This is a genomic window from Mycoplasmopsis felifaucium ATCC 43428 (assembly GCF_000687775.1).
Taxonomy (GTDB): Bacteria; Bacillota_I; Bacilli_A; order Mycoplasmatales; family Metamycoplasmataceae; genus Mycoplasmopsis; species Mycoplasmopsis felifaucium.
Genome location: NZ_JHXS01000001.1, coordinates 1 through 57,671, shown reverse-complemented (window position 1 = coordinate 57,671; position 57,671 = coordinate 1). Strand labels below are relative to the sequence as shown.

The 57,671-nt window shown below is 28.0% G+C and carries 50 protein-coding genes and 5 tRNA genes (1 of these 55 running past the window's edge); 30 read left to right on the top strand and 25 right to left on the bottom strand.

Annotated features, from left to right (window positions below):
• Positions 1-68, top strand: partial view of a lysine--tRNA ligase gene (gene lysS, locus T390_RS0100275; RefSeq protein WP_027334563.1) — the 3' end only. It extends 1,399 nt beyond the left edge of the window; only the last 68 of its 1,467 coding nucleotides appear in the window; its start codon lies off the left edge, out of view; its stop codon occupies positions 66-68.
• 77 nt (positions 69-145) lie between these two features.
• Here lysS and tig read toward each other — a convergent pair whose 3' ends face one another.
• The 3 genes from tig to mnmG all read right to left on the bottom strand — a co-directional run bounded on the left by tig (position 146) and on the right by mnmG (position 4,021).
• Positions 146-1,618, bottom strand: a complete 1,473-nt coding sequence (gene tig, locus T390_RS0100270) for a trigger factor (protein ID WP_027334562.1) — start codon at positions 1,616-1,618, stop codon at positions 146-148.
• Positions 1,619-1,743: 125 nt separating this feature from the next.
• A complete protein-coding gene (locus tag T390_RS0100265) occupies positions 1,744-2,196 on the bottom strand; it encodes a 23S rRNA (pseudouridine(1915)-N(3))-methyltransferase RlmH (protein ID WP_027334561.1) in 453 nt (150 codons plus the stop codon).
• A complete protein-coding gene (gene mnmG / locus T390_RS0100260; protein WP_027334560.1) occupies positions 2,183-4,021 on the bottom strand; it encodes a tRNA uridine-5-carboxymethylaminomethyl(34) synthesis enzyme MnmG in 1,839 nt (612 codons plus the stop codon). Before mnmG ends, T390_RS0100265 begins: the two co-directional genes overlap by 14 nt.
• A gap of 124 nt (positions 4,022-4,145) precedes the next feature.
• Here mnmG and T390_RS0100255 point away from each other — a divergent pair.
• A tRNA-His gene (locus tag T390_RS0100255) sits at positions 4,146-4,222 on the top strand.
• 64 nt (positions 4,223-4,286) lie between these two features.
• Positions 4,287-5,387 carry a hypothetical protein gene (locus T390_RS0100250; protein ID WP_027334559.1) on the top strand — a complete coding sequence of 367 codons (1,101 nt, stop codon included), beginning with the start codon at positions 4,287-4,289 and terminating at the stop codon, positions 5,385-5,387.
• A 43-nt stretch (positions 5,388-5,430) separates the two neighbouring features.
• On the opposite strand, the gene T390_RS0100245 is transcribed toward T390_RS0100250, so the two are convergent.
• Entirely contained in the window at positions 5,431-5,871 is a 441-nt protein-coding gene (locus T390_RS0100245) for an RpiB/LacA/LacB family sugar-phosphate isomerase (RefSeq protein ID WP_027334558.1), read from the bottom strand.
• A 117-nt stretch (positions 5,872-5,988) separates the two neighbouring features.
• Between T390_RS0100245 and T390_RS0100240 the strand changes: the two genes are divergently transcribed.
• The 12 genes from T390_RS0100240 (at position 5,989) to T390_RS0100185 (ending at position 19,870) form a co-directional block, all read left to right on the top strand.
• Positions 5,989-8,046 (top strand): Mbov_0121 family peptidase domain-containing ABC transporter, encoded by a 2,058-nt coding sequence (locus T390_RS0100240; RefSeq protein WP_027334557.1) that lies wholly within the window; start codon positions 5,989-5,991, stop codon positions 8,044-8,046.
• The gene (locus T390_RS04270; RefSeq protein ID WP_408633491.1) at positions 8,003-8,419 is read left to right on the top strand and encodes an MAG1140 family protein; all 417 of its coding nucleotides are present in this window, start codon (positions 8,003-8,005) and stop codon (positions 8,417-8,419) included. Before T390_RS0100240 ends, T390_RS04270 begins: the two co-directional genes overlap by 44 nt.
• Positions 8,420-8,451: 32 nt before the next feature.
• Entirely contained in the window at positions 8,452-8,910 is a 459-nt protein-coding gene (gene ybeY, locus T390_RS0100230; protein WP_027334555.1) for an rRNA maturation RNase YbeY, read from the top strand.
• Between the two features lie 3 nt (positions 8,911-8,913).
• Entirely contained in the window at positions 8,914-9,306 is a 393-nt protein-coding gene (gene cdd / locus T390_RS0100225) for a cytidine deaminase (RefSeq protein WP_027334554.1), read from the top strand.
• Positions 9,306-10,181: a GTPase Era gene (era, locus tag T390_RS0100220; RefSeq protein ID WP_027334553.1), complete on the top strand. Its 876-nt coding sequence runs from the start codon at positions 9,306-9,308 to the stop codon at positions 10,179-10,181. The genes cdd and era overlap by 1 nt, the downstream gene beginning before the upstream one ends.
• Before the next feature lie 11 nt (positions 10,182-10,192).
• A complete protein-coding gene (locus T390_RS0100215; protein WP_027334552.1) occupies positions 10,193-11,236 on the top strand; it encodes an aminopeptidase P family protein in 1,044 nt (347 codons plus the stop codon).
• A 42-nt stretch (positions 11,237-11,278) separates the two neighbouring features.
• Positions 11,279-12,640 (top strand): aldehyde dehydrogenase family protein, encoded by a 1,362-nt coding sequence (locus tag T390_RS0100210; protein ID WP_027334551.1) that lies wholly within the window; start codon positions 11,279-11,281, stop codon positions 12,638-12,640.
• Between the two features lie 110 nt (positions 12,641-12,750).
• Positions 12,751-14,187, top strand: coding sequence for a proline--tRNA ligase (gene proS / locus T390_RS0100205; protein ID WP_027334550.1), 1,437 nt, complete (start codon positions 12,751-12,753; stop codon positions 14,185-14,187).
• Positions 14,188-14,234: 47 nt separating this feature from the next.
• Positions 14,235-14,609 carry an MG284/MPN403 family protein gene (locus T390_RS0100200; protein ID WP_027334549.1) on the top strand — a complete coding sequence of 125 codons (375 nt, stop codon included), beginning with the start codon at positions 14,235-14,237 and terminating at the stop codon, positions 14,607-14,609.
• A gap of 87 nt (positions 14,610-14,696) precedes the next feature.
• The gene (locus T390_RS0100195) at positions 14,697-19,097 is read left to right on the top strand and encodes a PolC-type DNA polymerase III (RefSeq protein WP_027334548.1); all 4,401 of its coding nucleotides are present in this window, start codon (positions 14,697-14,699) and stop codon (positions 19,095-19,097) included.
• A 573-nt stretch (positions 19,098-19,670) separates the two neighbouring features.
• Positions 19,671-19,747: transfer RNA gene (locus T390_RS0100190), tRNA-Arg, on the top strand.
• A 47-nt stretch (positions 19,748-19,794) separates the two neighbouring features.
• Positions 19,795-19,870, top strand: a tRNA-Arg gene (locus T390_RS0100185).
• Between the two features lie 37 nt (positions 19,871-19,907).
• On the opposite strand, the gene T390_RS03625 is transcribed toward T390_RS0100185, so the two are convergent.
• The 3 genes from T390_RS03625 to T390_RS0100170 form a co-directional block, all read right to left on the bottom strand.
• Positions 19,908-20,687 (bottom strand): MAG0110 family membrane protein, encoded by a 780-nt coding sequence (locus T390_RS03625; protein WP_051590820.1) that lies wholly within the window; start codon positions 20,685-20,687, stop codon positions 19,908-19,910.
• A 55-nt stretch (positions 20,688-20,742) separates the two neighbouring features.
• Positions 20,743-20,817: transfer RNA gene (locus T390_RS0100175), tRNA-Gln, on the bottom strand.
• Positions 20,818-20,820: 3 nt separating this feature from the next.
• A tRNA-Tyr gene (locus T390_RS0100170) sits at positions 20,821-20,904 on the bottom strand.
• A 169-nt stretch (positions 20,905-21,073) separates the two neighbouring features.
• Between T390_RS0100170 and T390_RS0100165 the strand changes: the two genes are divergently transcribed.
• From T390_RS0100165 to T390_RS0100120, 10 genes are all read left to right on the top strand, one after another.
• Entirely contained in the window at positions 21,074-23,434 is a 2,361-nt protein-coding gene (locus T390_RS0100165) for a putative immunoglobulin-blocking virulence protein (RefSeq protein ID WP_027334547.1), read from the top strand.
• 11 nt (positions 23,435-23,445) lie between these two features.
• A complete protein-coding gene (mip, locus tag T390_RS03620; RefSeq protein ID WP_027334546.1) occupies positions 23,446-26,307 on the top strand; it encodes an Ig-specific serine endopeptidase MIP in 2,862 nt (953 codons plus the stop codon).
• Positions 26,307-26,783: an MSC_0624 family F1-like ATPase-associated membrane protein gene (locus tag T390_RS0100155; protein WP_027334545.1), complete on the top strand. Its 477-nt coding sequence runs from the start codon at positions 26,307-26,309 to the stop codon at positions 26,781-26,783. The genes mip and T390_RS0100155 overlap by 1 nt, the downstream gene beginning before the upstream one ends.
• A gap of 77 nt (positions 26,784-26,860) precedes the next feature.
• The gene (locus tag T390_RS0100150) at positions 26,861-27,922 is read left to right on the top strand and encodes an MSC_0624 family F1-like ATPase-associated membrane protein (protein WP_027334544.1); all 1,062 of its coding nucleotides are present in this window, start codon (positions 26,861-26,863) and stop codon (positions 27,920-27,922) included.
• Complete coding sequence (locus T390_RS0100145) at positions 27,923-28,417, top strand: DUF2714 domain-containing protein (RefSeq protein ID WP_027334543.1); 495 nt, start codon at positions 27,923-27,925, stop codon at positions 28,415-28,417.
• On the top strand, positions 28,417-29,322 hold the full coding sequence (locus T390_RS0100140; RefSeq protein ID WP_027334542.1) for an MSC_0622 family F1-like ATPase gamma subunit: 906 nt from the start codon (positions 28,417-28,419) through the stop codon (positions 29,320-29,322). Before T390_RS0100145 ends, T390_RS0100140 begins: the two co-directional genes overlap by 1 nt.
• Positions 29,315-29,767, top strand: a complete 453-nt coding sequence (locus T390_RS0100135) for an MSC_0621 family F1-like ATPase epsilon subunit (RefSeq protein ID WP_027334541.1) — start codon at positions 29,315-29,317, stop codon at positions 29,765-29,767. Before T390_RS0100140 ends, T390_RS0100135 begins: the two co-directional genes overlap by 8 nt.
• On the top strand, positions 29,760-32,054 hold the full coding sequence (locus T390_RS0100130) for an MSC_0620 family F1-like ATPase-associated subunit (protein WP_027334540.1): 2,295 nt from the start codon (positions 29,760-29,762) through the stop codon (positions 32,052-32,054). Before T390_RS0100135 ends, T390_RS0100130 begins: the two co-directional genes overlap by 8 nt.
• Positions 32,055-32,058: 4 nt before the next feature.
• Complete coding sequence (locus tag T390_RS0100125; protein WP_027334539.1) at positions 32,059-33,579, top strand: MSC_0619 family F1-like ATPase alpha subunit; 1,521 nt, start codon at positions 32,059-32,061, stop codon at positions 33,577-33,579.
• The gene (locus T390_RS0100120; protein ID WP_027334538.1) at positions 33,579-34,958 is read left to right on the top strand and encodes an MSC_0618 family F1-like ATPase beta subunit; all 1,380 of its coding nucleotides are present in this window, start codon (positions 33,579-33,581) and stop codon (positions 34,956-34,958) included. The genes T390_RS0100125 and T390_RS0100120 overlap by 1 nt, the downstream gene beginning before the upstream one ends.
• Positions 34,959-35,022: 64 nt before the next feature.
• Here the strand turns inward: T390_RS0100120 and T390_RS03960 are convergent, their stop codons facing one another.
• Entirely contained in the window at positions 35,023-36,207 is a 1,185-nt protein-coding gene (locus T390_RS03960; RefSeq protein ID WP_084260941.1) for a restriction endonuclease subunit S, read from the bottom strand.
• Between the two features lie 238 nt (positions 36,208-36,445).
• On the opposite strand from T390_RS03960, the gene T390_RS0100110 reads away from it, so the two are divergent.
• From T390_RS0100110 to T390_RS0100095, 4 genes are all read left to right on the top strand, one after another.
• A complete protein-coding gene (locus T390_RS0100110) occupies positions 36,446-37,657 on the top strand; it encodes a hypothetical protein (protein ID WP_027334537.1) in 1,212 nt (403 codons plus the stop codon).
• A gap of 317 nt (positions 37,658-37,974) precedes the next feature.
• Positions 37,975-38,367, top strand: a complete 393-nt coding sequence (locus tag T390_RS0100105; RefSeq protein WP_169733486.1) for a hypothetical protein — start codon at positions 37,975-37,977, stop codon at positions 38,365-38,367.
• A 335-nt stretch (positions 38,368-38,702) separates the two neighbouring features.
• Positions 38,703-41,087, top strand: coding sequence for a phosphoketolase family protein (locus T390_RS0100100; protein ID WP_027334535.1), 2,385 nt, complete (start codon positions 38,703-38,705; stop codon positions 41,085-41,087).
• A gap of 173 nt (positions 41,088-41,260) precedes the next feature.
• Positions 41,261-42,580, top strand: a complete 1,320-nt coding sequence (locus tag T390_RS0100095) for a C1 family peptidase (protein WP_027334534.1) — start codon at positions 41,261-41,263, stop codon at positions 42,578-42,580.
• Positions 42,581-42,611: 31 nt separating this feature from the next.
• Here the strand turns inward: T390_RS0100095 and T390_RS0100090 are convergent, their stop codons facing one another.
• The 17 genes from T390_RS0100090 to T390_RS0100010 all read right to left on the bottom strand — a co-directional run bounded on the left by T390_RS0100090 (position 42,612) and on the right by T390_RS0100010 (position 57,200).
• Positions 42,612-43,625, bottom strand: a complete 1,014-nt coding sequence (locus tag T390_RS0100090) for a ZIP family metal transporter (RefSeq protein ID WP_027334533.1) — start codon at positions 43,623-43,625, stop codon at positions 42,612-42,614.
• 20 nt (positions 43,626-43,645) lie between these two features.
• Entirely contained in the window at positions 43,646-44,386 is a 741-nt protein-coding gene (locus T390_RS0100085) for a YebC/PmpR family DNA-binding transcriptional regulator (RefSeq protein ID WP_027334532.1), read from the bottom strand.
• A 47-nt stretch (positions 44,387-44,433) separates the two neighbouring features.
• On the bottom strand, positions 44,434-45,237 hold the full coding sequence (nadE, locus tag T390_RS0100080; protein ID WP_084260940.1) for an NAD(+) synthase: 804 nt from the start codon (positions 45,235-45,237) through the stop codon (positions 44,434-44,436).
• 94 nt (positions 45,238-45,331) lie between these two features.
• Positions 45,332-46,441, bottom strand: a complete 1,110-nt coding sequence (locus T390_RS0100075; RefSeq protein WP_027334530.1) for a hypothetical protein — start codon at positions 46,439-46,441, stop codon at positions 45,332-45,334.
• The gene (locus tag T390_RS0100070; protein WP_027334529.1) at positions 46,399-47,013 is read right to left on the bottom strand and encodes a hypothetical protein; all 615 of its coding nucleotides are present in this window, start codon (positions 47,011-47,013) and stop codon (positions 46,399-46,401) included. The genes T390_RS0100075 and T390_RS0100070 overlap by 43 nt, the downstream gene beginning before the upstream one ends.
• 93 nt (positions 47,014-47,106) lie before the next feature.
• Positions 47,107-48,021 (bottom strand): HpyAIV family type II restriction enzyme, encoded by a 915-nt coding sequence (locus tag T390_RS0100065; RefSeq protein ID WP_027334528.1) that lies wholly within the window; start codon positions 48,019-48,021, stop codon positions 47,107-47,109.
• Position 48,022: 1 nt separating this feature from the next.
• The gene (locus tag T390_RS0100060) at positions 48,023-48,925 is read right to left on the bottom strand and encodes an alpha/beta fold hydrolase (protein WP_027334527.1); all 903 of its coding nucleotides are present in this window, start codon (positions 48,923-48,925) and stop codon (positions 48,023-48,025) included.
• Between the two features lie 111 nt (positions 48,926-49,036).
• Positions 49,037-50,347, bottom strand: a complete 1,311-nt coding sequence (gene rlmD, locus T390_RS0100055) for a 23S rRNA (uracil(1939)-C(5))-methyltransferase RlmD (RefSeq protein WP_027334526.1) — start codon at positions 50,345-50,347, stop codon at positions 49,037-49,039.
• Positions 50,348-50,412: 65 nt separating this feature from the next.
• On the bottom strand, positions 50,413-51,303 hold the full coding sequence (locus T390_RS0100050; RefSeq protein WP_051590818.1) for an ATP-binding protein: 891 nt from the start codon (positions 51,301-51,303) through the stop codon (positions 50,413-50,415).
• 7 nt (positions 51,304-51,310) lie between these two features.
• Positions 51,311-52,270, bottom strand: coding sequence for a DnaD domain protein (locus T390_RS0100045; protein ID WP_027334524.1), 960 nt, complete (start codon positions 52,268-52,270; stop codon positions 51,311-51,313).
• Between the two features lie 48 nt (positions 52,271-52,318).
• Complete coding sequence (locus tag T390_RS0100040; RefSeq protein WP_027334523.1) at positions 52,319-52,891, bottom strand: dephospho-CoA kinase; 573 nt, start codon at positions 52,889-52,891, stop codon at positions 52,319-52,321.
• 9 nt (positions 52,892-52,900) lie between these two features.
• The gene (locus T390_RS0100035) at positions 52,901-53,275 is read right to left on the bottom strand and encodes a YigZ family protein (RefSeq protein WP_027334522.1); all 375 of its coding nucleotides are present in this window, start codon (positions 53,273-53,275) and stop codon (positions 52,901-52,903) included.
• Between the two features lie 41 nt (positions 53,276-53,316).
• Positions 53,317-54,225, bottom strand: a complete 909-nt coding sequence (locus tag T390_RS0100030) for a phosphatidate cytidylyltransferase (RefSeq protein WP_027334521.1) — start codon at positions 54,223-54,225, stop codon at positions 53,317-53,319.
• A gap of 31 nt (positions 54,226-54,256) precedes the next feature.
• Complete coding sequence (locus tag T390_RS0100025) at positions 54,257-54,940, bottom strand: hypothetical protein (protein ID WP_027334520.1); 684 nt, start codon at positions 54,938-54,940, stop codon at positions 54,257-54,259.
• 107 nt (positions 54,941-55,047) lie between these two features.
• On the bottom strand, positions 55,048-55,482 hold the full coding sequence (locus tag T390_RS0100020) for an MHO_1590 family protein (RefSeq protein ID WP_027334519.1): 435 nt from the start codon (positions 55,480-55,482) through the stop codon (positions 55,048-55,050).
• Complete coding sequence (locus T390_RS0100015; protein ID WP_408633492.1) at positions 55,475-56,701, bottom strand: MHO_1580 family protein; 1,227 nt, start codon at positions 56,699-56,701, stop codon at positions 55,475-55,477. The genes T390_RS0100020 and T390_RS0100015 overlap by 8 nt, the downstream gene beginning before the upstream one ends.
• A gap of 145 nt (positions 56,702-56,846) precedes the next feature.
• A complete protein-coding gene (locus tag T390_RS0100010) occupies positions 56,847-57,200 on the bottom strand; it encodes an MG284/MPN403 family protein (protein ID WP_027334517.1) in 354 nt (117 codons plus the stop codon).
• Positions 57,201-57,460: 260 nt separating this feature from the next.
• On the opposite strand from T390_RS0100010, the gene T390_RS03610 reads away from it, so the two are divergent.
• A partial coding sequence (locus T390_RS03610; RefSeq protein WP_036435895.1) for a hypothetical protein occupies positions 57,461-57,671 on the top strand: 211 nt, incomplete at its 3' end.

Genomic DNA, 57,671 nt, shown 5'->3' with positions numbered 1-57,671 from the left:
TTTTAACTGAAACAGATTCAATTCGTGATGTTCTATTATTCCCAACTCTTAAAAAACAAAAGAAATAATTTCCTTTTAACACTGTTTTACAGTGTTTTTTTATTTATAAAATAAAAATAGCCCGAAGGCTATTTAGATAAATTTATTATTTTGTTTCTGCTGTAGTTTCTTCAGATTTTTTAGCTTCTTCTTGCACTTTTTTGTTTTCAGCTATTTCTTTTTCAACGTTTTTAATTGTCTTAGAAACAAGTTTAGCAATTTCGGCGTGGTTGAGTTCTGAAGCTTCTTTGTTCATTGTTGAAGTTAAGAATTGTAAGAATGCAGCATTTTTAGCTTGCATTTCAATCATTTCACCAATCTTATTGTCTTTAGAGTCTTTACTCATTAAAATGATTTGAAGTAAGATGTTAAGAGGAACTCTTGATGAATCTGACATTAAAACATAAGCAAATAATTTATTTTCTTCTGTAATTGTTAAATCTTTAGAAAATTCTTCATATAAGTGTCGTGTAATAAATTGAATTAACATTTCTTGTTTTGTTTCTTCAAGAACTGTTTTATAGTATTCTTCTTCGTTTAATGAAATTAACGATAAGTATTCTTCTAGTTTAACACCTTGTGATTTAAGTTGTTTTTTAACTTCAGCCATTTTCTTGTCAGTTTCTTCTTTAGCTAAAACTGAAGCGATTTGTGGCTTGTATTCATCTAATAAAGCTTTAGCAACATTATGTACTAATTGATTGTCTGCGGTTAATACTTCATTTACTAATAATTGTTCTTTAACTTGAGCTTCTAATTGTTTAACAGTTTCAATTCCAGGTTGGTTTAAAGCTTTAACTTTTTCGTCAGTAATTTCAATCGATTCTAATCTTTTAGCCTCAACGATTTCGCATTCAAATACTGCTTTTTGTCCTTTTAAGGTTGCAACTGGGTATGTGTCTGGGAATTTAACATTAACTTCACCTTTTCAACCAACTTTTTTGTTTGTAAGTTGTTCTTCAAAGTTGTCAATAAATTGTTTTGAACCTAATTTAAGTTCATAATTTTGAGCTTCACCACCGTTAAATGGTTCATTGTTTACATAACCTTTGTAGTTTAATGTAACAACGTCGCCAGTTTGAGTTAATTCTCCCTCTTTTAATGGCATTAATAATGCTTCTGCTTCAAAAATTTTGTGAAGTTCAGCTTCAACTTCTTTTTTGCCAACTTTAGCTTTAGAATACTCAACTTTAACTTTTGAAAGTTTTAATTCTGATAAATCAGGCATTACAGGTAATTCTAATTTAACAACTGATGCTTCTTCTCCTAAAACTGGTAGGTCTAATAATGAAGCCATTGCTACAACATTAGGGAATTCTTTTTTAACACCTTCTAAAATTGCTTCATTTTCTGAAGCGTATGCTTTTTCAATTGCATCATATGCAACAGTAACTGGAGTAACTCTTTTATCAATTTCAGCTTTTGGGGCTTTGCCAGGACGGAATCCAGGGATTTTAACTTCTTTTACTTTCTTAGCTTTTGTTGCGTCATAGATTTTTTTTCAGTTTTCACCGCTGAATTCAACTTCAACAACAACAGCCGTTTTGTCTTTATTTAATTCTATTTTTTTAATAACCATTGTTTCTCCTTGTATGATTGTTTAATATTTAAATTTTAATATAAATTATTAAAAATATAACTTTTAAATTGAGCAAAATAACGTAAGAAATAAAAACAAAAAGCAATTAAATTACCTTTTGTGTCTTATTTATGGTATTTTTTATTATTCAAAATAGTATAACCACGATAAATTTGTTCAGCAAGCATTATTCTAAATAATTGATGCGGGAAAGTTAATTTTGAAAAGCAAAGTTTTAAATTATAGTTAATTAACTGTTCATTAACTCCATCTGAGCCGCCAATAATCAAAGTTATATCTTTATTTTGATTGTCGTAGAGAATTTTGCTTAGTTCAATTGAATCTAATAATTTTCCAGTTAAATCTGTAAGAATAACATATGAATTAGGTAAAATTTTATCAACTATTAATTTCGTTTCTTTATCTTTTTTTAATTCAATATTTTTTTCTTCACTACATTCTTTTAACTCAACTTGGGAAAACTCACAGAAGTGATTAATGTTCTTAGTATATTCATCATATAGAGCTTTAAACTTGGGGTTTAAGGAACCGACTGCGATTAATCTAATTCTTGTCATTATTCTTTTTTCTTGTTTCTAAATAGAACATAAGCATTTGAATATCTGCAGGATTTATTCCGCTGATTCTGCTTGCTTGGCCTATGGTTGCTGGTTTAATTTTTTCTAGTTTTTGTTTCGCCTCGATAGCTACGTTTGGAACTTCTTTATAGTTAATGTCTTCAGGAATTTTATAGTTTTCTAATCTTACTACTTTTGATGCATCGGTTTTTTGTTTTTCTATATAGCCGTATAAACGAACCATAATTGTTAACTCATCCAAATATGGGAAATCTGGATCAACATCAACTGGATCAACATCTGGTCTCGCTAAAACATTAAGAAGTGAAACTCCGTTCATAATATTGTACTTTTTAGCACAATCACTTTTGCTGGATAAGTATGTATTGTGTAATCTTTCAATTTCAGCATCAATTAAATTGTATTTTTCTTGTACTTTTTCAAATTTCATTTTGCTTATCATACCTGTTTTATAGGCATATTCTGCTAATCTAATATCTGCATTATCATTTCTTAAAAGCAATCTATATTCTGCTCTTGAAGTTAACATTCTGTATGGTTCTTTTGTGCCCTTTGTTACTAAATCATCAATTAAAACACCTATATAGCCGTGATTTCTTAAAATTACAATTGGTTCTTTATTTTCTAATTTTTGACCTGCGTTAATTCCGGCAATTAATCCTTGTGCGGCTGCTTCTTCATATCCACTGGTTCCATTAATTTGCCCAGCTGTAAATAAGCCGTTTATAACTTTAGTTTCAAGAGAATTTTTCAACTGTAAAGGATCTATAGCATCATATTCAATTGCATAAGCTCACTTTTGAACTCTTGCGTTTCTTAAACCTGGAATAGAACGAACCATTTTTTCCTGAACTTCTACAGGCATAGAAGTAGATAAACCGTTAACGTAAGTAATTGCTCCGTCTGCTGTTTCTGGCTCAAAAAAGATTTGATGCCTTTCTCTATCAGCAAACTTAACAATTTTGTCTTCTACAGAAGGGCAATATCTAGGCCCAATTCCTTCTATTAAGCCAGAGTACATTGCACTTTTATCGATATTTTCTCTAATTATTTTGTGAGTTTCTGGAGTTGTATAAGTTAAATAACAAGCAATTTGTTTGGGTAATTTCACGTTTGAACGTGATGAAAATGAAAGATTAATATCATCTAAAATCTCTTCTTGGACTTCGCTGTAGTCAATAGAATCTGAATAAATTCTTGGCGGAGTTCCTGTTTTTAATCTTTGAATTGTAAAACCTTTATCAATTAAAGATTGACTTAATTTAGATGTAGTTTTTTCGCCATCAGGCCCACTAATTGTTATTGAATCTCCTCTTAGAATCCTTGAGTCCATATAGGTACCTGTTGTAATGACACAAACTTTTGCTTCAATTAAACCAATGTCTTGAACGTTTACCCCTTTAAAACTGTGATTTTCACCAACTACAATTTCTTCGACGATGCCTTCCAATAAATCTAGATTTTCTTGCTTTTGAACATATTCATAAGCTAATTGCGAATATTTTTCTTTATCGATTTGAGCTCTAAGCGCTCTAACGGCAGGACCTTTAGACTGATTCAACATTTTTAGCTGTATCATAGCTAAATCTGCCCAAAGTCCCTGCATACCTCCTAATGCATCAATTTCTCTTGTAATTATTCCTTTAGCTGGGCCACCAATAGATGGATTGCAAGGCATCATACCTAATCTCTTTGAGTTAAATGAAATTAAAAGTGTTTTGTGCCCTTTATGCGAAAGTGCGAAAGCGGCTTCTAAACCTGCATGCCCCCCGCCTACAACAATTGCTTCATATTTTTTATTCATAATAGCTAAATTTTATAGTTTTTTATATTTTTTAATTAATTATTTAATTAAAAATATTCCATAAACACGTTTATATTTTTTATTTTGAGAATATGATTTTTCTAATATAATAATTTATAACTTGGCGGATGTGGTGAAGAGGTCTAACACAGCGGGTTGTGGTCCCGTCATTCGAGGGTTCGAATCCCTTCATCCGCCCCATTTTTTTTATAACTTTTTTGGAGCATATTTAAACTTTCAAAATTAAATTTAATATAATCATTTTATGAATAAAGTTGATAAACAAGAAAAAAGACAAAGAATTATTAAACTTTGCGTAGGTATAGGGGTTCCAATTGCTGCTGTAGCTACTTCATCTCTTGTTGCTGTTGGAAGTTATTTATCCTACAAGAGATATCATAGTTCAAATGCTAAAAGTGAAAATATCGATAACTCTTTCGTTTCGGCAGTTAACTATTCCTGACCATCAGATTCGTGAGCAGAAAAAACTATAACTCCTGCACATTTAGAAATAAATCAATTAGCAAATTTAACAAAGTCAAATGAAAATGCAGGGTTAAATATATTTATTTGAAAAAATAATTCAGATAATGCATCATTAGCAAATGATGAATATGACTATATAGAAGACTTATTAAATTTAGCTTTTTCTGCTGATACTCCTGTTCAAATTTTTGTTGAAAAAGAAAAATCTAAAAATAAAATCAAAGATGTAGGAGCTTGAAGATATACAAATTTATTAAGAAATAGAGTTTTAAGCGATGATAATATTCAAAAAGAAAATCATCTGCTTTCATCATTTAATTTTATGCAAGAAACATATTTTGATGGCATTAGAAAAATAGTTTCAGATGTAGCTAAAATAATTAGAGAAAATACCGACAGAAAAATTAATATTTGAGTTCCTGCATATATGCTTTCAGAAGATAATGCGTTGATTGAATTATATGGATTTCCTAATGTAAAAATTCTGGGCATTGGTAGAAATCAAACAGAATTAACTGACCAAAAAAACAGTTTTATAGATGTGTTAAGCAAAGTTAAGTATTCTGATGTAAATAGTCTTAGTTCACTAACTAAATATTTAATGAATGACAAAGAAAACTCTTATATTTCATTATCAACTTTATATCCAAATATTTATTACTTTTTCAATAATATAGCTGATGTTCAAACATATAAAAATGAAGTTCCTACTATCAACAGATTTTACACATATAGCAGTGCAGAAAATCCTTTTAACACAAAAGTATTATTGGATGATGTTTCAATTTTTACAAATAAATCAATCAACGAATCGCAAAAATTAAAGGAAAATCAAACTTGATATAGTTTGAGAACATTTTTAAACCTTAAAGAGAGCTAAAAGCTCTTTTTTAATTAAAAAATCCTGCTAGCAGGATTTAAAATTAGAATTCTTCGATTTGATCAATTCTTGTTTGGTGTCTACCACCTTCATACTCTGTGTGAATGTATTCATCAATCATAGCTTTTGCTTCTGATAGAGGAACATAACGACCTCCAAGAACTAAAACATTTGCGTTGTTATGTAGTTTAGCCAATCTCGCATCTTCAACAGTTGTAATACGAGCTGCTCTAATACCTTTATGTCTGTTTAAGGCATAAGAAATTCCTAAACCAGTACCACATAAACCAACACCAAACGCTACCTCATTATTTTTAACAAAGTTAGCTAATTTGTGACCTTGTTCAGCGTATGAAATTGATTTTGAAGCATCTTCTGGCCCTAAATCTACAACTTCAAAACCTAAATTATTAATATATTCTTTGATTTCGTTTTTTAATTCACAGCCACCATGATCGCTTGCTAATACGACAGTTTTTGACATATTAACCTCCTTAAATAATTTATAAATAAAATAATAAGCCTTTTTTAATAAAAACACTTCAAAATTTTCATTTTTGTTCACTTTTTAAATTTAATAAAATCAAATAAATTAAAAAATATGAGAATTTTAAAACAGGATAATCAAAAAGATTGTGGACTGTACGTTTTACAATCATTAATTCAATTTTTTCATAATAAAAATATTGATATAAATTATTTAAAAGTTAATACAAATTATGGCAGCGATGGAATCAGCTTACTAAGTTTAAAATCTATTGCACAAAACTATGGACTTGCTATAGAAGGTTATTATTTAGATTTTGAAAGTTTAATAAATATAAATCTAAAAAATTTGCCAATCATACTATTAATAAATGATTTTGGCCAAAATCATTATGTTATTCTTACCAAAATAACTCAAAATAAAATCTATGTATTAGATTCTAGAATAGGATCCACAACAAAATATGGGTATGATGAATTCAAACAAATCTATTTAGGTATTTCAGCCACAGTTAAGCCTTTTTCATTTCCACAGAGTGATAAAAATTATTTTTTGGAAAATAAACTAAAAAGTTTATTAAATGTATCAAAATATACATATCCAATTTTATTGTTTGCAATTCTAAATTTATTACTTTCATTTGTATCTGCGTTCTTTATAAAAATAGTTTTTGACTTTATATTACCTAATTTCTTAAAAAATACATTGATTATTGTTTTTATTGCATTCACATGGGTTATTTTTCTAAGGTGCATAAATGTTTGACTAAAAAACTATGTCACTAAGATAGTATCTAATAAAATTTATTTTAATTTAACATCCATATATTTTGAAAAAATAGAAAAGATATCTCAAAATGATTTTAATAAATTAAGCAAAATTGATTTTTTTAAAAGAGGCAGCTTTATACCTGTTATTAGCGAATATAGAGCAAATTTTCTATATAGTTTTATTTCGGAAATTTTAAGTATTATATTCTCGTCATTATTATTAATTTGGATAAATTATGTCTTGTTTATTATTGTTTTTTCTTCAATGATATTTTTAGCATTAGTTAATTTTATTTATTATTCAAAAGTTCAAAATTTACAAATTAGGCTAATTAATAGTTCTTTAAACAAAAGCCAAGCTGATTTGGATTTCATTAGTAGCAGAGGTAACTTTTTATCAAAGTCATACATTGAAAACCTAAAAAATATTTTATATTCCACTACTTTAGATAATAAAAATAATGAAATCAAAATGTTTAGAACTGAGAATGTAAACGATCTTTTTAATCAACTATTGATAAATATAATACCAAATGTTATTGTATTTGCTTCTGTATTTTTAATAATGGATAGCAAAATAACGTCAGGTGATATGATGATGTTTTTAACAAGTTCCACTTTTTTTGTTAACCCGCTTTTTAATATTTCAAAACTTTTATTGTCTTACTCTATGATTAAAAAAATAACCGATCAAGTAAATTTTGTTTTGTCTTTTGATAACTATAAGGGAAAATCTTCTGGCATAATCATAAAGAAAATTCAAGAAATTGAAATTGATAATTTAAATTTCTCTTATGAGGAAGGAAATGATGTTTTGAATATTAAAAAATTACATTTAACTAAAAACGTTATCTTAAAAGGCAGTAATGGAAGTGGAAAAACTACACTAGTTGATTTAATAAAAGGTGATTATCCTAATTTTAGAGGTTCAATAAAGATTAATAATATACCTTTAAAACAGATAAATATGGAAAATTATTGTGACAATATACTTTATATAAGCAATAAGATGTATAAACCAAATATGAAAATAATCGATTTTATTACTGATAATAATAAAGACCTTTTTAATACATTTAATTACAATATTCAAAAATATGGTATCTCTGAATTAATTACATCTATGAAACTTAATTTAAACATTTCAATGGTCGATAATGCCTCAAATTTATCAGAGGGCCAAAAACAATTAATCAATATATTAAGAATGTTTGTAAAACCCTATAAATTAGTAATTTTAGATGAAGCATTTGAAAATATTGATACAAATATTGTAAATAAATTTAAATCAATTATTCCTCGACTTCTTTCAGATGTTTTCTTTATTGAAATAAGTCACAACTCTAATACTATTTTTAATGAAAGCGAGGTTAATCTCGATGAAATTAACCAAAATATCTAACTGGGTTTGGGTATTAATTTCTTTATTATTACTTGCATCAATAGCGATGATAATTATTGTATTTACCTTTAAAATAGAAAAATCCGTACAAATTTCAATAATTTCAAATAATTCAAAACAGATTAGTATTATTGGATCGTCATCATATTTTCATAAATTCAAAGCAGGAGACACCATAAACATTAAGTTATCAGAAAGGATTTATAAAATGAACATAATCGGCCTAAAGTATCTAGACCAGAATATACAAATAAATGTAAAAAATCTAGACAATAATATCTTTGATGTTTTGAAACCAAATATGACATTGAATGGAACAATTATAGTAGATAAAACAACAATATTTCGTGAGTTATTTAATTCGCTACATTAATTTTAATATTAATATTAGTTTATAATTTTATTATGGTCGAGTTGAACATTAATATTGTAAAAGGATCTTCATTTAAATTTAGGAAAGAATTCAAAAAAATCCTTGAGAATTTTCAAAAATATTTTGCATTAGAAAATAAAGCTATTTCCGTGGACGTAACTATTGTAGATAATGCAAAAATACAAATTTTAAATAAAGAGTACAGAGGGAAAGATTATCCAACTGATATTTTATCTTTTGATTTTGGCGACAAAACTTTGTACAATGAATTACCATTTTTGCCATTAGGTGAGTTAGTGATTAGTCATGAAAAGGTTGAATCTCAAGCGCTTGAATTTAATCATTCTTTGAAGAGAGAATATTGTTATTTATTCACTCACGGATTAGTTCACCTGATGGGGTATGATCATGAGTTAGAAGATGAAAGAATTAGAATGAATGCAATAGTTGATTCAATTTTCGAACCCTTAAAAATTACAAGAGAGGACTAAATTATGGATATTAAAAAATTAAAAGACTTGTTAGCACATTCATACTGTCCATATTCAAACTTTAAGGTTGCTGCTATTGCAATTGATGATGAAGGCAAAGAATATTGTGGTGTAAATGTTGAAAATGCTGCTTATCCATCTGGTTTATGTGCAGAAAGATCTGCATTGTTTGGATCTGTTGCATACGGTGGGAAAATTGGACACTTCAAAGAAATCCACATCATTTCATCTGGCAAGGATTTTATATCTCCTTGTGCAGGATGTAGACAAGTTATGACTGAGTTTATGCCTAATGACGCAAAAATTTATCAATATAACGGAGAGGGCACAAATTATAGATTAAATACACTTGTTGAATTAGTTCCAAATCCTATTAGAAGTGAGCAAATTAAGTAATGAAAGTTTGCGTTGCAAGCATTATAGGTAGACCAAATGTTGGTAAGTCATCATTAGTTAATAGAATTGTAAATTACGATGTTGCAATTGTATCAAATACTCCGCAAACAACGAGAGATCAAATTACAGGAGTTTATACTGATGATAATTATCAATTAATTTTTGTTGATACACCGGGAATACACAAGCCTGAAAATTTACTTGGAGAAGCTTTAAATAAAGAAGCGTTTGATTCCATAAATGGAATTGATTGTTTATTATTTTTAACTCCAATTAACGAGAAAATTCTTCAAGGGGATAAAATGATCCTTGAAAGAATTGAGAAAATTCCAAATAAAATTGCAGTTATTTCAAAAATTGATTTAGCTAAAAACCCAAGCGAAATAGCCGAAAAAATTAAAGTTTTAAAGGAATATAGATTTGAAAAAATAGTTTCGATATCTGTTAATAATCCTAAGTCAATAGAAGATTTGAAAAATGAAATTGAAAAGTTTGCAATTGAATCTGATCCACTTTATGATGAAGATTACGTTACAGATAAAACTATGCGATTTATAGCAAAAGAAATTATTCGCGAAGCAGCAATTAATTTACTTTATGACGAACTTCCTCATTCAATTGCTGTTGAAGTACAAGATTTTATTGAAAGCGATGAACATATAGAAATAAACGCAATTATTTATGTGAAAAAAGATTCTCAAAAAGGGATGTTAATTGGTAAAAACGCATCAATGATTAAGCAAATCGGCATTAATGCACGCAAAAAAATGCAAAGACAATTTGGTACAAGTGTATCACTAAATTTAAAAGTAAAAGTCGCAAGCAAATGAGTAAATGATAGAAAAACACTTAAAAAATTTGGTTTTGAAAGTTAGAATGGTCAATTATGAATACAAAGAGATTAAATAATTTATTTAGAAATAATAGTATAGATGCGTTAGTTTCTAACGCTCCACAAACAAGATTATGATATTCAGGTGTGCAAACAACGGATGGTATTATCATCATTGAAAAAAACAAAGCATATTTGTTTGTTGATGGTAGATACATTGAATATTGTGAAAAAAATGCAAAACATGTTGAAGTAAGATTATTAACAGGTACTTCACTAAAAGAATTTTTCGCCGAAAAATGCTATGAAACAGTAGCTTTTGAAAAAGATTACTTAATTTATGAAGAATTTACTTCTTTAATGAAATTAATTAAACCAAAACGTGTTGGTTGATTAAAAGGGCAAGAGTTAAGACTTCAAAAATGTGCCGAAGAAAAAGCGTGTCTTCAAAAAGCTGTAGATATCTCATTGGCGGCATATGATGAATTGATGCAATGAGTTAAACCTGGAATGACTGAAAAAGAAGTTGCTGCATATCTAAATTACCTTCTTAAAAAACACGGTGCTGATAAAGAAGCGTTTGATGAAATTGTTGCAACTGGTGCGAATGCTGCAGAACCTCACCACCACCCTACCGATGCAAAACTTGAACTTGGTGATGTTTTAAAAGTAGACTTTGGTGCACTTTATAAAGGTTATTGTGCAGATATTACCAGAACTTGTATTTTAGGTGGAGAAACTAAAGCAAAAAGCGAAGAAATGCTTAAAATTATTAATATAGTTAATCAAGCTGCAAAATTAGGCAGAGATGCTGTTAAGCCCGGTATTAAGGCTTCATTAATTGATAAAATTTGTAGAGATTATATTGAAGAACAAGGATATGGTAAATATTTTGTTCACTCAACCGGACACGGACTTGGCATTGATGTTCACGAACTTCCAAGGGTAAGCAAAATTAGTGATTATACATTAGAGCCTGGAATGGTTATTACTGTTGAACCTGGAATTTATATTCCCGGTTTAGGAGGGGCTAGAACTGAAGATGATGTAATGGTTACTGATAAAACTCGTTATATATTCTCTAGACCAAACGAATAATTTAAAAATAGCGGAGACGCTATTTTTTAATAAAATTAAAATATGAATGAAATAAATAAAAACATTGAGGCATATAAGCTCCAAAATGAAAGTGTTTTAGAAACATTATATATGCCAAAAAATTTGCGTAAACTGCTTTTAAAAAAGCTTTATAAGTTAATTCTTGATAATAAACATAAAATAATGGATGCATTATTTTTAGATTTAAATAAATCTGAAAACGAGGCGTATTTTACTGAAATTGGAACGGTTTTAAAAAGTATTAAATTTACGTTAAAACATATCAATAAATGAACAAAAGCTAAAAGAGTCAAAACGCCAATTACCTTATTTTCTGGTGTTTCTAAAATATTTCATGAACCACTTGGGCAAGTGTTGATAATTAGTCCTTGAAATTATCCTTTTTATTTATCGATTGCTCCATTAATTAGTGCGATAGCTGCCGGTAATAGAGTTATTATTAAACCTAGCGAATATTCTTTCAATACCTCTCAAATTTTACAAGAGTTGATGAACAATAATTTTGATCCTGAATATATTTTTGTTTCAGATAGTTCACTATCGACTGTACAAGAACTTTTAGAACATAAGTTTGATTTAATATTTTTTACAGGTAGTGAAAATGTTGGGACTAAAATATGTCAAGAAGCCGCAAAATTCCATACTCCAGTGGTTTTAGAATTAGGCGGGAAATGTCCAACAATTATTTGTGATGATTTTGATTTAGCAAAAGCGTCTGAAAAAATAATTTATGGAAAGCTTTTAAATGCTGGGCAAACTTGTGTTGCTCCGGATTATGTTTGTGTGCCAAAGGGAAAAGGCACAAAATTTATTGAAATTGCATATGAGATGGTCCATAAATATCTAGGCAGAGTTCCTGTTTCTAACCAACATTTTCCTAAAATAATTACCAAAAACCATTTTGAAAGATTGGAAGAATATCTTCCGAAAAACGAAAAAATCAAATCCAAAAATTATAAAATAAGCCCATACATTTATTTGACTAATTTTAATGATGAAGTTATGAAGAGCGAAATATTTGGGCCAATTTTGCCAGTAATTGAATATGATAATTATGACGAAATTACAAATTTTATTCAATCTACAGGTAAGCCACTTGCTACATACTTATTTACTAGAAATAAAAAAAATATTAATTTTTTCCAGTATAAGATTTCGTCAGGATCATTAGTTATCGGTGTAACTATTAACCAATTGTCATCGGATTATTTGCCTTTTGGTGGAGTTGGTTCGTCGGGGAACGGAAGATATCACGGTTTTACTGGATTCCAAACGTTTTCAAACATTAAATCAATTTATAAAAAAGGTATTTTTAATATTAACTTGCATCACCATCCGTACACTGACAAAAAATTAAAATGACTTGAAAAAATTCTTAAGTAAATTATGAAAATAAAACGATAATTTAAACGATTTTATACTAAAAAGTCGTTTTTTTATTATTTTTTTAAGTTGTTTTTAATATTGGTGCTTTTTTATATAATAATTAAATTATGAAGGAACTAGAAAAAATTACACCATTAGAACTAGATTTTGCTAAATGATATACTGACGTTGTAAAACAAGGAGAACTAATGTCATATGGTCCTGTTAAAGGGACAATGATTTTTAAACCAAATTCATATGGAATTTGAGAGTTAATTAGATCGCAGCTAAACGAAGAATTTAGAGAATTAGATATTCAAAATGTTTACTTACCATTATTTATTCCAGATAGGCTACTTGCAAAAGAAAAGGAACATATTGCAGGTTTTAATCCAGAATTAGCGACTATCACTAAAGTTGGCGAAAAAGAATTAGATGAAAAAATATACGTAAGACCTACAAGTGAAGTTTTATTTGCTGACTTATTTAAGTCAATGATTGAATCGCATAAAGACTTACCAGTTATTTATAATCAGTGAGCAAATGTTGTTAGATGAGAAAAAACTACTAATCCATTTTTAAGAAGTAGAGAATTTTTATGACAAGAAGGACACACCTGTCATAAAACTGCTATCGAGGCTCGTAAATTTACAAAACATATGATTTCTGTGTATGCTAGATTTTTGAAAAATTACCTTGCGATTCCAACTATTATCGGTAAAAAAACACCACACGAAAAATTTGCTGGTGCTTGTTCTACATACACAATTGAAGCAATGATGAAAGATGGTAGAGCTTTACAAGCTGGAACTAGTCATTATCTTGCTCAAAACTTCTCTAAAAAATTTGAAATTGAATTTCTAAACGAAAAAAATTCAAAAGATTATGTTTACCAAACCTCTTGAGGTGTTACTACTAGACTGATTGGGGCAATTATAATGACTCATGGCGATAATAGAGGGATAATTATTCCTCCTAGAGTAGCACCTAACCAAGTGGATATTATTGAACTTTTTTCAAATAAAGATGCTAGAGTTCACGAATTTGCATCAAATCTTAAAAAAGATTTAGGACGTAAATTTAGAGTGAGACACGATTCAAGTGATAAGACACCTGGATTTAAAGCTTCTAATTCTGAAATTCAAGGGACACCATTAAGAATTGAAATTGGTCCAAGAGACCTAGATAATGGAGTTGTAACACTAGTTAGAAGAGATACACTTGAAAAAACTAATGTTAAGTTTGATGATATTAAAAACCAGGTTGGCATTCTTCTTGATGAAATTCACCATAACCTCTATAAAACAGCCGAAGAAAGATTAAATAACAATACTGTTATAGTAGATAATTATGATGATTTTGTTAAAGAAATATCACAAAACAAGTTTGTTATTGCGCCTTTTTGCTGTCTAGGTGATGTGGAAACCAAAATCAAAGAAGAAACAGGTGCTTCAACTAGATGCGTACCTAAAAAGTTTGATAAACCACTTAAAGATCAAAAATGTATATGAAAAGAGTGTAATAGTACCACAAACAGATATGTGGTTTTTGCTAAAGCATATTAGAGGCATAACGCCTCTTTTTAATTACTTTACTTTTTTAAAGGGGAAAAATGATTTTCGATTTTTATTTCAACAATATCCAAAGATATGACTTAAGTAATTTAGAAAAATATAAAGCAGTAGAAACTATATGTAGACTAGAAAAAGCTAAAGCTAAATTGGAATCTCATAAATCATTAAAAGATAGAAAAAACAATCTATCATCTATTGATAAAACATTTAAAAATAACAATTTTTTATCTGATAAATTACTTAGAGTTTTAGATTGTTTATGTGAAGACAGTAAACACATAATAATTAATGAATTTTTTGAAAACAGTGGACAATTGTGATACGAAGATTTTTATTCTAAAACAACATACTATAAAAAACGTAAGTTTGCAGTTGAAGAGTTCTTATCTTATTATATAGATTACAATATTTAACACAGGTCTCCTTCGGGAGACTTTATATCATTTTAATGTTTTTGGATATATTATTTAATGCATTATTTTATTCATTATAATAGTTATATGAACATTATCGGAATTAATCGTTTTAAGGCTTTTTGTAAGCAAATTAATTACCCTATTAGTATTGAATTAGAGAATGCAGAACTTGAAATTTTATCTGAATCCATTGATAACAGTGATTCGCCTTTAATTTTTAGAATTACTTTTTTTAATGCTGTAAGTTTAAATGAATTTATAAAATTTAACGACTGTGTAAAAAGTAATAAAGCTCTAAATATTCAACTCAGATTTATTTTTAGTGATATGCAATATACTAAAGATATTTTGCTTCAATATATTGACAAATTAATCTATAAAAAAGCTAAATGAGGAAATTTATCTAAGTTAAATATGGAAAGTGTTATTTCTTCGGTTTCAACTAATGGAGAAGTTTTATTGGTTCACGACAATATAGATTTTGAAAATGAATACTCGCCTTTATTTGAAAAATTAAAAGTTAAATTACAATCTTATGGATTTCAAAAAATTAATTTCACTTTTGTTAAAAAAGATATAAACCCAAACATTGAATTCAAAACCGAAAGTGAATGAATTGCTGACAAGAAAGATGTTATAAAAAAGCTCCTCGAAGAAAATAAAAAACCTATACAATCTGATGATTTTAAATATGAAAGTAAGTTAAACAAATATAAACAAAAGAATAACTATACATCAAGAAAAAAAGTTTATAAATCTACAACAATAAAGCAGTTAAGATATTTTGATGAACGCTCTGCGGTTTCATTTTGTGGTGAAATTTACTCGGTAGAAAAAAGCATTACAGATGACTCTCCTTTTCCAATTTATACTATAAAATTGGGAGATTATGAAGATGCGTTAACTTGTTCTTGATATACTAGAGACTTTTTGCCTAAAGAGCAACAAGATTTACTTAATTCATGAGAAGGAACGTGAATTAAGGTTGAAGGATCACTCCCAAATAAGGAACGTATGGAAAGAAATTTATTTGTTTATATAGACAATATTTTTCCTACTATGCCTACAATTAAGCTAAAAAAAGAAAATTATAATTCTGAACTTAAAAGAATTGAGTTACATGCTTCAACTAAAATGAATGTAATGGATAGCGTTCTTGAGCCTGGTGATTTAGTTTCAAAAGCCTCGGAGTATGGAATGAGGGCGGTTGGTATAATAGACACTGATGGTGTTCAAGCGTTTCCAGCTTTCTATCTTAAAGCCAAGAAAAAGAAAGTTAAACCAATTTTTGGTGTTGCCTTATCAACTGTTTCAAAAAATAATAGAAGTATTTTAGGCCCGATACCTACTGGTAATCTAAAAGACTATGAATATGTTTCTTTTGACATCGAAACCACCGGATTAAGTCCAAAATTCCACGAATTAATTGAATTTGGTAGTGTGTTAATTAATGATGCTTTCAAAAAAGCTGATAAAAATCAATTTTTTATAAAAATTAATAGTGAGCTAAGTGATTTTACAGTTGAATTGACTGGAATAACGGATAATATGCTGGAACAAGATGGCATAGATATTAAAAAAGCTTTATACAAAATTTATGATCTATTAAACAATAAGATCGCAATTGCTCACAATGCTAGATTTGACTATAACTTTTTAAAGGAACAATTTAGAATTCATAATGTTCCCTTTCCGAATGTTACAGTTGTTGATACCTTGATAGCATCAAGAATTGCCTTCCCAAATAATGCAAGGCATAAATTAGAAGACGTTGCAAACCGTCTAGGCGTAAAGTATGATCCAAGTGTTGCACACCGTGGGGACTATGATGCTGAAGTTCTTGCAGATGTTTGAATCCAAATTATTAGTTTTCTAAACACAAGAAACATTTTTACATTTGAAGATTTAGCTAATTTTAGAGAAGATAATCTTTATGCAAGAGAATTTTCTTACGAAATGACTGCCATTGCTTTAAATGAGAATGGTATTAAGGAAATGTACGGTTTGGTTACTGATTGTTTGACTAAACACTTTATAAATAAGCCAATAACGTTTGTTGAAGATTTAGTACAAGCTAATAGAAATAATATACTTTTAGGATCTGGAACTCTAAAAGGTAGGCTTCTAGATAAATATTTTTATTCATGCCACGATGATTTTATAAATGAATTAAATAAATATGATGTTATTGAAATACCAGCTCCTCAAGCTTTTGAACATTGAGTAGTTGATGGTTTTATTACTAAAGAACAATTGGAACAAGGTTTAAAAGAAATTATAACATGTGCTAATTTGGATGGAAAAATCACTATTGCTACAGCTGACACGAAATATATTGAGGAAATAGATAAACTTGAATACGATGTTTTAGTCTATTCAAAAGGTATTGGCAAGGCACACCATTACCTATATAACTATGAAAAAGCCAAAAACAACAAATTAACTATTCCTAAATTTGATTTTCTTACAACTCAAGAAATGCTTGATCAATTTGCATTTTTGAATGACAAACAACTGATAGAAGATCTTGTCATAAACTCAACAAATAAAATTGTTGATAAGGTTGAAAATATTGAAATTATTAAAGATAAGTTGTTTACTCCAAATTTTGATGATTCATCAAATAAACTTTCAAAATTAGTCTATGAAAATGCACACAAAAGATATGGTGATATTTTACCTGAAATCATTGCAAAAAGAATTGAATCCGAACTTAATCCAATCATAAAATATGGGTTTGATGTCATTTATTGAATTAGTTACAAATTAGTCCAAAAATCCTATAAAGAAGGCTATATTGTCGGAAGTAGAGGTTCTGTTGGTTCTTCATTTATAGCAACATTAATTGACGTTTCTGAAGTTAACCCACTTGAACCGCACTATAATTGTTCGAATTGTAAATATTTAGAATTTGTGCATAAAGAAGGTATTACGAGTGGGTTTGACTTAGAAGATAAACTTTGTCCAAAGTGTGGAACTAATATGAGAGGTGACGGTCAAAGTATTCCTTTTGAAACATTCTTAGGCTTTAATGCTGATAAAGTTCCCGATATAGATCTTAATTTCTCCGGAATTTTCCAACCAGAAGTTCATGATGAAGTTAAAAGGCTTTTTGGTGATTCACATACACTAAGAGCAGGCACAATCGCCAAAATAGCTGATAAAACTGCATATGGATATGTAAAAGCATATTGTGAGGAAGCTAGAAAAGAATATTCATCTTCATTTATAGATTTTCTTTCGCATAAAATTGCTGGCGTAAAAAGAACTACAGGACAACACCCTGGTGGAATTATCATTATTCCTAAAGAGTATGATGTTTTTGATTTTACACCTGTAAACTATCCAGCAAATGAAACTAATTCATCTTGACTGACTAGTCACTTTGATTATCGTTCAATACATGACAATGTTCTTAAATTAGATATTCTTGGGCATGATAATCCAACTATTATCAAAATGCTTGAGAAATATACAGGCCTTAACATTAAAGATGTCCCTAAAAATGATCCAAGAGTTCTAAGTTTATTTTATAGCCTTGAAGAGCTAAAAATTAAACCTGAATCTATTTCTGGAGAATTAACTGGAGCATTAGGATTGCCTGAATATGGTACTAGTTTTGTTAGACAATTATTGCGTCAAGCACACCCAACAAGTTTTGCAGACTTAATTTCTGTCTGTGGTCTAAGCCACGGTACAAACGTTTGATTACATAATGCACAAAATTTAATTTTGAAAGAAGGACTGACTCTTAAACAAGTAATTTCTTGTCGTGATGATATTATGATTATGCTTATTGATCAAGGTGTTGATAGGTTATTTGCTTTTAACGTAATGGAAAAAGTACGTAAAGGGAAAGGGTTAAATGAAGAAGAAGTCGCAAAACTTAAAGAGCACAATGTCCCTGAATGACAAATTGACAGTATGCAAAAAATTGAGTATATGTTCCCTAAAGCCCATGCTGTTGCTTATGCAACTATGGCCTGGTGAATCGCTTGATTTAAACTTTACTATCCATTAGCTCATTATGCTTGTTATTTTGCGACACACGCTAAAGCATTAGATATTTCAGCAATGATAGATAAAAGATATGGCGGAAAGGTATCTAAACGTTTATACGAATTGAATAAAATGAGTAATTCAGAACGTACAAATAAGGATACTGTTTTGATCCCAGTTTTAGAAATAGCTGAAGAAATGTATGCTAGAGGTTTCTATATCTCGAACATTGATATTGAAAAATCATTGTCCCATGAATGAATAATTGATGAAGAAAGAAAATGTTTAATACCTCCATTTGATTCGATTGATGGTCTTGGTGAATCTATAGCGAACTCTATTGTTGAAAATAGAGAAATAAAACCGTATAGATCAAAAGAGGACTTTAAAGCTAGAAGTGGAATCAATAAAACTCTACTTGAAAAAATGGATGATTTAGGTGTTTTTAAAGCAATTTCTGATACGGATCAATTTAAGTTATTTTAATTTATTACCTAATCAAGCGACCGCTTTATTAGGTTTTATTTACCTGTTTTATAGCGTTTTAATATATTTGATAATATAAAATACCATAAGATATATTTAAAAAATAACATTTATAAAATTACGGATCATTCAGGTACAAATAGTTAAACCGTCAACCGTGAATTAAATCATTTGCGTAAATATGATAGTTAAATCTGTTAAACAATTTTATTTTGTTCACGATATACCTCACGAAATAAACGATATAAATTTAGTGTTTATTCTAACAATTAATTTCACTTATTTTAAATATTGTCGTATATGAACAAAAATAGTAAAAATAGGCAAATTTCTCATTATTTTCATTTTTTATTAAGTTTCTAAAAAATACTTTTATTAGGTTTTATCAACTAAGAGAAATAATAAAAAACTAGCATTACTATTCTTGAGATCGGTGAATTTTGAATAAAGTATTTATTTCTTATAAACGAATAGATTTAGGATTTTTTGTATTGATAAAGATATTAAAAAAATTTAGCCAAAAAAATATTTTTTTCTTATGTTTGCTACGTTTGCTATATAATATTAATACGTGGTCGCGTAGCTCAGTAGGATAGAGCACAAGCCTTCTAAGCTTGTTGTCAGAGGTTCGAATCCTCTCGTGATCGCCATTTTTTTATTTCTTATATTAATAATGTAGTATGATTATATAAAATATGTCCACGTAGCTCATAAGGTAGAGCACAAGCCTCCTAAGCTTGGGGCGATGGGTTCGATTCCCGTCGTGGACGCCATTTTTTGATACTTAAAAAAACTCGGGCGACCGAGTTTTTATTTGCTTTGGAATAACTGTCATAAATAAAAGACTGCTAAAACATAATCGTAAGCTAATCTAAAACCGAAATAGATACAATGTCTGAATATCATTTGATTTAATTCAGTTGTTTTATTCATTGTTTCTTTATATGCTTTATTAAACCTTGTTATAGTTCACATATCAAGAGCTAAATAGCACATCATTAAAGCTAAACCAATTACAGGAAATAAAGCAGCCATAAAACTATTAAAAATTAAAAAGCTAAATAAAAATACAACAAATAATGATACGCCAAGCAATATAAGAATAGTATTTAATAATTTCATTTTGATTTTATCAAAGTAAGCTAGAACACCAATAATTAATAAGCCTATTAATGGAATTATAAATACTGCTAAAGTTTCTGCTATTACATAAAAATTAGATTGACTTGTTTTTAAATATCCAGAAAATGAGAAAACTAGTTTTACGAAAACACCTGCAAATAAGCTTATTCCGAGACCAATCATTGAAAGTGTATACATTACTAACTGAGCAAAGAAGTTCATTCTAGGGCCCATAGCTGAATAAACAAAAACAATGATAAAAGTAGGTATTGAAATATATAAAATAGTCATTCAGCTTTTATCAAAATTGAAATTGATAGCTTTCATAACGAATAAAGCACATATTGCGGATACTATTGCAATAGTTATCCCATAAAAGAATCAAATTATGCTAGCTCCCAAAATAAAGTTAGTTGTTTTGGATTGTTTTTTGTCTTTAAGGTTTATTGTTGAAAAATTATTATTCATAAAAAAAATTATACCTTAATAAAAGTAATAAAAAAATCACCCTATTTTGGTGATATGGCTGCCCCAGTTAGATTCGAACTAACGCATGACGGAACCAAAACCCGTTGCCTTACCGCTTGGCTATGGGGCAAAATGGTGGAGGGGGAGGGATTCGAACCCCCGAACCGTGAGGAAGTGGGTTACAGCCACCCGCGTTTGGCCGCTTCGCTACCCCTCCGCATTTAGACTATCTTAAAAATAGCAAGATTATTATAATATAAAACCTGTTAAAAAAGAAAAATATTTATTTTTTTAGAGTATTTTTTGTTTTGGTGTTATTATAATGGTGCATATATATATATATATTTATTAAAAAATCACTGTTTTATAGTGTTTCCGGAGGTAAAATGAACATTTTAAAAACAAGAAAAGGGAAATTAATCACAATCTCATTAGCATCTACGGCAGTTGTAGCTTCAACAACTGGAGTTTTATTATATGGCTCTATTTCTGAAACTAAAAGTCGTAATTTTACTATCGCTGACACTATTAAACCTAAATTGATAAATAAGGATAATTTAGATTTTGATAATGTAAGACAATCTAATACTGATGCTGGATTAAAAGAAAAACCTAAACCCGAACCCGTTCCTGAACCTACACCGACTCCAAAACCACCAGTTATTATTCCAGAGCCTGAACCAATTGAAAAACCTGAAATAAAACCTGAACCCGCTCCACTTCCTGAACCTGAAAAAGTTGAAGAACCTAAACCAGAACCATTGCCAGTTCCTGAACCCCTAGAAGAACCTCCAATTATTCTTCCTAAACCAGAACCAGTTCCTGAACCTAAACCCGAACCCGTTCCAGTCCCTGAACCAGCTCCCCAACCTATTCCACAACCTAAACCAGCGGAAAATGATGTAATCATTGTTATTAAAGGTGTGCCGGTTAAAGCGGACGTAACAAAACCTACTCCAAGACCAATTAATAATTATGACTTAGCAAATAATATTGCTAATAATGAGCCTTATATTGCTGAGTTGGTAGGTAAAGTTAATAGTATTGAAGTTACAGATGAATTAAGAAGAAAAGTGGTTGCTGAAACTGTTCAAAAAATGAGTTTTGACTTGAAAAATCCAAATGATACATTTGGGTTTATTGGATCAATTGTTGAACACTTTCATAATGACTTTAATGAAGTAGAAAAATTTATTCAACAACAACCTGAAAACTGAGAAAAAATAGTTTACAAATTTTCAAGAATTATTAATTCACCAAACGTGGTTAATTATTTAAAAGAAGAAGCTAAGCCACTTTATCCTGAAATGATGAGAAAGCCAAATAAAATTGAAAGAGAATATTGGTTAATTAATAACCTTGATTTATCTTTATTTACAAAGCTTTCTGCTCAAAGTGAAAAATTCTTAAAAGAAGGGTATACATTAGATCCAGATAATGGATATGTTAATGAACGTGGAGAGTGAGAAAGCCATACTTATAATCCGCCTGATGGATTTAATACAGTAACTACCCGTATGATTAGAGATAATCAATATAAACGTGCTTTCGGATATGATACTTGATACCCAAGATCATCAGAAAATATAAAAAGTGGTAAATACCCAGGCTGAACTAAAACTAATGTTAAAAATGATGCTAAATTCCAAAAATATGATGTTGGAAGTACAAAAGGCATTCAAATTTTTGAAATTAAAAGGGATACTGAACAACCTGGAGACTTTAATAAAGGATATATTGTTGAAATTGATACAGCTGATCCAAATGCGTATAATAAAACTAAAAAACTCATTGAAGATCTAAAAAGAGATAACATTGAAATTAGTTCATATAGATTATTTAATATGGGTAAAAGTGCTTCAAATCAAAGATTTTCAGATATTTTAAGTGCCTTACCTAATGAATTAAGACAATTAGAATTATTCTTTGATGCTTCAGCTGCAAATACATCTTCTTTAATTGCTCTTGAAAATAAAAAGATTAAAGAGCTTTCATTGTATACAGAAGGTAATTCGTTGCTTGAATATTGAAGTTTAAATCCTTGAGCTCTTAAAAATGTTAACTGAGTTAATACTATTGATTACAACGTAAGTTTTGAAAATCCTGCTAATACAAATATTCCAACAAGAATTACTTTTAATGCATTAGCGTTTGAGGAATCAGATATTCTTAAAGGCCAAGCAGATCCATATAAACGTATAAACGACGGTTTAAGAATGGCTTACTTTGTTAGAAATAATGAAGGTATATTCCAAGGTGGTATGGGTCCCGGTTTAAGTCCTGACCATAACGAAGGCGGAAATAGCTATCCAACTGGTTTAGACTTAACTAGAGCTAGATCGCTTAGATCTCTTAAAGGTTTGAAATTCTATGATCAATTTAAACCTTCAAATAAACCAAGAAAACTTAAAACATTAAGACTATACAGTAGTGGTGATACATTTGATATCGATGGTAGTGAGTTAAATGAAGCTGGTTTTGAAAACATGGCTATTGGCGAAATGGGGCCACCAAAAACTAAAATTGTTTTTAGCAATAAGGATCAAACTAGGTATGTACATATCAAAGGTAATCAACCTTTAAGCGGTAATGGTTTAACTAACTTACGTAGATTATATGGCTTAGCTGAATCACTCGATAAAACAACTATTAAAGTTGATCCAGGTGCGTCAAGTTTAGCAAGTCAATTAAGATCAAATGGTTATACAGTTATTGAAAACAGTAGTGATGATTTAGTAATAACCTAGGAAGGATGAATATGAAAAAGAAAAATATTTTAAAATTATTCTCTATTGGTGTTCCTTTTCTTTCTTTAGTTCCTTTAGTTGCTTCTTGTGACAATACGGGAGCTAAAGATAAAACATCTGATAATAATGAAAATTCAGAAAATAGCGAAAATAATAATTCAACTTCTAATAGTTCATACAATGATTTATCTATTGAACAATTAAAGGAATTGGCTACTGATGAATTAAATTATTTAAGAGATAAGAAAAATTTTGCTTCATTAATTTCTAAAGAAAATGACAAGGAAAAGTTAATTGAACTTGTTCAAGAAATTAAAGATGCTTTAGCAAACCAACCTAAACTAACAGGTGTAGAAGCTAGTGCTAATGATGCAGAATTTACAAAATTGGTTGAAAGTGCAACAAGCACAAGCTTGTTTGATTTCGTTCCAACTTCTGCAGGATTCCATAAATCAAAATCTGATTCATTGCCTTCTGAAGTAATGGGAAATAGTTCTGATTGAAAATTAAAGATCCTCCCAGAATATGCTTCTAAAGTTAGAGCTGAATTAACTAACATTCAATACCCTGAAAATAGTAAAAATATAGCTAATGAAAGAGGTGAATTGAAAATCTTCGTTAGATTTAGTAATCCTAATACAAATTTAGAACCAATTACTAGACATTTTATCTTAGGAGGCTTTAAACAAGGCTCAACTGGAGAAATTCAAGTTGGCCCAAGTACTCCAGTTCAAAATGAATTAAGAGAATACTTAAGTAAAGATCAGCTTAATAGATATAAATATGACAATGATAAATTTGTTGAATTAGCAACCAGAAGAGATGGCAACAATTGAAAAGTTTTAAGAAATGGTCAATTAACTAATACAACTGATTCACAGGTAAATACATTTAATACAAAAGCTTCTGAAGTTGGTGTTAGTTCTTATACTGATTCTGTTTATAAAAACTTTGGCGTACCTAAATATGGTGAAAATGGTCAAGTTGAAGGTATTGTGATGCCATCAAGTGATTTAGGAAACTTGCCTTCTTGAGTCGATTCATACGGCAAGAAAAATCCTTTTAGAGCTACTGGTTTAGGTAGAATTTTACCTAATCAAAAATATGTTGATATTGCAAAACAAAGTTTTGCTATTTCCTTTAGTTCATATTTAGCTTCAAGTAGTGAAAGCGAAAGAAACCAAATTAAACAATTACTTCAAAATAAAGAAGATCTAAACGATTTAATTAATGAACTTCAAAGTGAAGAGAAAAAAGAATTCTTTAAGAAAAGACTTGGTGATGGTAGAACTCCAGGAGATAGACCAGATGCGTCTTGACGTGAAAAAGTTAAGATGGAAGTTTGAGAAGAATTAATTAAAGAAAACGGTGGAGATCAAGAAAAAGCTGCTGTTGTATATACTAAATATATAAACAAATATAGAAATGAAATGGAAAAAGCTGTTCAAGCTTCCAATTTACCGGAATTAGTTAAACAAAGGGTTATTAGTAAAATTAAATCTGAAAGTGATTTAGATGAACTAGCTTTATTTGGCAATCAACAAAGTAATATTCGCGGAACAATGTGAATTATGGACTACGAAATTAAAGATGGTGAAGAATACCCGACTAAATTCTACTTTGGAACCAACTTACACGTAGCTGATGCAATGATTCCTGATTTATTTACAACATACAGCATTGCAAGAATGAAAAATGAAGTTAATCCAGTTTTAAATAAACTTAAATTTGTGGGACTAGATGATAATTTTGAAACATTCTTTATGAATAGTGTATCAATTAAAAGAGTTTTTGACGGCCGTGATTACTTAAATAAAAAACCAGCTGATTTCTTAGCTAATTCGCAAAAAGAAACTTATAAAGATGCTGAAGAGTTCATTGATTTTGCTGTTTTAGAAATTGACTTTTCAAAAACACCATTGAGCCAAAATTCAAATGCAAGCCATCCATTTAATAATGTCGCAGATTTTGCTAAATATGTAACAAATGACTATAAAAACTGAGACGATAATAAGAAAGCTAAATTCTTAAGTGAATCATATTTAAAGAATTATTCAAAAATTGATTTCCCATTAGCTTTAACTGCTGAGCAAGCAAAAACATATGATTGAAGCAAACTTGATCAACTTTATATTTTAGGTTATCCTTTAGCTAATTCAGGTTCATGATATGACTTCTATTTAGAAAAATATATTGATGACGATCAAGAAAAAGTAGCTAGATACTACAATACTATTTGAGTAAATGGTGACCAAGACTTCTATAATATGCAACTTGGTGAAGATGGTCCAGATGCTAACACAAAAACAAAATTAGAAAGAGGTAACTTCTTATCATATAACATAGGTTATCGTACCTTTATTGATAAGCCTGGTTTAACCGATGCTTTCCTAACAGCCCCTGTTTTAGGTAATAAACAAAATCCTCTTGATAATTTATATACTTCCACACAAGATAATAAAAAATACATAAACTTTGGTTTAGAATACACCCCAAGATGATATGCTCCTGGTGGAGGCGCTTCTGGTTCAAGTGTAAGAAATCAACATAATCAACTTGTTGGTGTATATCACGCTTCAAATACTACTGCAAGAACTGGTTTAGCAGCCGCCTTTAGATCTGAAGGATATGACTATAAAAATCTTTATGGTGAATATAACTTACCTCAATATGACTTAATTTATGGAAATGGTAAAGATCAAAAGAATTCATATAGAGATGCATTGCAAAAATTATCAACGGAAGCTAATAGTGTAAAGAAAACTTACTTATTCCAAAATGGTTTTGATAAAAATAATATTCCTAGTGAATTTCAATTTAGTAGTACATTACTAGATTATGCAAGTACTAAAAAAGTGTCAGGTAATAATTAATGACAGCTGTTCAAAATACTTCGTTAGAAAATAAGCGTTTTTATACTGATTATAGAAACCAGCAAAGTTCTAAGTCTCAAAATACATTAATTTTAGTTTATAAATGAATATTAATAGCATTTATAGTGATTTCTACGATTTTAATATTTGTTTTTATGGATAAATCTATTTTTCCAGCTAAAATGTTAAAATCTGAAGATTCTAAGCAACCGCTTGAATTCTTGTTTAATTTTCAAAACACGCAATTGCGTCAAAAAAATGCAACGGTTATCTTAAGGTTTAGCCCACTAATCTTTGTGTTAATTTACGCAACTGTTAAAAACTTTATTAACATTGAAAATCAAAAAGAAAAAATAAATAAATATATTTATTTCTATGTTCTTTATTTTGCTTTGGCGATTATCTCTGTTTTATTGTTGTTTTTGTTTATTGATAATAAAGTTACTTTAAATTTACGATTGATACAAAAACATTAACGAAAGAACAAATTGAAGCCTTAGATTCATCTAAAATTGATCCAAATACCGGAATTTTTACAAGTGTAGTTGCCAGAATGGTTCCTTATAATGCTATTGAAGTAATGAATCTTTTCTATATTTTAATTCCATTATTTGTTTTAAACATTTCTTTTGAAATCTATAACTATATTTACAAAAGAAAATCTGAACCAATTTTATATTCATCGTATTGAACATTAATTATTCAATTATTATCACAATTATTATTAATAGTATTTATTTTAACAAATGTATTTCTTTGAAGAAATGCTACTATTGAAGCTAAAAAATCAGCATCAGCATACTTATTTGTAAAAAATAAATACTATGAAACAGTCGAAAACGTATTTAGTCAAAAATCAGCCGTAAACTTAACTATAGTAATATTTGTATTTCTATTCATTGGCCTTGATATATTTGGTTTAAATATTAGAAAGATTTTTAGAGTTGTCGAAAAAGACATTTTACAATCTCAATCAAAAGACAAATATGTATTAAGTTTAGCTATATTGGTTTCTGCCTTATTTGCCTTTATTAAAGTTATGACTATCAAAATAAGATTCAATATTTTGGGATCAGATGATATTTATAACTATATGTATTTATTATTTATTGTAGCTGCAATAGTTATTTCAATAATTTACTTTATTGTTGTTCATTTTAATTCAAGAGTAAACAAAAGTACAGTTGTATTTACTTTAATTATGTCTCTTTCTCAATTAATGCTATGAACTTTAGTATTGATTTCATTATTTACTATAGAAAATGCAAGCCATTATGTATATAACATATTCGCAGTAGGTATCTTATCAGTAGCTATCTTTATCCACTTTATTATTACTAATAGAGCTATAAACAAGTTCATTTCGTCATGTATTAGATTAACAATTGCAATTCAAACAATACTTATTTTTACATTCTCATTAAACCAAATATTGATAGCACAAAATAATTTCATATTAATTTCTGTGCCAACACCAATTTCAATGATTCAAATTTTAGCTATATTTAACTTTGCAGTATTATTAGGTTTCTTTATAGTATCAGCAACCCAAATCTTCATAGCACTTCAAAAAGCACAAAGTCGTAAACAAAAGGCTGAAAGAGAGGTAATTTAGATGAAAAAAAATAAAACTCAGGAAATTTCGCAAGAATTATTTAATTTATATAAAGAATATGAAGAAATTATCAAAAACGATAATTATGTTTCATACAAAAAAATAATTGCCTCAATTCTTTTAAAAATTAATTCTGGCTTTCATTCAGAAGAATATGAAGAATTTACAAAAGTTATAAATGATGCAATTAATAATAAATGAGATATTATTTTTGACCAATTCACCATTAATTTCAATATTGTAAGTAAATTTAGTCTTGATACATTAGTGCCTATTTTAGCTCATAATGAATCATCAGCTAATGAAGCAATATCTTTAAAATCTAAAGAGCCTTCAAATTACGCCGATATTACTAGAGAACTAAACGCTGAAATTCAAAAATTACTTAAAGTAAACAAATATGTTGAAATCTTACCTAATTTGGTTCTGTTCGTTTCTCCAAATACAGGTTCATTAAAGTTATTTTTTGATAAATCACTAACAGTTAAAATTTAATGCATTTAAAAGATTTAACTCAAAAAAGAACGAACTTAGAAAATATAAGAATAAAAGTTAATAATGATAAAAATATTCTCTTAATTACAATTATGAAACTAACTAAAAAGTTAGCATTCTATGTTGATAATTCATTACTTAATATTCAATTAATTCACGCTTTAAAAAATAAATATAACATTAAAAACAATTTCGTTGGAGGGCAACAAAATAAAATTTTAAATGCTATTAAAAAAGTATTTATTAAAGATAAAGAACTATATATTTATTTAACAGAGGAACAAAAATACGGGACTGACTCATATTCACGTTATGAAAAGACTATTTTAGAAAAAATCAAGTCTAAAAAAGCCGATTTTATAACCATTGGACAAAGAGCCATTAAATTCTGTGCGGATAATAATTTGAATGTTATTAAGTCATTCAACAATAGCTCATTTCCAGATTTAGCTAAAATTTTAACAAATTTAGTTAAGGTTCTTTATTTAGACGCTGGTTATGCAAAAGTTCACTTTGTAATTAACTCAAATAAGAACTATAAAAAGCCTTTTACTATTTTACCGCTTGATAATTTTGATGTTGATAAGCTCTTGAACATTAAACAAACAAACTCATTTAATTCAGTTATTCAAAACTATAAAATTTATCCAAACATTGAAGGATTTATTGAAAATCAAATCAATATCTTCTTGGAAAATGCAATTAATGCTTTGGTAGTTGAATCATCATTCTATAATGCGAAAAATGCCTTGGTTTCTACTAATCAAAAAAGTAAGCAATTAGATGAAGAAATATTGAAGGTTTCAAAAAGAATTAATCGTGTTAAACAAGAAAAACAAATTGAAGAAATTATTCTTTTAACTAAGAAAAAGAAAACTATTTTTGAAGAAGGCCATAATGAGTAAAACAATTTTGATGCATTTCTTAGATAATAAGATTCTTAAGTTGAAAAAATATGATTTGTTTATCAACCACAATGACGAAAACGACTGAATTAAACTACCAAACGAATCAATCTGTGCTTATCCAGATATGCTAATTAAATTAGTTAATGAAGAAGATAAAAACACCTTTTATATGTTCTTAAAGAACTTAAACATAGTAGATAACGGAAATTCTATTATGGTTAAATCGTTCTCTAATATCAAGTTTTATAAAACTTCTAAGCTAAAAGAAAACTATAAAAACTTAATTAAAATAACTAAAAGTAAAATTTCGCAACTTGAAGCATCATTATATTTAGGTTTAACAATTGACGAAATTATCGAATTAGAAGCCTTAAACGATAAATTATATGAATTAGAATTAAAGCAAATTCTTAATCTAAAGGAAGTAGAAAACTATGAGTAAAAAAATACTAAATATTTTTAAACATATTTCAGTAGTGTCTGCAGTTTCTGCTCCAGTCGTTTTATTATCTGCTAATACAAATAGTTCAACAGCTAGTGAACCTAAAAAGCCAATTTCGCCTGATCAACTTCCTGAAAATCAACCAAAAGTACCTGTACTTTCTAATGAATTTCCTCACTTTAAATCGCTTGCTGATGAATCTGTAAAAAAGAATTTAAGTCAATCAATAAAAATAGTTATAAGTTCTCTTGAAAATGAACTTAATAAAGTAATGAATGAGAAAGATCAAGAAGGTGAAACTGACGAAAAAGGGAATCCTCTTCCTTATGACTATAAAAAGAAATTTAGTAGATTAACTTACTTAAACCAATTAATGTCTTTTGTTAAAGATAATGAAGAGGATATTGTTCAAAATCCTACTAAATATGGTATTAATACAATATTTCCTCAAGTTATTTCTCAAAACGAAAAAATTAATATTGGAGATGTAGAATTTGACGGACAAACCTATAAAAATGTAACTTTAGGATTAACAGATCCTACTGACTATGTAAAAGTTGTTGAAGGCAATGGTTCTGTTAAAGTAACATCTCAAAAGCCTGAAGTTAATTCAATTACACCTGGTAAATTAGGCGAAGCATTAAGCCAATATGGTGAAAAAATGCAATCAGAAATGCCTGCAATTTTCTATAATACAAGCGACTTTACCCTTGTTGAAAAAGATTTTGATGTAACTTTCGAAAAGAATGGCGATGAACAAATCATAAGAATTTCAACCCCTAAGGGTTTTGATTCTTGAAAAGACTACTTTATCAGTAAAATTACTCCAAGATATACAGCTTTTGACTTAACTGCCAACCAAGAAATAAAAATTGAGGAAGAATCAGAAGATGAAGAAAAGAACGAGGATCCTGAAAAACCTCCAATTCCACCTATTGTTAATCCTGATGAACCTTCGAAACCCGTTGAACCAGTTGAACCTAGCGTACAAATTCTTGCACTGCCAATATTAAGACCACTTCAAACATACCAATATATTGATAAATCATTAACCTCATTGAAAACACTTTTTGATTCAAAATCTAATGAAGAAAAAGCGAAAATGTTTTTCTTTGATAACCCAATTAATACAAGATATGTTTATACTGTTGAATCTTTAAAAATAGATGGTACAAATTGCGTCGCAACTGTACAAATTAAAGACTCAAGCAGTGAAGATTTAAGTCGTAGATATATGGTTAACTTAAAAAAATATGATAATGATCCCAAAACCATTAAGTTCCAATATATGTATGAATTACAAATTAAAAGCTTAAGAGAACATTTTATTGATCTTTATAAAGCTGTTGGTTTAAACGAAAAGATTTCTTATCGTGAATTAAGATATCAAGAATTAATTAATCCATTATTTGAAATGGTTGCAAAGGCAGTAGACTTTTCAATTGAGCCAAATACATACATAAAAACACAGTCAAATGTTCTAAATGATTTTGCTAGAAATCAAAACATTAATGAATTAAAACCAAATAATTCAAATGTATTAGCTTCAAACAGAACATTTGTAGGTTATGTTATAGATAACCTTAAAGCCTCAAGAATAAACACTGTTGGTTATTATGCCGCTTTATCAAATGGTTTTGAAACCTTACTTTATAAAGTGCAAGAGTTAATTTATCAAAAGAAATCAGCTCTTAAAGCAACATTAGAGAAAAATCTAAAAGCCCTTAATTATAGCTTTGAAGTAGTAAATTCATTCTATAAACAATTAGAAATTGATATTTATAAATTAAAGCAATTAGCACAACCTGCAAGTACCACTTTTGATGTTCTAAACTGGTACAAAAACTACTTAAGCCAATTAAGTAAAGTTTCTAAAAATATAAAAACACTTTATGAATTATTTAATACAAAAGATATAACTGCTGAATTAGCAAACAATTCAGCTGAAACCGAAGTAAAAAGAAATGATGCATTAATTTCTGATAATAGCACTCAACCTGAAAAAGCAGAGCTAAGTGCTCTTGAAGTTTTCAAAAATGCTTATGCAAAAATGGAAGCTGAAGTTAATAATGTGAAAAGTCAAAATAATCACATTTTAACAATATTCGGTTATGTACTATTAATCATAGGACTAATAGGAATAATAATTAATGTAGTAACTGCATCTATAAAATTTAAAGATAAAAGTAAAAAAGTTAAATTATTGTATTTAATTTCAGGTATTGCTTTTGCAATCTTAACAGTACTTGGGTCTGTATTTTTAGGTGTAGGAATGATAGGAGTTTAATAAAATGAAGAATCCAAAAATAACATCAATATTCGACTATATAGTTGAAGTATCTGGCGAATTTCCCTATAAACAACGGCAATTCTACAATTTAAAAGAAAATCCTAATGTTAAATTAATGCTAATTAATGCATCAAAGGATAAAGCTTTCTTAATTGCTAACACAGTTACAGATGAGCTTAAAATTAATTCTGAAGTTGTACTTGAAAACGATAATGCACGTATTGATACACCTGAATATTTATTTGGAAAAGTTATTGATATTGAAGGTAACGTTGTTCTTCCGAATAAAGAATTAATGCCCAAAAAGGAAGCTTCTGGAGCTAAAATTTTTGAACTAGCACACGATTTAACAACTGTAAAAACTTTAAATGAACAATTATTTACAGGTATTGTTTCAATTGATTTATTAATTCCTATTGGTAAAGGTCAACGTGAATTAATTATTGGGGATAGACAAACCGGAAAAACTCATATAGCTTTAAATACAATTATTAATCAAGCAAGAAGCGGAATGAAGTGTGTTTATGTAGCTATTGGCCAAAAGCGTGAAGCAATTTCAAGAATTTATAATACTCTAAAAGAATATAAAGCTTTAGAAAATACAATTATTATTGATGCACCTTCAACAAGTGCCTATGAACAATATTTAGCTCCATACATTGGTATGGCACACGCTGAAAACATTTCTAAAAAAGAAGACGTTTTAATTGTTTTTGATGACTTAACGAAACACGCAAACATCATCCGTGAAATTGCTTTATTAACCGATAGACCTGTAGGCAAGGAAGCTATGCCTGGAGATACCTTCTTCTCGCACTCACAATTACTTGAACGTTCAGGTTCATTTATTGAAAGAAAAACTATTACAGCTTTACCTATTTTACAAACTGTTGATGGTGACATTACCTCATTAATTGCTTCAAACATTATTTCTATTACTGACGGACAAATTGTAACAAGTGCTGACTTATTCTCACAAGGTGTATTACCTGCTATAAATATTAACTTATCAGTTTCTAGAACAGGCTCAAGCGTTCAAAGTAGATCTGTTACAAAAGTAGCTGCTGAAATAGGTAAAATTTTCAAACAATATAAACGTCACTTGAAGTTAGCTATGCTTGATTATGACTTTAATAAAGAAACTTCTTCATTACTTTATAAGGGTAAAATGATTGACAAAATGTTCAATCAAAAAGGTTTCTCATTGTATTCACAAAAATTTGTTCTATTTATGTCAAAATTGATTTCCTGAGCTATTTTAAAGGGTATTAAGAATGACAAGAAAGCTTTAGAATTCTTAGATAAATTAATTGTTAAGAACGAAGATGCTAAAAGAGCATATAACACAATTATGTCAGGTGAAAGCTATGATGATAATTTAGCTAAAGCATACTTTGCGAATGCTTTAAAACAATATTCAGATTACTTGAAATTAGGTTGAGAAATTGAAGTTGATCACGAATTTGTTGCGTTTAAAGAATCTGAACTATATGAAATTGCTTGCGAATTAGGAGATATGTAATGTACGGAAAAATTATTAATTTATGATCAGACGTTATTGAAGTTGAATTTGATAAAGATAACTTACCTGAAGTTAACCATCTTTTAACATTACACGACGGCAAGACATTCTTATTAGTTAAAAGAGTTTTAAACGACACAACAATTAGAGCAATTATTATTTACAACTCAGAAGAAATCTCAATTAATGACAAAGTAATTAATACAAAAAAAAGTTTTATGGTGCCAGTTGGTTTAGGTTCAAGAAACAACATTTATTCATTTAGAGGACAACCATTATTATTAAATAGAATTAACTCGCCTAAATATGTTGAAATGAATTCAACAATTAATCAAACAAGATTTTTGAATAATAAAATTGAAATTATTGAAACAGGTATTAAAGCAATTGACTTCTTTATTCCTATTATAAAAGGCTATAAATTAGGTATTTTCGGTGGAGCTGGTGTTGGTAAAACTGTGTTAATGAAAGAAATTATTTTCAACGTTAACAAACAAAGTTTAAATACATCTAATATCTTTATTGGTTCTGGTGAACGTTCTAGAGAAGCTATAGAATTATTTAATGAGCTTGAAGGATCTAAATTAATGGATCGTTCAGCTATGTATATTTCAAAGATGAATGAATCGCCTGGTGCTCGTATGTCGATTGTTCCTATTGGTGTAACTGCTGCTGAATACTTAAGAGATAAGGAAAAACAAGACGTTTTATTATTCATAGATAACATTTACCGTTTTGTACAAGCTGAAAACGAAACAAGTGCTTCATTAGGTAAAAAACCTTCTGTTGGTGGTTATCAATCAACACTTGAATCTGATGTTGCAAGTATTGAAGATAGACTTTATAAAAATGAAAATGGTTCTATTACTTCATTTCAAACTATGTTCCTTCCGATGGATGACTTATCAGATCCTTCGGCTGTAGCTGTTTTTAACCACTTAGATGGTTCATTGGTTCTTTCCAGAGCACAATCAGCTAAAAACATCTTCCCGGCTTTTGATCCACTTGCTTCACAATCTAACTCAGTTGATGAAAAGATTTTAGGCAAAAAACACTTTGAAGCAATCGTTGAAACTAAGAGAATCTTAAAAGCATATAAAGACCTTGAAGATGTTATTCTTATTCTTGGTTTTGATGAACTTGATGAAGAAAGTAAGATTATTGTAAAGAAAGCTTTACAATTAGAAAACTTCTTTACACAAAACTTCTTTATGACAGAACACTTTACTAAATCACCTGGTCAATATGTTCAATTAGAAGATACAGTAGATAGTGTTATACGTATTTTAGAAGGTAAATATATCAAACAAAGTCCCGAAATTTTCCAATATGTAGGATCTAATAAAGATATTCCTACAGATGAAGAATTAGGATTATAATAATTATCTAATAGCCATTATGGCTATTTTTATTTAATTAAAAAACACCTGTTTTATAGGCGCATTAGACAAACATTTTCTGTAATAAAGCTTTTTTAATCTCTTTGAGTTTGGTGAGTTTTTTGTTAGTGAGGGTGATTAGTTTATCAACAGCAGTCAAAAATTCAGCGATTTTTGACTGTTCAGCGTAAACCGGTGCTAAAATATCAGAATTTAAAACTATATCTTTGTTTAGATTATTTACTACACTACCATTAGATAATTTAATATATTCATTAAACATATTCTCGGTTCTCAGATAATAAGCTATATAAACTAAACTCATATTTTCTAAAATTTTTCTAAAATATAATCACCCATCATGTATGCAACCATTAATATTTAAAATAAATGACTTGCCGAAACTCATTGAGTTAGACAAAATTAAATTTCCATTATTTACAAATCTGGAGAATTTAACACCATCTTTAGTTATTTTTTCAGAAGCTCTATCAATAAAAATTCCATTTTCTGGAGCGTCACCTATTTTAATCCAATTAATTCCTGTATGGTTGTCAGTTAAATATTTCTCAATTGGTCTTGGTGATGATCCTCTATCAATAGAAGAGATTTCAGAAAATTGAAATTTTTTCCAATTTTCTGAAAATGCTTTAAACCTAATCTCAGGGACTAATTTTCCTTCTCTTGGAAACATTTTATTAAGTAAAGACTTTTTAACATCTTTTAACTTATCTAATTTAGTAGTTGTTTGAGTAATTAAGTTATCAATATTTTTGAATAATTCACCTATTTTAGATTGTTCTTGGTAAGTTGGACATTTTATATTTATATTAAAAACATCCATTTTAGATAGCGAAGGAATATTTGCAGACTGCAATTTTTCTGATAATTCTTCCTTTGAGTTTATTAATGCGTTAAAAATAAAATCTAAACTAAAGTTTTCTAAATTGAAGTCTAATGAGTAACAACTGTTTCCAGCCCAGTATTTTTCTTTAACGAGATTTACATAACCTACATTTGCGCCTCTGGCACTAATAACAATTTTATTTTCAGGAGTATTTCATTTGTCATAAAATCCAGTATTAGTAATACCACCATTGTAAACAGGGTACTTATTAAAATCACTTTGTTTAGTTTTGATGATGAACTCACCAATGGAAATATCTGATATATTTCCTACTTTTAGAATATTTCAACTTTCTTCAAACCCCTTAAACCTTACATCAGGTGTCATTCTTTTATTACTCATATTAATAAAATAATAACATAATTATTTTTATGTTTATATGCCTGAAAAGCTCAAAGATAATAATGCATATTAATTTAATAATTAAACATTTATAAGCTAATATTTTGGTGCTATCTAAAGCATTTATGAGTTATACTGGTAATCAATTGGTTATGTTTTATATATAATTAAAGTATTAACTATTCGATGACTATTAAATGTTTTTGTAAAAACATTCGAGTTCGATTAAAAGGAAATTATGAAATTAGAATTAATAGCACCAATATTATCACCTGTTGTTGTTACAACAACATCAAACATTCAAGAAAATGAAACTGAAAAATTTATTTTTGATTATATTCAAAAAAATAATATTCCATTAGAGAAAATTGATCTAGGTAATTTAAAACAAGAATATAACAAGAAATTTCCAGAGCGATCTAAAACGATTGAAAATATAGATTTAAGCTTCTTGAAAAAATCTGTTAATAATCATTTGAAAGAAATAGAAAATGAAATTAAATCTTCTGTAGAGGCCAAACATAGTAAAAGAGAACATAATAAATATGTTAAACGTATTTATACAGATCTACAAAATAAATATATGGTTAATCAAGATGGTGTTGAATCATCTAAAAATATATTAGCAAGAATAGAAGAGACAACAGCATTTTATAATGAACAAAGTGATAATTTGAATAAATATACTGAAGCAATTAAGCAATTAAGTATTGCTTCAATAACAATGAAAACAATATGTGGTGTAGCTTCTGCGATATCAGTTTCAGCACTTATAGCCAGTTTTTTTACCGCAGGAGCAACATCAGCAGTATTTGGAATAGCTGGAAAAGTTGCTGCTATATCTGGTTTTATAACAGCCACCTTAGATGCATTATTACACTTCAATAGAAGTAAACTCAAACAAACTCAGCTTATGATTGAATTTGTTAAAAATATCAAAAACACAGTTCCAGTTGATATTATTAAGTACTTTATAAAATATGCTATGGATATTAATGCTGATGCTTCAAAGAAATTAATAACAAAATTGCAACCTAAATTAATAAAACTAATCAAATTTATGGATATATTTTCGGGCATAGCTAACATAGCTGAAAATATTGACGGTATTTATAATGATGTTAAATATTTAGAAAAAATAAATAATGATAATATTGAAGCATCTAATAAACTTGCGAATATAGCTAATGATATCGCTAATATGAAAAAAGTAAAGTGAACCGTTTTACACGAAACGCCATTAGATAATCCTTATATGCTTGGTGGTACAGGTGGTATAAATCAAATCTTTAAAAATATTGAAACAGGTGAGGTTTTAAGACTAGATGAAATGCTGAAATTTACAAAATTTGAACTATACTCAATGGGGCTGACCAAAGCTTTACATCCTAAAACCGGATGATATATAAGAACACTTCCCAATAATTTAAAAATAGATAATTTAGGATAATAATGTATACCGTTTTAAGTTGAATTTCAAAGAATTGAAAATTAGTAAAAGTAATATATTATTTTCTCTTTTTTATAATAATGTCGTCGCTGTTTTCATATTGTCTATTAAAATATATGCTCAATTTTAAATTGATGAGAATAAAAAACTATTTTATAAAACAAAATATTTATATCAATGATAAAGTTTTACGGTATTGTTTTAAGAGAATATTGCTATGTTATATTTGAATGATAATTTTTATTTTCTTAAACATACTTATATTAAGTATTTTATTACTCTTATTCAAGAAATACAATCTTGATTATTATCATATTTTGTTCTTAATTATTTTTAACATAATATTTTTAATTTTACCCTTAGCATTATTAATACAAAGTTGTGTTTTAATACTACAAATTAGAAATAATAGTAAAGGAATAAATAAAACTAGACTACTTGAAAATATTATAAAAAATGACGTTAATAAAGAAATGCAAATTTCTTTTAAAGAAACAAATACATTCACACATTCTGAGCTGTTAATAGGTGGCGAAAAACATAGAAATATAGATCTTAAATCTTATAAAACAAAAAATAAATATATTTCTTATTGAAATACAATTTTAAATTTTGACAATCTTATGATTATAAAAAACAAAAAAAATTTTAAGGTTTCATATGGTTCATTTTATGATGAATTTGCATCACATGGTTGAATAAATGATTAATGTATCTTTTCATTTGCTAAAATTCCTGTTTTATAGATATTTTAGAGAATTAAATATAAATGAGGTTAACTATAATGCCTCATTTTGTAATAAATAAAATATACTAGATAAGAGATAAAGATATATCAATACCACTTTTTATTCTCTAACATATACTTTTAGCTAATAATTGTCTGTTTTTTTACTTCTTTTATTCTTAAAAATAAGTTGTCTTCTTATGTTTAAAAATGAAAATCCGCAAAATTTTTTTCCTATATAATATAAGATGCAAATAAATACATATAGTACATTTGCCGTAATATCAAACACAATATTTTTTCTAAAATGGAGGAAAAATGAAAACAAATTTTGATAATAAAGATTATCTTAAAAAAGTTGACGCTTGATGAAGAGCTGCAAACTATTTATCAGTTGGTCAAATTTACTTAAGAAATAATCCTTTACTTAAAACACCATTAACATCAGAAGATATTAAAATTTACCCAATCGGACACTGAGGAACATGTCCAGGTCAAAACTTTATTTACGCTCACTTAAATAGAGTTATTAACAAATATGACTTAAACATGTTATACATTGAAGGTCCAGGTCACGGTGGACAAGTTATGTCTTCAAATGCTTACCTTGATGGAAGTTATACAGAATTATTCCCAAATGTTACACAAGACATTAAAGGAATGACACACTTATTTAAATACTTCTCATTCCCAGGTGGTACAGCTAGCCACGCTGCTCCTGAATGTCCAGGTTCTATCCACGAAGGTGGTGAATTAGGTTATGCACTTTCACATGCTGCTGGTGCAGTTATGGATAACCCAGAAGTTATTGCTGCTACAGTTGTTGGTGATGGTGAATCAGAAACAGGTCCATTAGCTTGTGGATGATTCTTAAACTCATTTATTAACCCAGCAAACGATGGTGCTGTTTTACCTATCTTACACTTAAATGCAGGTAAAATTTCTAACCCAACAATTTGATCACGTAGATCAAATGAAGAAATTCACGAATACTTTAAAGGTATGGGATGAAAAGCATTTATCGTTGAAGGCTCAGAACACGAATATATGCACGAACAAATGGCTAAAGCTCTTGATGAATCAATCGAAATGATTAAGAAAAACCAAGAACACGCTAAGAAAATCGGTGCAGAAAATGCTACAAGACCAGTATGACCAATGATCGTTCTTAAATCACCTAAAGGATGAACAGGACCAACAGAATGAAATGGTGAAGCAGTTGAAGGAAGCTTTAGAGCACACCAAGTACCTCTTCCAACAAATGCAATCAACATGCAACACGTTGACGCTTTAGAAGCATGATTAAGATCATACAGACCAGAAGAATTATTTGATGAAAATGGTAAATTATTACCTGAAATTGCTGAAATTGCACCTAAAGGTGACAGAAGAATGGGTATGAACCCAGTTGCAAATGGCGGAATTAACCCTAAAGTTATGAACTTAGGTGACTGAAAACAATTTGGACTTAAAATTGAAAAACCAGGTCAAATTGTAAACCAAGATATGGTTACATTAGGTTCATATATGGCTGATTTAGTTCTTAAAAACCCTACAAACTTCAGAATTTGAGGACCAGATGAAACTAAATCAAACAGACTTTACAACTTATTCAAAGTTACAAACCGTCAATGATTAGATAGAATTGACCCAGCTTATGATGAATTCTTATCACCAGTTGGTAGAATTATTGACTCACAATTATCAGAACACCAAGCTGAAGGTATGCTTGAAGGTTACGTATTAACAGGCCGTCACGGTGTGTTTGTATCATACGAATCATTCTTAAGAGTTGTTGACTCAATGTTAACTCAACACATGAAATGATTAAGAAAAGCTTTAGAATTACCTTGAAGAAAAGATTATCCATCATTAAACGTTATGGCTACTTCTAACGCATTCCAACAAGACCACAACGGTTATACACACCAAGACCCAGGTTTAATTGGACACTTAGCAGATAAAAGACCTGAATTAGTTAGAGAATACTTACCAGCTGATACAAACACATTATTAGCTACAATGGAAAAAGCCTTTTCAGAAAGAAACGTTATTAACTTAATTATTTCTTCAAAACAACCAAGAGACCAATTCTTTACAATGGAAGAAGCTCAAGAATTAGTTGACAAAGGTCTTAAAGCTATTGACTGAGCATCAACATGTTCAATTAATGAAGAACCTGATTTAGTTGTTGCTGCTTCAGGTACAGAATCGACAATTGAAGCTCTTGCAACAATTTCAATTCTTCACAAAACATTCCCAAGTCTAAAAATTAGATTTGTTAACGTACTTGACTTATTAAGATTAAGACACCCAAGCATTGACCCTAGAGGTTACAGTGATGAAGAATTTGATAAAATCTTTACAAAAGATAAACCAGTATTATTTGCATTCCACGGTTTTGAAGGTATTTTAAGAGACATCTTCTTCAGCCGTCACAACCACAAATTAATTCCTCACGGTTACAGAGAAAATGGTGACATTACAACATCATTTGACATTCGTTTATTAAGCGATATGGACAGATTCCATATGACAATTGATGCTGCTAAAGCTATTGAACCAGTTGTTGGAAAAGAAGCTGCTCAAAAATTAATTTCAGAAATGGAAGCTATGATTAAATACCACAAAGAATACATTAAAGAATACGGTACAGACATTCCTGAAGTTAAAAACTGAAAATGAGAAAATATTAACAAATAATTTCACTCAATAATTAAGTAGTCAGTAATGGCTACTTTTTTATATTTATTTAACCTAAACAATTGTTTTACAGGCATATTAGTAAAAATTTAACCATATTTTAATAAACTGTTGTTTATAAATAAAAAGCATATAATTTAAAAGCTTACCATTTTGTTTGAAAGGAAATTATTATGATATTAGACAAAAAAGAAATAAGTAGTTTTTATACAAGATATACAAGTGATAAAAACAACAAAGTTGTTGAAAATGCAATGACTAAAAATGGTATTAAAAACTCAAGTATTAACAATGAAGTTTTTAGATTTCATAATCATGAATTTTCAGTTCAAGTTCCTAAAGCAGGAATGACAAACCAAAAAAATTCTGGTAGATGCTGAATCTTTTCATCAACAAATATGCTTAAAACTAATGTTTTAAAAAGCTTAAATGTAGATTCATTCCAATTCTCGGAAAACTATTTATTCTTCTGAGATAAAATGGAAAAATCAAACACCTTTTTAGAATTAATGATTAGTAATCCTGAGTTAAATTATTTAGATAGATTATTCTGCTCATTTATGGATATGACTGTTTCTGATGGCGGATACTGAGAATGAGCTCAAGGCTTAATTAAAAAATATGGTCTTGCACCTAAAAGTGTGATGGATGATACATTCAACTCAACAAGTTCTGGAGCTTTAAATGAAGTTTTAAACTTTCATTTAATTGATGCAGCTAATAGAATTAGAGTTGCACATAAAGTAGGAAAAAACTTAGATGATTTAAGAAAAATTAAACATGATGCTCTTGCGATTGTATTTGAAGTATGTGCTAAAGCTTTAGGTCTTCCACCTGTTTCATTTGATTTTGAATACAGAGATAAAGATAAAAAATTCCACAGAATTACAAATATTACACCTTTAGAATTCTTGAATAAATACGTTGGTATGGAATTTTTAAATAAAGTTAACTTGCTTCATGATCCTAGAGATATATATCCTAAAAACAGACTTTATGTCTCAAAATACTATAAATCAGTCATAGAAGAAAAAGCTGTTAATTCAATTAATACAACTGTAGATGAAATTAAGAAAGCTATTATCGCTTCATTAAAAGATGGTACACCTGTATGATTTGACTGCGACGTTTCATTATTCAGCGAAAGAAAAGAAGGAGTTTTTGACACTGAATTATTTAACTACCAAGACTCACTTCATATCTATAATACATTAACTAAAAAAGATAGAGTTAATTATAGAATGTCTAATCCTAACCACGCCATGACTTTTGTTGGTGTAGATTTAGATGAAAATGATCAACCAATTAAATGAGAAGTTGAAAACTCATGAGGTGATGAAAACGGTAAAAAAGGATATTTCTCAATGAGCGATAAATGATTTGATGAATATTGCTTTGGTGCTATTGTAGATCCTAAATATGTGTCAAATGATGTTCTTAGTGCATTAGAGCAACCAGCTATTGAACTAGAACCTTGAGACCCTATGGCTTAATTTAAAAATCAGAGAATTAAATCTCTGATTTTTAAATTCCTGCTCCATGTTGGTGGAATGATAAAATAAATGCACAAACTACTATACCAAGCATAAAAAGAAACATTGTTAATTTGAAAACTTTTCTGTCATGGTGTGCATGATAGAATTCTGGCAAGAACTCAACAATAGATGTAAATATAAATACTCCAGCTACAAAAGATTGTATTATCCCCTTTAAAACAGGGAAATTCATAAATTGACCAGCATATGTTCCTAAGAACATAAAAGGTAAAAATATCAGTAAAGATGCAGATGATAATGTTATTGCCGTAGCTCTACTTTTACCCATCTCTCTAAGTCTATAATAGAAAACTAGTTGTTCTGGAATTAAATGTAAAATTGCTGAAACAATAAAAGCTATAGATACTGATGTTATTACAGTTCCTTCGGTTGTGCCGATTATGCTTATAATATAGCCAATTAAGAAACTTTCAGGTATTCTATGGATTAACAATAATAAAATAGCTACAAGTTTATAAGCTGGATGTTGCTCATCTTTTTTGTCGTTTTTAATATTTTCCAAGTGTGTTGGAGCTATTCCGTGATCGTGATCATGTTTACCATCTAAATTATGTCCTAAGTCGTGTGAGTGGATAAATACACTAGCTGTTTTATCTTTGGCTAGTTTTTTCTTTGCTCCATAATGTATTAAACTTCTTATACCTCAAGCAAATAATAAACCTAATACAAGACCAGAAACAACTATACAAATATTTCAGCCGTATGTTATTCATTTGTTAATGTTATTTTTATTTACAGAGCTTATTTCAAGGGCTTCCCGTAAAAAACCGAAGGTAGCCATCGTAATAAAGAAACCACAAATAAATGAATATAAATAAATATTACTTTTTTGACTTAATTTTGCTTTTGAAAAGGCAAAAATTACCGTTACTAAAAATGGTATTAATGTTAATAAACCGAATGCAATTAAAATAAATATGAAATAAGTTAAGTTAGTATTTGCACCAGTTGATAAATGTATATTTTCTCAAATTTTGCTCATTTATAGGTCTATTCTACAAATTATTCAGCTGGTAATTCAATGTTATGAAACACTTCTTGAACATCATCATCGTCTTCGAGTTTAGCAATGAATTCTTGAATTTTTTGTGTTTTTTCTTCATCAAATTCAACGTATGAATTAGGAATATAAGTAATTTCACATTGCATAAAGTCTGAAATACCTAAATCATTTTCAATAGCTGTTTTACATTGGTTGAAGTTTTCAACACTAGTTGTAATAACGTATGATTCATCGGTTGATTCAATATCTTCAGCACCATTTTCAATCGCTGTAAGAGTTAATGTATCTTCGTCAATTAGTGATTTAGAAATTTCCAAAACACCTTTGTGATCAAATTGGAAAGGTACTGTGCCTGTTTTGCCTAATTTACCATTTTGTTTATTAAAGTATGCTTGAATGTTGCTTGTTGTTCTGTTGATGTTATCACTTAAAGTTGTAATTAAGAATGTAGCACCACCTGTAATGGTTGCATTATAAAGTGTTTCTACATATCTAGCACCTTCTTTGGCACCACCCTTAGCTTTATCTAAAGCTCTTTCAATATTTGCTTTAGGCATACTTTTAGCTTTAGCTTTAGCAATAGCTAATCTTAAAGCTGGGTTAGAATCGGGATCTGGTCCTCCAAATTCTGTAGCCGCTACATAGATTTCCTTAAACATTTTTTGGAATATTTTGCCTCTAGCTGCATCGTTTGCACCTTTTTTATGCTTAATTCCGGCTCAGTGTGAATGTCCTGCCATATTATTTCCTCTTTCTATCTAATAATTATGTAATTATATAAAAATTATTAATTTTTATGTAGTGTTTCAAAGTATTTATCAATACTTAGTGGTCTATCTGGAGTATTTCTTTTATGTTCACTAAATTTATGCATTCTTTCAATTTTAATTTTTGATGCTTCAGAAACATTTTTTAAATTATCTAATAAATAACTATCTAATTCTTTGTAAGTAAAACCTAGTTCATTTTCATCAGATTGTCCTTCTCATAAACCTGCTGAAGGTTGCTTATTTATGATGCTTTTAGGTACATTTAAGTGTTCAGCTAAAGCTCTAACTTCAGATTTTAGTAAATGTGAAATTGGTAATAAATCAACCCCACCGTCACCGTATTTTGTATAGTAGCCAATATAGTATTCATCTAGGTTATCTGTTCCTAATACTAAATAATTATTTTGTTGTGCATAAGCATATAGTGTAGTCATTCTTAATCTTGGTTTAATGTTGCTTAATGACATTTGATTATTTACTTCATTATTTAGTGAAATTAATAATGCTTCGTAAGTATTTTTTAAATTTACAGTTTTAAATTTTAAGCCTATAGAACTGCTTAATTCATCTATATGTTGTAAATCATGATTCATATTATCAATTGGCATTATTATTCCGATTGTATCATTAGGAAAAGCTTTTTTAGCTAGTGCACAAACTAGTGCACTGTCAATACCTCCACTAATTCCTACTATACATCCCTTGCAATTTGCGTCAGCGACTTTTTGTTTAATTCACTCAACTAGATAATTAGTATATTGTGTAATTTTAAATTCACTAAAAGATGAACAATAATTATTTTTTTCTCTAAGTCCTTGCATATTACTCCTTAAATATAATTAAATTTTACTATATTAATATCCTAAATATTTATATTGAAAGCCACATACGTTGTATGTAGCGTAGTATTGTTGTTTAATCATTACTTGGATGATGTTTTTGTTTTAATTCTTCAAATTTATTAATATACGTATTAGCGGCTTCAATTGTACCGATCATCTCTTCATATGATCATCTTTCACCAATGTTGATGTTGCCTTGTTTTTGAATTGATTCTAATTGTTTTCAAACTATTTTAAATTCCTTAATATCTTTATATTGTTTATTTGTTTCAAGATATTGAGTCAAATCATTAATTGTTTTATTAAATAATTCAACTACTTCATTGTAAATAGAAAGTAATATATCTTTAGTTCTATATAAGATATCGAGATTATCAAATGCTTTTTTAGCGGCTTCTATATCGTAGAAATTATCATAGTCTTTAAATATAAAGATACGTGACATCGACATACTAAAATCGTTATGGTTATTGTAATAATTATTATGGTCAATAGTTTTGTAGTAGAAATCATTATCTTCATAATAAATTTCCTTTAAATATAAATCACTATAGGTTTTATATTCCTCTGAAAAATCAAGCCTAAAAGGATAGGAACCCTTAGATATCTTTATATCATCTTTTAATGATTCAAATTTATCAATGTAATTTTGAACATCTTTTAATTCTAAAATTGTAAAACTATCAAAATTATTTTTAAAATTCATAATTTCTTGTAAATATTTATAAGCCGTTAGCCTAGCAGGGTTAAATAAACCAAAAAATTCATATTTTGGATCTTCAGCAATTTTAGTCAGATCTCTTATTACATATTTGTATTGCTTTTCAAAATTATCTAATTTATATCTTGCTTCTCGTTTTGTATTTACTTTTAGAGTGTTTAATTTTTTTAGTAAATCTGTGCTTCAATTAAATTTTGTTTGTATATCTTTAATAGGTTCATATGATTCCTCGAAGGTATCAAAATGAAGATCTTTAATATTATTCAATAAATTGATGCCTTGTTGTTTTATTATTTTGGCCACTGGTTCATTAGAAATATTTCATTCATCATTAGTGTGGTAATTCGATGGCTTTTTATGATCAATAAGTTCTTCTTTTATGCTTTGGCGATATCAATCGATTAGATTATTTTGATGCTTTAAAGGAATCGTTTTATAAAGATTGTGAATTTTTCAAATCAAGCCAAGCCTTCATCGATATTATTATAGAAATCCTTTTGGTTTAAAAATTCATTAAAGATCTCGATATTGTTTAAATTATTGGCACCAAATAAATAAAATCGTATCAAACTTCATCTGGTGTCTTCAAGTGTGCCTGGTTCTGCTTCTAGTTCTAAACTGTATCAATTTTTTGTGTTTTGAATATAACTAGCTAATTGTAAATATTTTTTGTGTTCATTAATATCATTATTAATTAGTTGCATCTTAATTTCATTATTCATTTTTTGTATTGAAGCAGTTAGATCTGCGTGAGTTTTAGCTATATTTTTATTATTTTGAATTGCTCGTTCAGATTGCTCTATTTTTTGTTTTAAATTATTTAATTCTAATATAGCTTTATTATCTGAATGATTATTAAATAAGGTCTTAGCGGTCAGAATTAATTCACTTAATTCAGTTTTATTTAGACTAATTACTTTTAAGCTGTTCTTCCTATTATTCTTAACTGTTGTAGCGACTAAAACTGAACTACTAATTAATGCTCCTGTTGTTCCTAATATAATCCCGTTTAGGATCTTTCTTTTTTTATTCATATTTCTCCTTAAGATACTCTATTGTTATAACAAAAAAAAATAAACCGATTTATAAAATAGTTGGCTTATTTTATATACATTTAATGAATAAACTTAATTATTTTTATTGTTAAGCTTCATTATTTCCATTTTAATTTTGTCTTCATCTTCGGCGAAGTTTTCAATTATTGTTCTATGTTTTAAAGCTTTAAAGTAATTTGAATTGGGATCTTCCTGATTAAATATTATTTTTCTTATTTGAACGTAAATATTTGAATCAGAGTTTAATTTAGCTCAAGCAGAAGGGCTTAACGATACTAAAGTTTCAAGAGCTTCTTCATCCTTATCTAAATCGGGCATTTTAAGAAAATCTGTATAGTTTTCATTTTTAAATCTATTTAAGTAAGATTCAATTTGTTTTCAATCTTCAATTTGATTGAACATATCAAAAAGTTCTGAGCCATATTTTATTTTAATATTATAGTTGTCTGTATCTGTAACAGTTGTAGCTTTATTATAGTATTCTTCGTTATTTCTATATTCTTCATCTATAAACCAAAGAATGGTAGTAAGTTTAGGATCTCTATCTATTTTCTTGAAAGCTATTTCTGAATAATGTTTGAATTTATCAAATAAAGCAACTGTTTCATTGGCTGAATAAGTATCTCGTTTTCTTATTAGAATACAATAACATTTGTTGTCTTTAGATTTAAAACAGATATTAAATTTAGCTATATCTTGAATACTTTGATCTGAATAATTCGGATCTAAAACATTAATTACAAAAGTTGAATCAATAAAATCAAAACCATATTTAAAAAACAAGGAAACAGCTAAATCTTTTATATGGTTAAAATATTTATTTTCCTGAGTCCTTAAAAATGATTGCTCCAGTTTAGTTTTGAAGCTAAAAGGATTTAATATTGATTCATATCTATAAGGGGCATCAACAAGCTTTAAAATTAACTTTTTAGCATTGTTATTCAACAAGATTTCTTTTAATTCGGTTTCAAATTCAGAATATTCCATCTTATTTCTCCTCATCTTTTAGAATGTTATCAAGCTCATTTATTTCTTCATTATCGGCTTCATTGTTTGTTTTTATATCAATAATATTTTTTTGGAAGTTTGTAAACTTTTGAAATCAGAATCTTTTTTTAGTTTGCATAAAATGATTAAAAAAGAAGTTTAAAACATCAGGATTATCATTTATTGGTGAATGTGTTTTTCCAAGAATATAATTTGGACAGTTTAAAGATTGAGCATAGTTAGTAAATTCTTCTGTACCTATAATATTGTCATTTTCGCCAATTATAAAGGTTAGTTTGTTTGCACAAGCACGATATTTTGCATCAAGTTGCTTCATAAATTCATTATTAAGTACGTAGCCAGCTAATAAGTTGTATCATTTACCTTTTCTGCTAAATGATTCAAGTAATCTCTTGCCTTTTTTAGTAAATGAAGCTCCAAACATAATTAACTTACCTAAAAATGTTGGATTGCCATCTACACCTTGACCAATTACACTTTTCAATAATCCATATGATTTATTATTTTGCATACTTGGATTAATAGTTGAAAGCATTATAACTTGTTTAACTCTTTTATCATTAGCTAATTCAACTGCTACGCCACCAGCCATCGAGTGAGCTACTATAACAACATTTTTGGATTTGATATTTTTTAAAACTTCTTTAGCTACGTTAATTCAGTTCTCTAATTTAATATCTTCGGGTTTAATATCTGTACAATATTTGCTCCCAGGAAAATTAAGTGCAACAATATTAAAATTGTGTTGTAAGTTTTTAATTTTATCAATAAAATCGCTACTTGAATTTATGCCATGAAGAAATAAAAAAGTAGTATTTTTTTTATTATCTTGTGTATAAATAGGGATAATCTCGCCTTGATATTTTATATAGTTAAATTTCATATATTTATTTTACATTAATAAGATAAAAAACTGTGACGCTTTTAATTGCTTATATACATTTTAAACAATAAAAAACCGTAAAGTATTGTTTTACAGCCTTTTTAGAAAAAATTATTTAAGAGTTAAAACTCCAACGACTTCAATATGATGAGTTTGACTAAACATATCACAAGGTCTAAGATACTCTAATTTATAACCATTTTTAGTCAATAAATCAATATCTCTGCACATTGTGTGATAGTTACAACTAATATATCCGATTTGACCAGGTTTTAGATCTAGTATTTTATTTAAAAATTTATTATCTAATCCCTCTCTTGGTGGATCCACTATTATAGTATTAATTTTTTCATTTATTTTATTTATTGATTGCAGCACATCACCACTATAAAATTCTGCATTATTTATATTATTGAGTTTTGCATTTTCAATTGAATTTTTAGTTGCATTTTCAATTATTTCTAACCCATAAACTTTTTTAACTTTATTAGCAAGCATTATCCCTATAGTCCCTATACCTGAATATGCATCTAGAATAATATCTGATTTATTAACTTTTAAATTATCAAACAGCAAGTTATATAACTTTTCAGTTTGATATGTATTTATTTGAAAAAAACTATTTCAATCTAACTTAAATGTATAATTTCCTATTTGATCTATTAAACAGGTGTTTTTGGAAATATATTTATTTATAATTTTAATATTATTAACTATTACAACTGATTGCAAATTGCTAAAATTATTTTTCAAATCCTGTATAAATAATTTAGGAAGTTTAAAAGGTTTTATGGCTTTGAAAATTAATAAAAGTTTATTTGAATATGATGAATATCTGACTGTTAATTGATCAAAACAATTAGCCGATTTAATTATTTCGGGGTAATTATTAATATTTTTAGTTATTCAAAGTATTAATTTTTCAATTGGTTTTTGAGCAAGATCATACGAATCTTGTTCAATTAAATTATGTGTATTTTTTTCATAGAGCCCTATTTTAATGCTGTTTTGGATAAGTTTTGTAAAAACAGTAAGCTTGTTTCTGTAATTTCAAATATGATCTGATTGTAAAATATGTTCAATATTATTAAAATGTATATTTCTGTTAAATAAATATTTAACCATATTTTCTTTGAAGTTGAGTTGATTATCGTAACTAATATTTGCTAGCGAAGCAGACCCGCTTTGCATTAGCTTTTCATTACATTCAACGGTTCTTAAATTTGATTTCTTTTTTAAATGTATAACTTTACCTAAACCAAATCTAGAATTAACTTTTTTGATTTCTATATCTGCTATCTCGCCAGGCAATAAATTATCAACAAAAACAGGAAAGTCTTCAATTTTAATTGTTCCAAGTCCTTCATATGTATGATCAATACACTCAACATCTTTATAAACTTTTAAGTCTATTTTTTTCATAATAATATTTTATAGCATAATAATGTTAAGAATTTATAAAGTAAAATAAAAAGCAGTAAAACTGCTTAATCTAGGTTGTATTCATCCTTGTTGTATTTAATGTCATACAAAAGTGAATCGATATTATATTTTTGAACAGGATCTTTTGCAAAAGATAAATAATATTTTGATAAATCAGCCATATTCATAGGCGAGGAAAGTATAGTTAGCTTATTGTGTTCGTTGCGGTATTTTAATATTGGTGCTAAAACTTCAAATCTGAATCAATCGCTGTTTTTTTCAAGACCAAGGTCGTCAATTATTAATAATGAAACATTTTCAAAATCATTCAATATAGTTTTATATGTTCCATTCTCATCTGATATCTTTTTTGTCAAAAAGCTGTATAAATCACGGGTTTTAGTATAAATAGATGAAATTCCACGCATCGAAAAAGAATTTGCTAAAGCGGCACAAATATAACTTTTGCCACAACCTCTACCGCCATATAAATAAATACTTTTAAAAGTATGTGTTGGTTTTTTCTTTTCGGCTGAAGTTCTAAGAATTTTAATTTTATTAATTAATTCTTTTCTTATCGCAGAAGTTTGTCTAATTTTTGAGATTTTACTATCAATACTTGGAGATGTTATTTTAGTGTAAAGTAGATTGATACTTCTAGTAATATTTTTTGAATAATCATTCTTTGCTTTAGTTCTATTAAAAATTAATTCATCAGTTTTTGGATCTCTTGTAAGAGTGTAATATCAAGGATAAACGGTTGGATAATCTAAGGCGTCTTTTAAATTAAGAAATTCTACTAAGTGTTCAATAATTTCTTCGTCTTTGATATTTAAAATTTGAATAGTATCTTTTATGAATTTGTGTTCTTTGATTATTTTAAGTGCTTTGTCGATAATTTGATCTTGAGTTTTGCTTAATGTTTCAAAATTTAAACTAACATGTGGAACTTTCATTAATCTCCTAACTATTATTGTGATTTAACTTTTTTAAATGTTCAATATAAGTTGATTTATATAAATCTTTCTTTGAAACATATGTTTTATTTTTAAATTTAATTAAATTATCGAGTTGTTTTTCAATATTTTCAAATATAAATTCACCCTTAGAAATAAAATCAAGTAGTATTTTTTTTACATAATTAAAATTAATAGTACCATTTACTTCAAAAGCATAATAGAACACTAAATTAATACAAGAATCACTTAAACCTCTTGATTTTATCTCTTTAATTAATTCAGTAATAGCTAATGAAGGAACTTTACGCGTGATTTGTGAGTAGAATACCCTAGATTCTAATGTTAGAATTCCTTCGTACGGATTAATAAAGTCGTATTCATCAAACTTGATTTTTTCTTGCATTTCAATCATTAATTCTTGTGTCGATTCTTGATAATCTGCTTGATGCGAATTATGGAAATTGCTTATTAATGATTCATTAATAAAAACATCATCTAATTTTGCTGAAACATCAGAATAATAAGGCAATTTAGCTAGATATAAATTATTATCTTTGCCAACTAAGTTTTCATAATTGTGTTTTCCAATAGCATTAGTTAAGATATTTCCTAAAAATATATTTTTCTTTAAACCTGCTTTATCGAGTGGTTTTTCAATAATAAACAAGGTCTTTTTATTGAATTCATCAATCATTGTTGAAATTAATGATACAGATTCAAGTTTAATTCTGGCTTCATTTAGTTTATCTATATCCATATTTATTAGATAAGTTAAGCTATGAAAATCATTAAAATTAGTTGGGTTTTGGGGTTCAATGGCTAGGTCTCTTAAATATTCATATAATAAGATAGCGTCGCTACCTAAAATTGGAGCATAAAATTTACGGAGATTCTTTAAATCTTCACCATTAATTGACGTTGAAAATTGAACTTGAAAAAAAGGATAATTTAAGCTTTTAATCATAGTAAGAACCTCCAAGAAAAGACATTATTTTTTATTAGTAATGTTATTTTAAACGTTTACATTAAGGAGTTGTAAAAAAACATCAATTATTTTATCATTTTCAGGGTTATACTCATAGATATCAACAATAGGAATTTTATTAAAAAGTAGATTTTTGATATAAAATGGGTCGTTTTTTTCGCTTATTTTATTTTTAAGAAAGTTGTCCACAGACCTTTTTATGTAATTTTGTAGGAATTTTGAAGCAGAATTTTCGAGGCAAATAATACCAGAAAACAAGCTTGAAAAGTCAAAATTTTTAGATATTAATTTAGGAATTTCCACAAAGTCAAAACTATTAATCTTTAGGTACTGGAACAGTACTGGATAGGTACATTTTTCTAATACATCTAGTGAATTAGGATTTTGGGAAATTCATTCTTTAATTTTTTGTTTAGAAATACCATTTTCATCATTTAAAAATGATCCAATTTTATTATTAATTTCATTATAAAAAAAGCCATTTTTCTTGTATTCTTCAATAAAAAATTTATCACAGTTGAAAATTTTAAAACCTCTATGTTTCAATTTATTCAATAAGGTACTTTTTCCAGAGGCCACTTTTCCAATGATTGCTATCATATTAATCCTTTATTTTGAGTTTAAATAATCTTCTAATGAGAGATTTGCACTTTTTACATATGATCTAATTAATCCACCACCACCTAACTTAATACCACCAAAATACCGAACTACAAAAATTGCTATATTATCAGCTTTTCGCAAATGTATTAATTCTTTTATTGGTCTACCTGCAGTTCCGCTTGGTTCACCGTCATCGCTAAAGCCAGAATAATTTATATTTCCTATAGTTAATGAATAAGCATAGCAAATATGCCTGGCTTTTTTATGTTCTTTCTTTAAGAATTGGTAAATTTCTAGGATTTCATCTTTTTGATTAATTTCATAAATTGAACTAATGAACTTAGATTTTTTAACTTCATATAAATGCTCTCAATGATTCATATAAATATTATATATTAGTTAAAATGGCAATTTAAAAACGCCTATACAAAGGCGTAAATAATGCAAGCGAACATAACAGCAAAAGATATACTGTCAAATCTATCCAAGATACCACCGTGCCCGGCAAGTATTTTTGAATAATCTTTAGATCTATTCATTCTCTTAATTATTGAGAAGTATAGGTCTCCTCCAACTGAACAGAGTGGAATAAATAGCATCATTAGAATTTGGGCTCATAACTTACCTTCCCCTAAATTAAAGCCAAAAATCATTCCAGCACAAAAGATTCATCCTAAAATAACTCCCATAATAAAGCCTTCTCATGTTTTCTTTGGTGAAATATCAGGAGCAAAAGGAAGCCTTATTCATTTTTTACCAAAGAATTTACCGCCAAAGAAGCCGAAAACATCAACAACAGAAGGAGCTATAATTAGAAATAAGCCAAGAGGCCATTGGTAATATAAAGCGAGTTGTATAAATTTAATTGAATTTATTAAAAAGAACATTGCAAATCAAACTAATGAAACTCTAATAAATCTATCGAATCATGAAACATTTGAAATTGTGTTTAGTTCTATTAAATAGAAAGATACGGAAATTATAGTAATAATTGTAATGGTTTCTCAAGAAAATAAAGCCTTTTTAATTAGCATTAAATAGTTATGAACTTCGTAATTTCTTGAAGCTGAAACTAACTCTAATGTATTTTTAATCGGAAAGAATACGCAAGCCACACCAATAGTTGTTAAAACGGTTGCTATATACCATCTCATTTTAAACGAGACAAAAAGTTCATAAAGTAAAAAAGAAAGAAAGAGTACTGCAAATGCGTATCCATAAATTCTGGCTTGGTAATGATTATTACCGAAAATTGAAATAGGAATAACAAATATTAAGACTATAAAGCCTAAAATCAGTGCTGGTAGTATTCTTTCTTTGAATAATTTCATATACTGAATTATAAATGTAATATTTTAAATATTAATAATATATTTTTTTATTATTAAGGTACTTAGATTTAACTTTTTTAAGCATTGGGTATAAGCAAGTTATTAATATTGCTCCAATAATAGGTTCCGCTATAACATTAAGCAAATGTGTATAGATTCAAATATGAATCGGCGGTACGCCCTTACCTAATAATTTTGTACCTGTAATAGCTTCTCTTAAATATTGCGAGCTTAAAACCAAGTATTGATTAAACATAATTGCAAGGATGCTAATTAAAACTATTTTTCATAGTTTAGGTCTGTTTCATAGGTTTAAAATGTAAAATAATCCCAAGACTAATAATGCCATTTCAAATCTAGGCAAGACTGCTAAATCAAATAATTGATATTTAGGTATGCCATAAATAAAAGCAGCAATCCAAGATGAGAAACCAAAAGCAAGACCTGTTGTTATATTACCAATTATGCCAACGTGGAATGTTGCCATAACTACAATTATTGGTAAGTATGTAATTTGAGTATGACCTATAGGAATATAACCTATGTAAATCGCTGTTGCACTTAAACCAAATCAAGCGACATAAATAGCTAAAATTACGACTGATTGCAAAACATTTTTATCTTTGAAAGGACCTGGTTTTCAAAAACGAATAAATAAAGACCATAAATGTCTTTTTTCTTTTGAATTAATATTTTTAATATTAATGTTGCTCATTTAGTTATATATTAGCAGAAAAGAATTTTGTTTTTATATTTTGCATATTAATGTGTAAATTTCCATTTTTACTTTATTAAATAGAAAACAGCCTTTTTATAGGCCATTTAGTTTATAAGTAATTTATTTATATTTTCATTTTCAGGAATATAGATCTTATATTCCTTTGTTTCAGTATTTTCGCTAAATTCAATTTTAAAATTCAAAATTAATTCTTTAGGCGAAATAAACTTATAGTTAAATTCAATGTCGTAATTATAGTCACCTAAATTTTTTAAAACATCTTTAACAATTGCTGAAACGATATTATTTTCAAGATATGGTCCATTTGAATTTAATCTTACAAATTTGTAATAGTCATTGCTATCTAAAACTGGGAATATACTATAACTTTTAATCGTTTTATTCTCTGAATTATTTTGTTCAGTAATTTTAGTTTGATTTTTTCTATTTGCAGAAACTAATGCTATAGGTGCAATAATTGAAGTAATGCCAACAACTCCGGCAAGTGAAAACACTATTATTTTAGACTTTTTAGTCATTTTTTAAATATGAATTAAACATTTCAATTGACGGAGTGTCATTGATTTTCATAATTCATTCAATCTGTTCTTGTTTAAATATATATTTGTATTCTTGGTTTTGATTTTCGTCATTGATTTTATCTTCAATTTTGAGCTGAACATCCCCTGTGTTTGCATCCAATAGTTTACTATCAAACTGTTGTGAATTATTAACTATAACTTCAGTAAAATGTTGTTGATTATTTTTTCCTTCATCATCAAAGTAAAATTTATATTGAGTATTAAAAAAACCACTAAAGTTATATGGAACAATTAAACCTTTTTGATTTGCTGAAAGAGAATTTTCTAATTCACCTGTTTTATAGTTAAAAGCAACATAATTATCATAATATATATCTCTTCGTTCTAACCCTGTTGAATATGCAGATGTTAATAAATCAGTTTTTAAATTGTTATCAATTTTTGAAACTGCTTCATTAAACATTGCATTAATACCAAAATTTGAAATTGATTGATACTTTGTAAAATTATGATCTGTAGTTTTTATATTTTCATAAGTTTGATCTACAAACTTTGGTGGTACCTCTCTATAATACAAAGCATTATTGTAGTTTTTAAATAAGTAGCCATCATATGAAAAACTTTGGCCAGTCAAGGAAGCTAATTTGTGAGTGTTATGTAGTCTTCCAATATTATAAAAATTAATATTTATGTCAAAGTTTTTTGTGATAACGCCTTTATTTGTGCCGAATTCGTCAAATTCAAATCTGAAATATTCTGGAATAGAAACAACTGCTTCATTGTTGTAGCTATTAACAACATATTTATTTTTATTTATGTTTTCTTTTTTAATTTGTCAAAAATCAGGTTTTTCATTGCCTCTTGCATTATAAAAACCGATGGATAAATTTTGGAAATCACTAAATTTAATACCTAATTCTTGTGATGTTATAGTTGTAGTTAATAAATATAAATTATTAAATTCATAATATTTATCATTTATATACATATCAGTTTCAATGTCTTTAAATCCATAAAAAGGATTCATACTTTCAGCAGCAAATTTTTTTAGAGTCTCGCCATTTCTTAAATTAGAAATTATATATTTAGGATCAACAGTTTTATTATTTAATGTTCAAGCTCAGTCATCAAAACATCTATCGTATACACCTTTTGGAAAAATTACAAAAACCCTTATAACAAATTCATCGTTTTTAAATAATCTTCTTAATTCAATCCAACCTCTTTTAATGCTTTGATTTTCCAGTCCTAGGTATGATGTGTTTCTTACATTGGATGTTTTATAAGGAATACTTGATTTAACGCTAAATTTGTATTTATCTAATATAACTTTATTCGCTATATTGTTATTTATTGGTTGATTAGGTGTTAATGTAATAATATAGAAACTCCTCTATTGCGTTTTTGCGGTTTCTGTAGTAAGTTGATTGTGAAACAAACTCTGTATTATTGTATTTAGAAACTTTATTTAAAAAAACGTCTTGAAATACTTTTGCATTTTCGGGTGTCATAATAGACAATATACTATGTAGTTTACTTCCGCTAGTGTTTATATAATCATTAATAGTATTGGTTCCAAATAAATTTTGAGCTGTTTTAAATAATTTATTAGCTTTTATATTTGCTTCTTCAAGTTTGCAAATGGACTTAATTGCATCAATTTTTTCTTTTGGTGTTAGTGTATTTTGAAAATAATTTTTGTACGTGTAATTCATTCTCTCCTTTCGCAATATTAATTTATTTATTAAGTCATTAAGAAACAAGAAAATAATTTTGTGAAAAGAAGCTGGTTTTTTCGTTTTATTTCTTTTTGGATGGTTTAATTTTTAGTTAATTGTAATGCATCGCTTTGTGTTTTTTAAATAAAATAATTTTATTCATTATAAAAGTGAGGTTCCAAAATTGAACCCCACTTTTATAATTTTTGCCTAAAATATAAATATAACAACCAAATAGAAAGGGCAATATAATTATAATGAAATTTAAAAGTTTAAACAATGTTTACTGTATCGAAACAACAGTGAAACATTCATATAATAGCCAAATAAAATATAGATCTAAACACATTCACGTTTACATTAATGATTCTGAAAAAGACTTAGAATACGCAAATCAAATATTTTATAGAAACAGATTCAAGGTTCATTTTAATCATATTTCTATAACTAAAGCACATAAAATTTTGA